Origin of the sequence: Rhodococcus sp. NPDC057529 (genome assembly GCF_042802055.1) — a bacterium.
Taxonomy (GTDB): domain Bacteria; phylum Actinomycetota; class Actinomycetes; order Mycobacteriales; family Mycobacteriaceae; genus Rhodococcus_F.
In genome coordinates this window covers 1-57671 of record NZ_JBHVEY010000024.1, presented here as the reverse complement: position 1 = coordinate 57671, position 57671 = coordinate 1, and the positions used below count along the sequence as shown (strand labels likewise).

Annotated in this window: 48 protein-coding genes, 2 tRNA genes and 1 pseudogene; 30 read left to right on the top strand and 21 right to left on the bottom strand. The window is 67.8% G+C overall.

The window, feature by feature from the left end:
* Window positions 1–3 precede the first annotated feature (3 nt).
* Window positions 4–381: a DUF4345 family protein gene (locus ACFU5V_RS34580; RefSeq protein ID WP_378704801.1), complete on the bottom strand. Its 378-nt coding sequence runs from the start codon at window positions 379–381 to the stop codon at window positions 4–6.
* Between the two features lie 103 nt (window positions 382–484).
* Here ACFU5V_RS34580 and ACFU5V_RS34575 point away from each other — a divergent pair, with 103 nt between their 5' ends.
* The 7 genes from ACFU5V_RS34575 (at window position 485) to ACFU5V_RS34545 (ending at window position 11463) form a co-directional block, all read left to right on the top strand.
* Window positions 485–2515, top strand: a complete 2031-nt coding sequence (locus ACFU5V_RS34575; protein ID WP_378704800.1) for a cytochrome c oxidase assembly protein — start codon at window positions 485–487, stop codon at window positions 2513–2515.
* Between the two features lie 168 nt (window positions 2516–2683).
* On the top strand, window positions 2684–3112 hold the full coding sequence (locus tag ACFU5V_RS34570; protein ID WP_378438629.1) for a single-stranded DNA-binding protein: 429 nt from the start codon (window positions 2684–2686) through the stop codon (window positions 3110–3112).
* Between the two features lie 133 nt (window positions 3113–3245).
* On the top strand, window positions 3246–4925 hold the full coding sequence (gene ettA / locus ACFU5V_RS34565; RefSeq protein ID WP_378438631.1) for an energy-dependent translational throttle protein EttA: 1680 nt from the start codon (window positions 3246–3248) through the stop codon (window positions 4923–4925).
* Window positions 4926–4929: 4 nt separating this feature from the next.
* Entirely contained in the window at window positions 4930–5352 is a 423-nt protein-coding gene (locus tag ACFU5V_RS34560) for an acyl-CoA thioesterase (protein WP_378438633.1), read from the top strand.
* Window positions 5353–5460: 108 nt separating this feature from the next.
* Window positions 5461–10362 (top strand): NAD-glutamate dehydrogenase, encoded by a 4902-nt coding sequence (locus ACFU5V_RS34555; protein ID WP_378704797.1) that lies wholly within the window; start codon window positions 5461–5463, stop codon window positions 10360–10362.
* The gene (locus ACFU5V_RS34550; protein ID WP_124390101.1) at window positions 10359–10784 is read left to right on the top strand and encodes a thioesterase family protein; all 426 of its coding nucleotides are present in this window, start codon (window positions 10359–10361) and stop codon (window positions 10782–10784) included. The genes ACFU5V_RS34555 and ACFU5V_RS34550 overlap by 4 nt, the downstream gene beginning before the upstream one ends.
* Window positions 10777–11463: a hypothetical protein gene (locus tag ACFU5V_RS34545; RefSeq protein WP_378440810.1), complete on the top strand. Its 687-nt coding sequence runs from the start codon at window positions 10777–10779 to the stop codon at window positions 11461–11463. The genes ACFU5V_RS34550 and ACFU5V_RS34545 overlap by 8 nt, the downstream gene beginning before the upstream one ends.
* A gap of 33 nt (window positions 11464–11496) precedes the next feature.
* Here the strand turns inward: ACFU5V_RS34545 and ACFU5V_RS34540 are convergent.
* A pseudogene (locus ACFU5V_RS34540) lies at window positions 11497–13091 on the bottom strand (glycoside hydrolase family 13 protein).
* Between the two features lie 67 nt (window positions 13092–13158).
* On the bottom strand, window positions 13159–13554 hold the full coding sequence (locus tag ACFU5V_RS34535; RefSeq protein WP_043824253.1) for a globin: 396 nt from the start codon (window positions 13552–13554) through the stop codon (window positions 13159–13161).
* A 140-nt stretch (window positions 13555–13694) separates the two neighbouring features.
* On the opposite strand from ACFU5V_RS34535, the gene ACFU5V_RS34530 reads away from it, so the two are divergent.
* From ACFU5V_RS34530 to dinB, 4 genes are all read left to right on the top strand, one after another.
* Window positions 13695–14366 carry an HNH endonuclease gene (locus ACFU5V_RS34530; protein WP_167372212.1) on the top strand — a complete coding sequence of 224 codons (672 nt, stop codon included), beginning with the start codon at window positions 13695–13697 and terminating at the stop codon, window positions 14364–14366.
* A 75-nt stretch (window positions 14367–14441) separates the two neighbouring features.
* A complete protein-coding gene (locus tag ACFU5V_RS34525; RefSeq protein WP_378440805.1) occupies window positions 14442–14702 on the top strand; it encodes a hypothetical protein in 261 nt (86 codons plus the stop codon).
* The gene (locus ACFU5V_RS34520; protein WP_378440803.1) at window positions 14689–15165 is read left to right on the top strand and encodes a DUF5130 domain-containing protein; all 477 of its coding nucleotides are present in this window, start codon (window positions 14689–14691) and stop codon (window positions 15163–15165) included. The genes ACFU5V_RS34525 and ACFU5V_RS34520 overlap by 14 nt, the downstream gene beginning before the upstream one ends.
* A 128-nt stretch (window positions 15166–15293) precedes the next feature.
* The gene (gene dinB, locus ACFU5V_RS34515) at window positions 15294–16520 is read left to right on the top strand and encodes a DNA polymerase IV (protein WP_378704795.1); all 1227 of its coding nucleotides are present in this window, start codon (window positions 15294–15296) and stop codon (window positions 16518–16520) included.
* Window positions 16521–16541: 21 nt separating this feature from the next.
* Here dinB and pepN read toward each other — a convergent pair whose 3' ends face one another.
* Window positions 16542–19121 carry an aminopeptidase N gene (gene pepN / locus ACFU5V_RS34510; protein WP_378704792.1) on the bottom strand — a complete coding sequence of 860 codons (2580 nt, stop codon included), beginning with the start codon at window positions 19119–19121 and terminating at the stop codon, window positions 16542–16544.
* Between the two features lie 72 nt (window positions 19122–19193).
* Complete coding sequence (locus ACFU5V_RS34505; protein ID WP_378441124.1) at window positions 19194–20429, bottom strand: NAD(P)/FAD-dependent oxidoreductase; 1236 nt, start codon at window positions 20427–20429, stop codon at window positions 19194–19196.
* A gap of 100 nt (window positions 20430–20529) precedes the next feature.
* Here ACFU5V_RS34505 and ACFU5V_RS34500 point away from each other — a divergent pair, with 100 nt between their 5' ends.
* On the top strand, window positions 20530–21186 hold the full coding sequence (locus tag ACFU5V_RS34500; RefSeq protein ID WP_378441122.1) for a DsbA family protein: 657 nt from the start codon (window positions 20530–20532) through the stop codon (window positions 21184–21186).
* 12 nt (window positions 21187–21198) lie between these two features.
* Here the strand turns inward: ACFU5V_RS34500 and ACFU5V_RS34495 are convergent, their stop codons facing one another.
* Window positions 21199–22173 carry a M48 family metallopeptidase gene (locus ACFU5V_RS34495; protein ID WP_378441120.1) on the bottom strand — a complete coding sequence of 325 codons (975 nt, stop codon included), beginning with the start codon at window positions 22171–22173 and terminating at the stop codon, window positions 21199–21201.
* A gap of 67 nt (window positions 22174–22240) precedes the next feature.
* On the opposite strand from ACFU5V_RS34495, the gene ACFU5V_RS34490 reads away from it, so the two are divergent.
* Together ACFU5V_RS34490 and ACFU5V_RS34485 are read left to right on the top strand one after the other, a co-directional pair.
* Complete coding sequence (locus tag ACFU5V_RS34490; RefSeq protein ID WP_005248193.1) at window positions 22241–22714, top strand: ribose-5-phosphate isomerase; 474 nt, start codon at window positions 22241–22243, stop codon at window positions 22712–22714.
* A 6-nt stretch (window positions 22715–22720) separates the two neighbouring features.
* Window positions 22721–23518 (top strand): Fpg/Nei family DNA glycosylase, encoded by a 798-nt coding sequence (locus ACFU5V_RS34485; RefSeq protein WP_378704786.1) that lies wholly within the window; start codon window positions 22721–22723, stop codon window positions 23516–23518.
* 8 nt (window positions 23519–23526) lie between these two features.
* Here ACFU5V_RS34485 and ACFU5V_RS34480 read toward each other — a convergent pair whose 3' ends face one another.
* On the bottom strand, window positions 23527–24351 hold the full coding sequence (locus ACFU5V_RS34480) for a DUF1542 domain-containing protein (RefSeq protein WP_378704784.1): 825 nt from the start codon (window positions 24349–24351) through the stop codon (window positions 23527–23529).
* Between the two features lie 242 nt (window positions 24352–24593).
* Window positions 24594–24667, bottom strand: a tRNA-Gly gene (locus ACFU5V_RS34475).
* A gap of 139 nt (window positions 24668–24806) precedes the next feature.
* Here ACFU5V_RS34475 and ACFU5V_RS34470 point away from each other — a divergent pair.
* The 9 genes from ACFU5V_RS34470 (at window position 24807) to ACFU5V_RS34430 (ending at window position 34125) form a co-directional block, all read left to right on the top strand.
* A tRNA-Pro gene (locus ACFU5V_RS34470) sits at window positions 24807–24883 on the top strand.
* Between the two features lie 62 nt (window positions 24884–24945).
* On the top strand, window positions 24946–26340 hold the full coding sequence (tig, locus tag ACFU5V_RS34465; protein ID WP_378704782.1) for a trigger factor: 1395 nt from the start codon (window positions 24946–24948) through the stop codon (window positions 26338–26340).
* Between the two features lie 184 nt (window positions 26341–26524).
* On the top strand, window positions 26525–27112 hold the full coding sequence (locus tag ACFU5V_RS34460; RefSeq protein ID WP_011594411.1) for an ATP-dependent Clp protease proteolytic subunit: 588 nt from the start codon (window positions 26525–26527) through the stop codon (window positions 27110–27112).
* Between the two features lie 48 nt (window positions 27113–27160).
* Window positions 27161–27823: an ATP-dependent Clp protease proteolytic subunit gene (locus ACFU5V_RS34455; protein WP_012688316.1), complete on the top strand. Its 663-nt coding sequence runs from the start codon at window positions 27161–27163 to the stop codon at window positions 27821–27823.
* Between the two features lie 240 nt (window positions 27824–28063).
* Entirely contained in the window at window positions 28064–29344 is a 1281-nt protein-coding gene (gene clpX, locus ACFU5V_RS34450) for an ATP-dependent Clp protease ATP-binding subunit ClpX (protein WP_005248181.1), read from the top strand.
* Window positions 29345–29412: 68 nt separating this feature from the next.
* Window positions 29413–29853, top strand: coding sequence for a type II 3-dehydroquinate dehydratase (gene aroQ / locus ACFU5V_RS34445; protein WP_378438554.1), 441 nt, complete (start codon window positions 29413–29415; stop codon window positions 29851–29853).
* Window positions 29854–29860: 7 nt separating this feature from the next.
* Window positions 29861–31795 (top strand): bifunctional sugar phosphate isomerase/epimerase/4-hydroxyphenylpyruvate dioxygenase family protein, encoded by a 1935-nt coding sequence (locus tag ACFU5V_RS34440; RefSeq protein ID WP_378704777.1) that lies wholly within the window; start codon window positions 29861–29863, stop codon window positions 31793–31795.
* Window positions 31796–32080: 285 nt separating this feature from the next.
* Window positions 32081–32857 carry a M23 family metallopeptidase gene (locus ACFU5V_RS34435; RefSeq protein ID WP_378438558.1) on the top strand — a complete coding sequence of 259 codons (777 nt, stop codon included), beginning with the start codon at window positions 32081–32083 and terminating at the stop codon, window positions 32855–32857.
* An 80-nt stretch (window positions 32858–32937) separates the two neighbouring features.
* A complete protein-coding gene (locus ACFU5V_RS34430; RefSeq protein ID WP_378704774.1) occupies window positions 32938–34125 on the top strand; it encodes a phytanoyl-CoA dioxygenase family protein in 1188 nt (395 codons plus the stop codon).
* Between the two features lie 6 nt (window positions 34126–34131).
* Here the strand turns inward: ACFU5V_RS34430 and ACFU5V_RS34425 are convergent, their stop codons facing one another.
* Complete coding sequence (locus tag ACFU5V_RS34425) at window positions 34132–35184, bottom strand: LacI family DNA-binding transcriptional regulator (protein ID WP_378704771.1); 1053 nt, start codon at window positions 35182–35184, stop codon at window positions 34132–34134.
* 236 nt (window positions 35185–35420) lie between these two features.
* Here ACFU5V_RS34425 and ACFU5V_RS34420 point away from each other — a divergent pair, with 236 nt between their 5' ends.
* Entirely contained in the window at window positions 35421–36887 is a 1467-nt protein-coding gene (locus ACFU5V_RS34420; protein WP_378438564.1) for a sugar porter family MFS transporter, read from the top strand.
* A gap of 131 nt (window positions 36888–37018) precedes the next feature.
* Here the strand turns inward: ACFU5V_RS34420 and ACFU5V_RS34415 are convergent, their stop codons facing one another.
* The 10 genes from ACFU5V_RS34415 to iolC form a co-directional block, all read right to left on the bottom strand.
* A complete protein-coding gene (locus ACFU5V_RS34415) occupies window positions 37019–38002 on the bottom strand; it encodes an ROK family protein (RefSeq protein WP_378704769.1) in 984 nt (327 codons plus the stop codon).
* Window positions 37999–39387: an NAD(P)/FAD-dependent oxidoreductase gene (locus ACFU5V_RS34410; protein ID WP_378438568.1), complete on the bottom strand. Its 1389-nt coding sequence runs from the start codon at window positions 39385–39387 to the stop codon at window positions 37999–38001. The genes ACFU5V_RS34415 and ACFU5V_RS34410 overlap by 4 nt, the downstream gene beginning before the upstream one ends.
* A 66-nt stretch (window positions 39388–39453) precedes the next feature.
* Complete coding sequence (locus ACFU5V_RS34405; RefSeq protein WP_378704767.1) at window positions 39454–40959, bottom strand: CoA-acylating methylmalonate-semialdehyde dehydrogenase; 1506 nt, start codon at window positions 40957–40959, stop codon at window positions 39454–39456.
* Window positions 40960–40970: 11 nt separating this feature from the next.
* Window positions 40971–41843: a sugar phosphate isomerase/epimerase family protein gene (locus tag ACFU5V_RS34400; RefSeq protein WP_378704764.1), complete on the bottom strand. Its 873-nt coding sequence runs from the start codon at window positions 41841–41843 to the stop codon at window positions 40971–40973.
* Between the two features lie 5 nt (window positions 41844–41848).
* Window positions 41849–42949, bottom strand: a complete 1101-nt coding sequence (locus ACFU5V_RS34395) for a Gfo/Idh/MocA family protein (RefSeq protein WP_378704761.1) — start codon at window positions 42947–42949, stop codon at window positions 41849–41851.
* 26 nt (window positions 42950–42975) lie between these two features.
* Window positions 42976–43881 carry a sugar phosphate isomerase/epimerase family protein gene (locus ACFU5V_RS34390; RefSeq protein ID WP_378704759.1) on the bottom strand — a complete coding sequence of 302 codons (906 nt, stop codon included), beginning with the start codon at window positions 43879–43881 and terminating at the stop codon, window positions 42976–42978.
* 36 nt (window positions 43882–43917) lie between these two features.
* Entirely contained in the window at window positions 43918–45870 is a 1953-nt protein-coding gene (gene iolD, locus ACFU5V_RS34385) for a 3D-(3,5/4)-trihydroxycyclohexane-1,2-dione acylhydrolase (decyclizing) (protein ID WP_378704908.1), read from the bottom strand.
* 2 nt (window positions 45871–45872) lie between these two features.
* Complete coding sequence (iolB, locus tag ACFU5V_RS34380; RefSeq protein ID WP_124391179.1) at window positions 45873–46769, bottom strand: 5-deoxy-glucuronate isomerase; 897 nt, start codon at window positions 46767–46769, stop codon at window positions 45873–45875.
* Window positions 46770–46790: 21 nt separating this feature from the next.
* Window positions 46791–47690, bottom strand: coding sequence for an aldolase (locus tag ACFU5V_RS34375; RefSeq protein WP_378439549.1), 900 nt, complete (start codon window positions 47688–47690; stop codon window positions 46791–46793).
* On the bottom strand, window positions 47683–48672 hold the full coding sequence (iolC, locus tag ACFU5V_RS34370; RefSeq protein WP_378439547.1) for a 5-dehydro-2-deoxygluconokinase: 990 nt from the start codon (window positions 48670–48672) through the stop codon (window positions 47683–47685). The genes ACFU5V_RS34375 and iolC overlap by 8 nt, the downstream gene beginning before the upstream one ends.
* A gap of 203 nt (window positions 48673–48875) precedes the next feature.
* Here iolC and ACFU5V_RS34365 point away from each other — a divergent pair, with 203 nt between their 5' ends.
* The 5 genes from ACFU5V_RS34365 (at window position 48876) to ACFU5V_RS34345 (ending at window position 54219) form a co-directional block, all read left to right on the top strand.
* Window positions 48876–49613: a GntR family transcriptional regulator gene (locus ACFU5V_RS34365; RefSeq protein WP_206010677.1), complete on the top strand. Its 738-nt coding sequence runs from the start codon at window positions 48876–48878 to the stop codon at window positions 49611–49613.
* A gap of 31 nt (window positions 49614–49644) precedes the next feature.
* Entirely contained in the window at window positions 49645–51006 is a 1362-nt protein-coding gene (locus ACFU5V_RS34360) for an MFS transporter (RefSeq protein ID WP_378704753.1), read from the top strand.
* Between the two features lie 188 nt (window positions 51007–51194).
* Complete coding sequence (locus tag ACFU5V_RS34355) at window positions 51195–52193, top strand: substrate-binding domain-containing protein (protein ID WP_378439544.1); 999 nt, start codon at window positions 51195–51197, stop codon at window positions 52191–52193.
* 146 nt (window positions 52194–52339) lie between these two features.
* Entirely contained in the window at window positions 52340–53398 is a 1059-nt protein-coding gene (locus ACFU5V_RS34350; RefSeq protein ID WP_378439542.1) for an ABC transporter permease, read from the top strand.
* A gap of 5 nt (window positions 53399–53403) precedes the next feature.
* A complete protein-coding gene (locus ACFU5V_RS34345) occupies window positions 53404–54219 on the top strand; it encodes an ATP-binding cassette domain-containing protein (protein WP_378704748.1) in 816 nt (271 codons plus the stop codon).
* Window positions 54220–54279: 60 nt separating this feature from the next.
* On the opposite strand, the gene ACFU5V_RS34340 is transcribed toward ACFU5V_RS34345, so the two are convergent.
* Together ACFU5V_RS34340 and ACFU5V_RS34335 are read right to left on the bottom strand one after the other, a co-directional pair.
* On the bottom strand, window positions 54280–55680 hold the full coding sequence (locus tag ACFU5V_RS34340; RefSeq protein ID WP_378704746.1) for an MFS transporter: 1401 nt from the start codon (window positions 55678–55680) through the stop codon (window positions 54280–54282).
* A 122-nt stretch (window positions 55681–55802) separates the two neighbouring features.
* On the bottom strand, window positions 55803–56480 hold the full coding sequence (locus ACFU5V_RS34335) for a TetR family transcriptional regulator (protein ID WP_378442177.1): 678 nt from the start codon (window positions 56478–56480) through the stop codon (window positions 55803–55805).
* Window positions 56481–56589: 109 nt separating this feature from the next.
* Between ACFU5V_RS34335 and ACFU5V_RS34330 the strand changes: the two genes are divergently transcribed.
* Window positions 56590–57504: a shikimate dehydrogenase gene (locus tag ACFU5V_RS34330; protein ID WP_378704743.1), complete on the top strand. Its 915-nt coding sequence runs from the start codon at window positions 56590–56592 to the stop codon at window positions 57502–57504.
* The last annotated feature ends 167 nt before the right edge of the window (window positions 57505–57671 follow it).

Genomic DNA, 57671 nt, shown 5'->3' with positions numbered 1-57671 from the left:
GCGTCACGAGCCCAGGGCCGCCGCGCAGAGCAGGAGTCCCGCCAGAACGAGTTCGACGACGAAGTAGAACCACACGGGGTAGAAGCGGGTCGGCCGGTCGATGAGGGCGGCCACGATCCGGCCGAACGCCATCCCCAGCAGGGCGACGGCCACCGTCACCGCGGCGACGGATCGGATGCCGTGGACGTCGAAGGCCGCGCCGACGAGCAGGCCCGCCACGGCGACACCGAAGCCGCCGTAGACCGCGCGCACCTCGGCGCGGGCCGACGCCGAATTCGCGGTCAGACCGAACGGGGCGACCAGGCGGGCGGGCAGGGCGAGCCCGTAGACACCCATGCCCGCGAAGAACAGCGCCACCACGATGATCAGAAACTCCGCCATCTCAGCCTCTCGTTTCCCCGGGACACGTCCCTGTCGACGGTAGCCGCAACGGCGACCGACCCTCGCGTCTCCGACGGCCTGTCGTAGGTCCTACCCTTGATGTATGGCTACACCCCAGCTCGCGGCGTCCGACCCGGCTTCGAAACCCCCGAATCGTGCCGATTCGACCGCCCTGTTCCTCGTCGGCGGTCTCATCGCCGGCCTGGTTGCGGCAATCGTCGTCGGACTTTCCGCTGCTCAGGCGCTCGTGCTGCTGGGAATTCCGGATCCCGGACCGATCACCACCTACGGATTGCCCGCCATGCGGGCCGTGTCGGAGATCGCCGCCGTCATCACCATCGGATCGTTGCTGCTCGCGGCGTTCTTCGTGCCGCCGCAGAAATCGGGAGTCCTGGACGTGGACGGTTACCGCGCGGTCCGCACCGCGTCGTACGCCGCGATCGTGTGGGCGGCGACCGCCCTCGTCCTCGTCCCGCTGACGCTGTCGGACACGTCCGGGCAACCCTTCGCCGAAGCGGTCAAGCCGGCCAACATCGTCAACTCGATCGATCAGGTCGAACTCGCCGGCGCCTGGCGCTGGACCGCGATCATCGCCGTCGTCCTCGCGATCGCCTCCCGGCTCGTGCTGCGCTGGTGGTGGACGCCGATCCTGCTGGTCGTCGGCATCCTCGGACTGATGCCGCTCGCGTTGACCGGGCACTCGTCCTCGGGCGGTTCGCACGACATGGCGACGAACAGCCTGATCCTGCACCTCGTGGCGGCCTCGCTGTGGGCGGGCGGTCTGTTCGCTCTTCTGGCCCACGCGCGCAGGCGCGGCGCCCACACCGACGTCGCGGCGCGCAGGTTCTCCGCGGTCGCGACCGTCTGCTTCGTCGTCATGGCGGTCAGCGGTGTCGTGAACGCGCTCGTCCGCGTCCAGATCGGCGACCTGATCGACACCACGTACGGGCGGCTGGTGGTCGCGAAGATCGTGGCCCTCGTCGTCCTCGGTGTGTTCGGGTGGGCGCAGCGTCGCCGGGCGCTGCCCGCACTGCAGGAGGATCCGGCGAAACGCGGCAACCTGATCCGCTTCGCCGGTGCGGAGGTCATGGTCTTCGCCGCGACGATCGGTCTCGCCGTCGGACTCGGCCGCACGCCCCCTCCGCCCCCGACCGCGGCGCCCACCCTCACGGAGGTCGAACTCGGCTACAACCTGGCTGGTCCGCCCACGTTCGCCCGCCTGATGCTGGACTGGCGTTTCGACCTCCTCTACGGCACCGCCGCGATCGTGCTGGCCGTCGTGTACGCGCTCGGACTGCGCAAACTGCGGCGGCGCGGCGACAGCTGGCCCGTCGGCCGGACCGTCGCCTGGATGTGCGGGTGCGTGGTGCTGCTGATCGCGACGTCGTCGGGTGTCGGTCGCTACTCGCCGGCCGTGTTCAGCGTGCACATGGGCGCTCACATGGCGCTGTCCATGCTGGCGCCGGTACTCCTGGTGCTCGGTGCCCCGATCACGCTCGCTCTGCGCGCCCTCGATCCCGCGGGCAAGAACGGTGTGCCGGGACTGCGCGAATGGATTCTGACCGCGCTGCACAGCCCGTTCTCCCGGTTCATCACGCACCCCGTCGTGGCGGCGGTGCTGTTCGTGGGCGGTTTCTACGCCCTGTACCTCGGCGGGATCTTCGAGGCCGCCGTCGACTCCCACTCCGCGCACGTCCTGATGAACCTGCACTTCCTGCTGAGCGGCTACCTCTTCTACTGGGTCGCGATCGGCATCGACCCGTCGCCGCGCAAACTGCAACCGGTGACGAAGCTCGCGATGGTGTTCGGCTCGCTGCCGTTTCACGCCTTCTTCGGCGTCGCGCTGATGAGCATGGGCGCCGTGATGGGCGAGTGGTACTACCGATCGCTCGGACTCGGCTGGAACGCAGACCTGGTGGGTGACCAGCAGCTGGGCGGCAGCATCGCGTGGGCCACCGGTGAGATCCCGCTGGTGCTGGTGATGATGGCACTGCTCATCCAGTGGTCCCGCAGCGACGGCCGCACGGCGCGGCGGGTCGACCGGGCCGCGGACCGGGACGACGACGCGGATCTGGCCGCGCACAACGCGATGTTCGCGGAGTTGGCGCGACGGGACCGCGAAGCCGGGCGCTGACAGTTAGCACGCCGCCCCGACACGGTCGGGGCTCCCGGGGCCGATTTCGCGGTTCCATCCACAATTGCTCGGTTTCTCCACAGATGTCCGATTCCGGCCGACAACGGCGCCGCCGGACGGCACGCTGTGAGTGAAGGCACCTTGCCGCACTCACAGGGGGTAGACGTCATGTACGAAACACACGGCACCGTCGTCGGAACGGTCATCACCAGCCCGGTCACCCGGTCGAACGCGGGCGGTGACGAGTTCCTCAGTTTCCGGATGGCGAGCACGGTCCGGCGCCGCGACCACGCCACGGGGGAGTGGCGTGACGGGAGCACGCTCTACCTCACGGTGACCTGCAGGCGACGGCTGATGGCCGGCGTCGTCGCCTCGATCACGAAGGGCGATCCCGTTCTCGTGACGGGCGAATTGCGCACCACCGAATACACCACCCGGGACGGCATCGCCCGCTCCGACCTGGAGTTGAGCGCCACCGCGATCGGACCGGATCTGGCCCGGTGCACGGTCGTGCTCGAGCGCGCGCCGCGAACGGCCGACGGCGGTGCGGGGAACCCGGCGACCGAAGAGGTGGCCACCCGGTCCCTCGTCGCGTAGCGCACCTGCGGGTATCGGCGCCGACCTCGCGTTCCCGGCGCCGATACTCACGGCATCTTCCCGGGAAGCCCCCGATCACGTCCTCGACCCTCCGCGATGTGGGTTCGTCGCGCTTCACCATTAGGCTGGCCCCATGGCTGAGTTCATTTACACGATGAAGAAGGTGCGCAAGGCGCACGGTGACAAGGTCATCCTCGATGACGTCACGATGAGCTTCTACCCCGGCGCCAAGATCGGTGTGGTCGGCCCGAACGGCGCGGGTAAGTCCAGCATCCTCAAGATCATGGCGGGGCTGGATCAGCCGGGCAACGGTGAAGCGTTCATCGCTCCCGGTGCCACCGTCGGGATCCTCATGCAGGAACCGCACCTGGACGAGACGAAGACCGTTCGCGAGAACGTCGAAGAGGGCATGGGTGAAACCATGGTCCAGCTCAAGCGATACAACGAGATCGCCGAGCTGATGGCCACCGACTACTCCGACGAGCTGATGGAGGAGATGGGCGAGCTCCAGGAGAAGCTCGACCACGCCGACGCGTGGGAGATCGATTCCCAGCTCGAGCAGGCGATGGACGCCCTGCGTTGTCCGCCGCCGGAGGACATGGTCACCCACCTCTCCGGTGGTGAGAAGCGCCGCGTCGCCCTCTGCAAGCTGCTGCTCAGCAAGCCCGACCTGCTGCTGCTCGACGAGCCGACCAACCACCTCGACGCGGAGAGCGTCCTGTGGCTGGAGCAGCACCTCGCCGCCTACCCGGGTGCGATCCTGGCCGTCACTCACGACCGGTACTTCCTCGACCACGTCGCCCAGTGGATCTGTGAGGTCGACCGCGGCCGCCTGTACCCGTACGAGGGCAACTACTCCACCTACCTGGAGCAGAAGGCCGCCCGGCTCGAGGTCCAGGGCAAGAAGGACCAGAAGCTGCAGAAGCGCCTCAAGGAGGAGCTGGCCTGGGTCCGTTCGGGAGCCAAGGCCCGTCAGGCCAAGAACAAGGCCCGCCTCGACCGCTACGAGGAAATGGCCAACGAGGCCGAGAAGACCCGCAAGCTCGACTTCGACGAGATCCAGATTCCTGCGCCGCCGCGCCTCGGCGACGTCGTGGTGGAGGTGTCGAACCTCGACAAGGGCTTCGACGGCCGGGTTCTGATCAAGGACCTGTCGTTCACCCTGCCGCGTAACGGCATCGTCGGCGTGATCGGCCCCAACGGTGTCGGTAAGACGACGCTGTTCAAGACCATCGTCGGGCTCGAGGAGCCGGACGCGGGCGAGGTGAAGATCGGTCAGACCGTCAAGCTCAGCTACGTCGACCAGAACCGCACCGGCATCGACCCCGACAAGACGGTGTGGGAGGTCGTGTCCGACGGCCTCGATCACATCGTGGTCGGCCAGACCGAAATGCCGTCGCGCGCCTACATCAGCTCGTTCGGGTTCAAGGGTCACGATCAGCAGAAGCCGGCGGGCGTGCTGTCCGGTGGTGAGCGCAACCGCCTGAACCTCGCGATGACGCTCAAGCAGGGCGGAAACCTGATTCTGCTCGACGAACCGACCAACGACCTCGACGTCGAAACCCTCGGTTCGCTGGAGAATGCACTCGAACAGTTCCCCGGCTGCGCCGTCGTGATCTCCCACGACCGCTGGTTCCTCGACCGCACCTGCACGCACATCCTCGCGTGGGAGGGCGGCTTCGGCGACAACGAGGCTGCCTGGTACTGGTACGAGGGCAACTTCGAGGGCTACGAGGCCAACAAGGTCGAGCGGCTCGGACCGGATGCGGCACGTCCGCACCGCGTCACGCACCGCAAGCTGACGAGGGACTGACCTGGTGGGGCAGCAGGCCTTCACGTACGAGATCCAGGTCCGGTGGGGTGACTCCGACCGCCTGGGTCACGTCAACAACACCCGCTTCATGGAGTACATGCAGGAAGCGCGGATCGCATTCCTGACCACCGAGTTGCGCGCTGCCGGCGCGCAGCCCGGTGCGATGGTGGTGCGGAAGATGGATGTGGAATTCCTGCGTCCCGTCACCGACGCCTCCGGTCCGCTGACGATCGATGTGTCGGTGCTCCACGTCGGAAATTCGTCGTACACGATCCGGCACGTCGTCAGGAGCCGCGACGGCGTCCACTGTGCTACGGGCGACGCCCTGCTGGTGGCGTTCGACGTGAAGACCGAACGGTCGCGTCCGCTGTCCGAGGCGGAACGCGACGGGCTCGAGAAGTACCTCGCGCCGGTGACCACCGGCTGACGGATCCGGCACGCGGGGTGCCCGAAGTTCACCCTCTGTTCCCATCGCCGCGGGCTAGTCTCGAGAGAGTTGCCCGCGGCGATCGGAACGAAGAGGAAGTGAGCCCCGATGACGGAATCGGCAGCACTGAAAGATGCGGAGTGGGCGCGGAATCTGCCCGAAGGTCTCCGGTCTCAGGTGCCGACTCTCGCAGCCGTGTACTTCCGGCACGTCGATCGCGGTGACAGCGAGAGTGCCGTCAACGGCGCCTCCGACGCCGTGCTCGGCGCGCACCTGACATTGGCCCTTCATCGGCCTCCGGAGCGCGCGATCACCCGGGTCTACCGGCCGGGCGACGGGCGGGAACTCGGTGCATCGCTGCAGATCGTCACGGACGATATGCCGCTGCTCGTCGAATCGATCACCGCGCTGCTGAACCGTCTCGGCATCGGGATCAGCGAATTCGTGCACCCGATCGTGTCGGTGCGGCGTGATCCGATCGGTGCGCTTCGCGGAATCCTCATGGGAGACAAGGCGAAGGATGCCGGCGAGGACGGTGTGTCCGAGTCGTGGATCCACGTCCAACTCGATCCGCGTGCCGACTCCGCGGTTCTCGACACGCTCGAGAAGGAGGTCGGCACGGTCCTCGCCGACGTGCGCCAGGTGGTCCGGGACACCGACATCATGCGCAAGTTGGAGCGGACGCTGGCCGACGAACTGGAGGCGTCCGCGACCTGTCCCGGTGTGTCGAAGAACGACCTGGAGGACTGCGCCGACCTGCTGCGGTGGATGTCGCAGGGCAATTACGCGGCGCTCGGGTACCGGCGTTTCGAACTGGGGGAGCCCGACGAGTCCGGCACCCGGAGCCTGCAGGTCGTGCCGGGCAGCGGCCTCGGGCTGCTGCGCTCGGACACGGTCACCGAGGGCCCGCTGAGCCTGCCGCCGGCCGCCGAGATCCCCGACCGCCCCCTGCTCGTGCTGACGCAGGGCTCGTTCCCCGCGACCGTGCACCGCTCGGTCTACCCGTTCTTCGTCGGCGTGAGCATTCTCGACGAGGACGGCAACATCACCGGTGAGCACCGCTTCCTCGGCGTCTTCACCGTCACGGCGCTGCACGAGAACGTCCTCGACATTCCCGTGATCGCCCGCCGGGTGCGCAAGGTGATCGACCGGGCCGGGTTCCAGTTGAACTCGTATTCGGGGCAGGCGATGCTGGAGGTCATCCAGTCGTTCCCGCGCACCGAACTGTTCTCGAGCGACGCGGACACCCTGTTCGACACGGTGACGGCCGTGCACAGCATCGGCCTCAGGCGTCAGGTGCGCCTGTTCGTGCGCGAGGACTTCCTCGGACGGTTCGTCTCCTGCCTGATCTACCTGCCCCGGGATCGGTACACCACCCGGGTGCGGCTCGCCATGCAGGACATTCTGCTGCGGGAATTCGGCGGCGGCACTTTGGAATACACTGCACGCGTCACGGAGTCCGATCTGGCGTTGCTGCACGTGACGATCCGCAAGAACACCGATCAGATGGGGTCGCGGCTCGACCTGTCGGACGCCGACCGGGAACGGGTCCAGGCGATGCTGGCAGAGGCGAGCCGCAGCTGGGACGACCACCTCGGGGACCTCCTGCCGGTCACCGCCGATGTGGATCCCATTCTGGCGCAGCGGTATGCGGATGTGCTGCCCGAGGGATACAAGGAGGATTTCGACGCCACCCGTGCGTTGTCGGATCTCGCGAGGCTCGAGGCGCTCGAAGGCGGCTCCATCGACCTGCTGCTGTACCGCGACCGCGGGGCGGAGGTCGGGCACTGGCGGTTCACCCTGTACGTGGGCGGCGACGGTATTTCGCTGAGCCAGGTGCTTCCGGTGCTGCAGAGCCTGGGCGTGGAGGTCCTCGACGAACGGCCCTACCAGATTCCGCGGCCGGATGGGTTGACGTGCTGGATCTACGATTTCGGTTTGTCGGTGCCGGCCGAGTTGCTGCGCTCCTCGGTGGAGGACGATCTCGATGCCGAACTCGCCGCCGAGGAGGCGTCCGCGGCCGAACCGAAGCTTCAGGAACGGTTCACGGACGCGTTCACCGCGGTCTGGTTCGGGCGGGCGGAGGCCGACCGCTTCAACGAGCTGATCCTGCGGGCGGGAGTGTCGTGGCGGCAGGCCGTGATCCTGCGCGCGTACGCGAAGTATCTGCGCCAGGCGGGTTTTCCCTACAGCCAGTTCCACATCGAGGGGGTTGCGCTGGCCAATCCCCGGTCGGCGTACACGCTCGTCGCATTGTTCGAGGCGATGTTCGACCCGGAGGCGCCCTCACCCGACCTGGTGGCCGAACTCGACACCCGTCTGCGGGAGTACATCGATTCCGTGGTCAGCCTCGACGCGGACCGTATTTTGCGCGGTCTGTTCGGGTTGATCACGTCGACGCTGCGGACCAACTACTTCGTCACCGGCGAGACGGGGGAGCCGCAGGCCCATCTGTCGATCAAGCTCGATCCGACCGCGATCCAGGAACTGCCGAAGCCCCGGCCGAAGTACGAGATCTTCGTGTACTCACCCGACGTCGAGGGCGTGCACCTGCGGTTCGGGTCCGTCGCCCGCGGCGGGTTGCGCTGGTCGGATCGGCGTGAGGACTTCCGCACCGAGATCCTGGGGTTGGCGAAGGCGCAGGCCGTGAAGAACGCGGTGATCGTCCCGGTCGGGGCGAAGGGTGGCTTCGTCGTCAAGAATCCGCCGACGCCGTCGGGAGACGCGGCGGCCGACCGCACGGCCGCGCTCGCGGCGGGCCAGGACTGCTACCGCACGTTCATCTCCGGACTCCTGGATCTCACCGACAACGTCGATCAGGTGTCGGGGGAGATCGTGCCTCCCGCCCGGGTGGTGCGGCGGGACGGCGACGACCGGTATCTCGTCGTCGCCGCGGACAAGGGCACCGCGAAATTCTCCGATCTCGCCAATTCGGTTGCGGAGCAGTACAACTTCTGGCTCGGTGACGCGTTCGCGTCCGGTGGGTCGGCGGGGTATGACCACAAGGGGATGGGCATCACCGCCCGCGGCGCCTGGGAGAGCGTGAAACGGCACTTCCGGGAGATGGGGATCGACACTCAGGCCGAGGACTTCACCGCGGTCGGTGTCGGCGACATGAGCGGCGACGTGTTCGGGAACGGCATGCTCCTGAGCAGGCACATTCGGCTGGTGGCGGCATTCGACCATCGGCACGTCTTCCTCGACCCCGATCCCGACGCCGCCACGTCGTTCGAGGAGCGGTCCCGGATGTTCGCGCTGCCCCGGTCGTCGTGGGCCGACTACGACACCAGCCTCATCAGTGAGGGAGGCGGAGTGTGGGACCGGACCCGCAAATCGGTCCCGATCAGCGCGGCCGCGCGCGCCGCCCTCGGACTCGACGACACCGTCACCGAACTCTCCCCACCGGAACTGGTCCGGGCGATCCTGTCTGCCCCGGTGGATCTGCTGTGGAACGGCGGCATCGGCACGTACGTCAAGGCGTCCACCGAGACCAACGCGATGGTGGGCGACAAGAGCAACGATTCGGTGCGCGTCGACGGCAACGAGGTGCGGGCCAGGGTGGTCGGTGAGGGCGGCAACCTGGGGGTCACGGCGCTCGGCCGCATCGAGTACAGCCAGAACGGCGGCCGGATCAACACCGACGCGATCGACAACTCCGCGGGCGTCGACTGTTCCGATCACGAGGTGAACATCAAGATCCTGCTGGACTCGCTGGTGAGCAGCGGTGGTCTGCCGCGAGAGGACCGCAATCCGCTGCTGGCGTCGATGACCGACGAGGTGGCCCACCTGGTTCTCGCGAACAACATCGCCCAGAACAACCTCCTCGGTGTGTCCCGGACCAGCGCGGTCCCGATGCTGAGCGTGCACCGCCGCCAGATCGAACATCTCGCGTCCCGCCGCGGCCTCGACCGGAAACTCGAGGCCCTGCCCACCGAGGACGAGATCGCCCGCCGCAGGCAGGCCGGGCAGGGGCTGACGTCGCCGGAACTCGCGACGCTCACCGCGCACGTGAAGCTGGCGCTCAAGGACGACCTCCTCGCGACGGACCTGCCCGACAGCGAGACGTTCGCGCCGCGTCTGCCGCGGTACTTCCCGACGGTGCTGCGCAAGCAGTTCCGGACGGCGATCAAGGCGCATCCCCTGCGCAGGCAGATCGTGGCGACGATGCTCGCGAACGAGACCATCGACAACGGCGGCATCACCTTCGCGTACCGATTGGCGGACGAGGCGGGCGCGAGCAGCACCGACGCCATCCGCGCGTATGCGGCGGTCACCGAGATCTTCGCCCTGCCCGACCTGTGGTCGCGGATCCGGTCGGCGAACATCGCCGCGGACATCGAGGACGACCTGATCCTCGAATCGGGCCGGGTCCTCGACCGGGCGTCGCGGTGGTTACTGACCAATCGGCCCCAGCCTCTCGCGGTGGGCGCCGAGATCGCCCGCTATTCGGCCGACTTCCGGGCCCTCTCGCCGAAGGTGCCGCAGCTCGTGCGAGGGCATCAGCTCACCGACGTGGAGATGCGGGCGCGTCCGCTCGTCGTCCGCGGTGCGCCCGAAGACCTGGCCTTCGAGGTGTTTCGCCTGCTGGACAAGTTCTGCCTGCTCGACATCATCGACATCGCCGACATCGCCGAGCGCGACATCGACGAGGTCGCCGAGCTGTACTACGAACTCGACGCGCACCTGGGCATCGACTGGCTGCTCAGCGCGGTGTCCACCCTCGCGCGCGGCGACCGCTGGCATTCGCTGGCCCGCCTCGCGTTGCGCGACGACCTCTACAGTTCGCTGCGCCAGCTCGCGATGGAAGTGCTCCTCGGTGGCGAACCGCACGAGACGCCGCAGGAGAAGATCGACGACTGGGAGTCGACGAACGCGTCCCGGCTGGCCAGGGCGAGGTCCGCTCTCACCGAGATTTTCGAGTCTGGGACCCTTGACCTCGCGACGCTCTCGGTGGCGGCGCGTCAGGTACGCAGCATGGTGCGCGGTATGGGCACCCGATCGGAGGTATGACGTTGAGCGAGGGCTTTCACGCGGAGGTCGAAGTTCGATGGTCGGACATGGACGTCTTCCAGCACATCAACCACGCGCGAATGGTGACGCTGCTGGAGGAAGCGCGGATTCCCTGGCTGTTCGAGGACGACCGGCCCACGGTCACGTTGCGTGACGGTGCGGTCATCGCCGACCTGCACGTGCGCTACCGCGGGCAGCTCCGGCACAGCGATTCACCGCTGGACGTGCTGATGTGGGTCGAGAAGGTTCGCGCCGTCGATTTCACGATCAACTACGAGGTCCGCCCGAAGGGCGTCGACGTCTCGGTCGCGCCGTCCATCGTCGCGTCGACGCAGATCGCGGCGTTCGACATCGACACTCAGCGGCTCCGCAGGATCACGGACGTCGAGCGCGGGTACCTGGAGAGCTGGCAGCGTGCATGAGCGCGTCCTGTCGATCCCGGACGCGACGGATCGCGGCGATCTCGCCACCTTCCTTACTCGGGTGGTCCGGTTGGACGAGGCGACCGTGGTCCGTCTGCGCCAACGCGGGCCCGGCCGCCTGACGGCCTGGGCGGCAACCGGTTTCGACGCGCTGGCTGTGCGCACGATCGCGGGGACGATCACCCCGGACGACACGTCGGCTGCCGGTGACCACCTGCTCGCCGCGCTCGAAGCGGCGACCGCCGCGGACATCGATCCGGGGTTCTCGATGGATTCGGCGTGGCGGGGCGCCCTGCCTCCGACGGAGGGTTTCGTACACGTCGACGACGTCCCGGCGCGCGTTCTGGTCGACCTCGCGCAGCGCGGTGCGGCGCTGGCGCAGGAGCACGGCAGCAGCCACGGCCCGCCCGCGTCCCTGCTCGATCAGGAGGTGCTGCGGGTGGAGGGCGCCGAGCAGGCGGTCGGCATCCCGATGCGGGTGGTGTTCGCGCTCACCGCGATGGGGTTCGTCCCGCACGCCGGCTCGGACCGGCTGACCGCCGACATCGACCTCGACCGCATCGACGCCTCGGAACTGGTCCGGGTGCGGGCCACCGCCTCGTGGCTGCGGGTGGACGCCCGATTCGGGTCGATCTACCGGCACCGCGGTGGGGGGATCCCGCTCTCGGTGGCCCGGTAGGCCGGGCGCACACCGCAACCGGGGGAGTCCGGGTCAGATGAGCCACGCAGCCGCGTTCGGAGGAAGCTGCCCCTCGACGAGCGGCGCGCTGCTGAGCAGCACCTCGCCGGGCGGCAGCGAGATCGGCGCCTCCGTGGCGTTCAGGGCGCAGATCAGACCGCCGCGCCTGCGGAAGGCGAAGCAGCCCTCGGGACTGCCGTACCAGTCGACTCCGGGGCCGGAGAACTCCGGGCGGAACGAGCGCAGTTCGAGTGCCGCCCGGTACAGCGAGAGCGTCGACGTGACGTCCTCGAGCTGCGCCTCGACGGTCAGTCCGGCCCACTCGGCCGGCATCGGCAGCCAGGGCTCGCCGGTGCTGAACCCGAACGGCGGTTCGGTGCCCTCCCACGGAACCGGCACCCGGCATCCGTCGCGACCGCGTTCGGTGTGATCGGACCGTTCCCACACCGGGTCCTGCAACGCCGAATCGGGCAGGTCGACATTGGGCAGGCCGAGTTCCGAGCCGTTGTACAGGAACGCCGCACCCGGCAGCGCCAGCTCGACGAGGATCATGGCCCGGGCGCGTGCGGTGCCGATCTCGCCGCCTCCGTACCGCGTGACCTCCCGTTCGACGTCGTGGTTCGACAGTGTCCAGGTGGGGGTTCCGCCGACCTGGTCGACGGCGGTCAGGGAGTTCTCGATCGCCTCCCGGACCGTCTCCGCCGAGAACTCGGCCTCCGCCAGCCGGAAGTTGAACCCGAGGTGCAGCTCGTCGGGCCGGATGTACTCGCCGAAGCGTTCGTTGTCGCGGACCCAGATCTCCCCGACGGCCACCGTGCCCGGGTACTCGTCGAGGACCTTCCGGATGCCGCGGTGGATGTCGTGGACCGCGGGGTTGTCGAACCGCGGGTCGTCGTCCGAGTTCTGCAGCAGTTCGTGGCGGACCAGTCGTGGTCCGGCAGACCTTCCGGCTTCGCCATGCCGTGCGCGACGTCGATGCGGAATCCGTCGACGCCCCGGTCGAGCCAGAACCGCAGCGTCTTCGTGAGATCCTCGACGACCTCCGGGTTGTCCCAGTTCAGGTCGGGCTGTTCCGCCGCGAAGATGTGCAGGTACCACTGGCCGGGCGTGCCGTCGGCCTCGGTGATCCGGGTCCACGCCGGACCGCCGAAGATGCTCGGCCAGTTGTTCGGAGGCTCCGCGCCGTTCTCGCCGCGGCCGTCGCGGAAGATGTACCGGTTCCGTTCCGGACTGCCCGGCGGCGACGCCACGGCGGCGCGGAACCATGCGTGCTCGACGCTGGTGTGGTTGGGCACCAGGTCCATCGTCACCTTGATCTGGCGCGCGTGCGCCGCCTCGATCAGGGCGTCCATGACCTCCAGGTCGCCGAACAGCGGGTCGATGTCGCGGGGATCGGACACGTCGTAGCCGTGATCGGCCATGGGGGAACGCATGACCGGGCTCAGCCAGAGGGCGTCGACACCGAGCAGTTCGAGGTAGCCGAGTTTGTCCCGCACTCCGCGGAGATCGCCGACGCCGTCACCGTTCGCGTCGGCGAACGAGCGGGGATAGATCTGGTAGAAGACCGCGTCTGACCACCAGGGTGCCGGCTGTGTGTCGTCGGCGGACGTTTCGGCGGGAGTGCTCACAATCGCCCATCGTGCCAAACGATCGTCCCCGCCACGACTCGACAGGCGCAATCGGCGCGCGGCGGTTTCAGAAGGCGGAGTTCACCATCGACGCCGCGGCCATGTCCATGTACTCCCGGAGCGCCTTGCGGTGCGCGTCGTCGAGGGTCCCGGAATCGATCGACGCGATGGCCGTGTGCATGCACCGCAGCCACGCGTCGCGCTCGATCGGGCCGATCTTGAACGGGTGGTGACGCATCCGCAGTCGCGGGTGGCCGCGTTCGTCCGAATAGGTGTGCGGTCCGCCCCAGTACTGCTCGAGGAACATCCGCATCCGGCGCTCGGCCGGACCCAGATCTTCCTCGGGGTAGAGGGGCCGGACGATGTCGTCCTTGGCGACTTCCTCGTAGAAGCGCGCGGTGAGCTTGCGGAACGTCTCCGCTCCGCCCACCGCCTCGTAGAAGGTCTGCTGCACGTCAGTCATGGCGTCTTCCATTGTGCACGTGCGGGCGGGAACCGTCTTCGTCACCGTCTGTTCATCGAATGTCCTGCATTTTTGTCGGAAATGGGCGTGCGCACGCAGGCAATTCATGGTGCACTTGGTGGCAATCTCCCGGAGGTCGCATGAAGAATCGACACAGCGCCCGCGCGCACCGACAACTCGTGCCCACTGATGCCCGGAGTGCCGGGGTTTCAGGGGCGTTTGCTTTACAAGTGATCACCGAAGGCTCCGCGCACAGCGCCGAGCCTTCTTTCCCGGGCGAGAATGCGGTACCGCTCTGGATCAAGCGCCGGGTGCTTCTCCTGAACGTCACCTACGAGCCGCTCACCGCCCTTCCTGCGCGCCGTGCCGTGGTGTTGATGACCTGCGGTAAGGCCGACACCGTCCATGAGGATCCCCAGGCCCCGGTCGTCCACTCCGAACAGTGGTCCGTTCAGGTGCCGTCCGTGATCCGCCTTCGCAACTACGTCCGCGTCCCGTATCGCGCGCGCGTTCCGATGACCCGCGCGGCCCTCATGCACCGCGACCGGTTCCGCTGCGCCTACTGCGGGTCCAAGGCCGAGACGGTCGATCACGTGGTGCCCCGCAGTCGTGGCGGCGAGCATTCGTGGGAGAACTGCGTGGCCTGCTGCGCGCCTTGCAACCACCGCAAGGCGGACAAGTTGCTGAGCGAACTCGGCTGGACGCTCCGGGCCTCTCTGGTGCCGCCGTCGGGCCCGCACTGGCGACTGCTGGCGTCGACGAAGGACCTGCACCCGTCGTGGATGCCCTACCTCGGTGAAGGCGCCGCCTGAGCGTTCCGCGCGACGGCTCCGCGAAGTTCGGCCCTGACGCTTCCCTTCGCACGGTTCTGGGCTACCGTTTGCGTTGTGAGCATTCTCGAGACAGTGCTGATATTCGTAGGAATTCCGGCGTTGATCACCGCCTTCTTCGCGGCGATGTCGTTCGTCGGCAAGAAGACGCCGGGCCCCGTGCCGCCCGCGTTCCACCTCGGCGAGGAGTGGACGCATGCGCCGGTGCTGTGGAGCGCCGTCGACGAGGTGACCACGCACGGTCATCACGGCGGGCACCACGGCGCGCACGCCGGTTCGGACGACCTGATTGGAGGCTCGGCAAGTGGCAAGTGGTGACCTGATCCCCGCGACCGTATCCGCGGACAATCTGCCCGTCGGCAGCGTCGTGACCGCCAGCGGTCGCATCTCGGGCGTGCACCGCGTCGGTGAGCCCTTCACCGACGACCTGCCGTTCACGACGGACGAACTGGTCCGCCTCGACGATGCCCTGACCGAAGGCACCCGCACGACGAAGGTGCGCTTCAACGCGTACGTCGGCGACCTCGGCGAAAACACCGCCGCCGGCGCCGATGCGCTCTTCCCGACGACTCCCGAGGCGGAACGGTCCGTCCTCATCGCGGTCTCGCCCAACCAGCGGACGGTCGAGATCCGCAGCGGCCGGGCCGTGGCCGACCGGGTCACCGACCGGGTCGCCCAGCTCGGGGCGACGGCAGCGGTGTCGTCGTTCGGCGACGGAGACCTCATCGACGGTCTCGTCAGCGCCATTCGCGTGATGAGCGCGGCGATCGCCTCGCCGTAGATCCGCACAGATCGGCGTTCGCACGGCCCGTCACCGTTCAGTCCCGCTGAACTGTGACGGGCCGTCGGTGTCTCGGCGGCCGAGGGGCCGAACCGTCCTCGACTTCTGTCGGTGGTCGATGCGAACATATGTTCGTGTCCGATTCGCCGCGCCCAAGCATCTCGAGTGGCGCCGAGGCGACCATCCTGCACGCCGACCTCGACGCGTTCTACGCCTCGGTGGAGCAACGGGACGACCCCGCACTGCGGGGTCGTCCCGTGATCGTCGGCGGTGGTGTCGTGCTGGCCGCGAGCTACGAGGCGAAGGCGTACGGGGTGCGCACGGCCAGTAGCGGCGCCCAGGCGTTGCGGCTGTGCCCGCACGCCGTCGTGGTGCGCCCGCGGATGTCGGCGTACGCCGCCGCGAGCAGGGCGGTGTTCGAGGTCTTCGAGCACACGACACCGCTGGTCGAGGGTCTGTCGATCGACGAGGCGTTCCTCGACGTCGCGGGGCTGCGCAAGATCGCGGGCACACCGGTCGACATCGCGGCACGACTGCGGCGCGACGTGCGCGAGCAGGTAGGTCTGCCGATCACCGTCGGCGTCGCGCGAACGAAATTCCTCGCCAAGGTCGCCAGCGCGGTGGGCAAGCCCGACGGACTGCTGCACGTGCCGCCGGACCGCGAGATCGAATTCCTGCACCCGCTGCCGGTCGAACGGCTGTGGGGAGTCGGGGCGGTGACGTCGCGCAAGCTCCGCGACGCGGGGATCGCCACCGTCGGCCGGCTGGCCCACTATCCGGAAGAGTTGCTCGTGTCCATCGTCGGACCGGCGGCGGGCCACCACCTCCACGCGCTCGCCTGGGCGCGCGATCCCCGTCCCGTGCAGGTCGGGCGCAGGCGGAGATCCGTCGGCGCCCAGCACGCCCTGGGGCGCAGACCCACGTCGCGGGAGGACGTGGACGCCGCGCTGGTGACGCTGGTCGACCGGGTGGCGGGCCGGCTGCGCCGCGGCAAGCGGGTGGGGCGCACGGTGGTGCTGCGGCTGCGGTTCGACGACTTCACCCGGGTCACCCGGTCGCACACCCTGGCGCAGCCGTCGGCGCAGACGCAGACGATCCTCACCACGGCCCGGGGACTGCTCGGCAACGCGATGCCGATGATCGAGAGCAAGGGCATCACCCTCGTCGGCGTCGCGGTGGCCAACCTCGAGGACGACTGCCCGCAACAGCTGGCGCTGCCGTTCGATCCGTACACGCGCAGCACGCTCGACACCACGCTCGACAGCCTCCGCGACCGGTTCGGCTCCTCGGCGGTCACCCGCGCGGTCCTGCTGGGCCGGGATCAGGGGGTGAGCGTGCCGATCCTGCCGGACTAGGCCGGCAGGATCGGCCCCCGATCAGCTCGCGTCGAACTTCCGGGCCGCGAGCGAACGGACGATTCCGGCGCGGCCCTCGACCACCAGGCGGCGCAACGCCGGCGGACGGTCGCCGGCCAGGAACTCGTCGGCTGCCGCCACGGACGCCTCGCTGATCGACCACGACGGGTACAGCCCCACCACGACGGTCTGTGCGACTTCGCTCGAACGCCGCTCCCACACCGCGGGAATGTCCGCGAAGTAGCGGGCGACGTACGGCTCGAGGATGTCGGACTGGCCGTGACCGGCGAACGCGCCGATGATCGAGCGGGCGGTGATGTTCGGCACCGAGTCGTCGCCGACCACCCGGTTCCAGGCCTGTTCCTTCACCGCGGCCTGCGGGCGGACGGTGGCCGCCGCGGCGGCGTTGCGGGCGCCTGCCGCGGTCGGGTCGCGTTCGGCTTCGGCGTCGATGAACGGCGTCTCGATGCCGTCGGCGTCGATCTCGCCGGCCCCCGCGAGGGCGGTGACGAGACGCCAGCGCAGATCCGTGTCGACGACGAGCCCCGGCAGCCCGACCGTGTCCGGTGCGGCGTCCAGCAATTCCTGCAGGACCTCGGTGTGCCACGGCGACAGCTGCGCGCCCGCCAGCGCGTTGACGAACGCCAGCTGGTGATCCGAACCGGCCTCGGCTTCCCGCGCCAGTTCGAGCAAGCGGTTCGCGAAGTCGGGCCAGCCGTGTTCCCTGGACCACCCGGGTTCGGCGTAGCTGTGCAGCGCGGTCTGGGCCTGCATCAGCAGTCGCTGGACCACGCCGACCTCGGTTTCGGCGCCGATGCCGCGCTGCACGAGGGCGACGAAGTCCCGCGCCTTGAGTTCGGCCTGCCGCGTCATCTCCCACGCCGCCGACCACACCAGGGTGCGGGGGAGCGGCTCCTCGATGTCGCCGATCCGCTCGATGGCGGTGGCCAGCGAGTCGGGGTCGAGCCGCAGCGAGCAGTACGTGAGGTCGTCGTCGTTGACGAGGATCAGCTGACCGCGTTCGACTCCGACGAGTTCGGTGACGTCGGTGCGTTCGGTGGCGTCGACGTCGAGTTCCACCCGCTTCGTGCGGACGAGTTTGCCGTCCCGGTCGTCGTACACGCCGACCGCGATGCGATGCACCCGGTGCTCACCGGCACCCGGTGCGGCGCCGGACTGCAGAACGGCGAACCGGGTGAACGTGCCGTCCGCGTCGACGTCGAACTCGGGACGCAGGATGTTGAGCCCGGTCGTCTTGAGCCACTGGGTGCCCCAGTCGGACAGATCGCGGCCCGAGGACTTCTCGAGCGCGCCGAGGAGGTCGTCGAACGTGGCGTTGTCGAAAGCGTGATGGCGGAAGTAGTCCCGCAGACCGGACAGGAAGGGGTCGAGCCCGACGTACGCGACGAGTTGCTTGAGGACGGACGCGCCCTTCGCGTACGTGATGCCGTCGAAGTTCACCTCGACGGCGGCGAGGTCCGGGATGTCGGCGGCGATGGGGTGGGTGGACGGCAGCTGATCCTGCCGGTAGGCCCAGGACTTCTCGACGTTGGCGAACGTGGTCCAGGCGTTGGTGTATTCGGTGGCCTCGCTCTGGCACAGCACGGAGGCGAATGTCGCGAAGGACTCGTTGAGCCACAGGTCGTCCCACCAGCGCATGGTGACGAGGTCGCCGAACCACATGTGCGCCATCTCGTGCAGCACGGTCTCGGCGCGCCGCTCGTACGACGCCCGCGTCACCTTGGACCGGAACACGTAGTCCTCGAGGAACGTCACGGCGCCCGCGTTCTCCATTGCGCCCGCGTTGAATTCGGGGACGAACAGCTGGTCGTACTTCCCGAACGCGTAGGGGGTGCCGAAGTTGCGGTGGTAGAAGTCGAAGCCCTGCTTGGTTTCCGTGAACAGGCGCTCGGCGTCCATGTGCTGCCCGAGGGAGGCGCGGCAGTAGATCGCGAGGGGGATGTCGCCGTGCTCGTCGGAGTAGTTGTCGGTCCACTCCGCGTACGGCCCCGCGATCAGTGCGACGAGGTAGGTGCTCATCTTCGGCGTGGTGCGGAAGATGTGCCTGCCTGGTTCGGCCGCCACCGTCTCGACGGTCGCGGAGTTGGAGATCACCTTCCAATCGGCGGGGGACGTGACGTGCACGTCGAATGTCGCCTTCAGATCGGGCTGGTCGAAGCAGGCGAACATGCGCTTGGCGTCGGCCGTCTCGAACTGCGAGTACAGGTAGACGGCGTCGTCGGTCGGGTCCACGAAGCGGTGCAGACCTTCACCGGTGTGCGAGTACGCGCAGTCCGCCTCGACCACCAGTTCGTTGCGTTCGGCGAGCCCGGTGAGCGTGATGCCGGTGGACTCGTCGTAATCCGACACGTCGACGGGGGAGCCGTTCAGCGTGGCCGAATGCACACGCGCAGCGACGATGTCGACGAACGTGGACGCGCCGGGGGTGGCCCCGAACGTGACGGTGGTCCGCGAGGAGAACGTCTCGACTCCGGGTTGACCTGTCCCGTCGGTGAGGTCGAGTTCGATCAGGTAGTTGTCGACGGTCAGCAGCCCGGCTCGTTCGGCTGCCTGTTCGCGGGTCAGGTTCGGTGGGGCCACAGAGGTCTCCTCGTGATCGGCGGCGGTGCTCGTACTCGATGCTGCCATCCCATCACGAGTGGGCCCGGGGCGTTAACCGGACAGGTCGGTCAACGGCACCGCGGGGTCGGCCAGCCGGTCGGGATCGACCGGGGCGGACGAGGACACCAGTTGCTTGATCTGATCGGTGGCGTCCCAGATGTTGACGTTCATGCCGGCGAGGACGTGGTTGTCCGCGTCGAGCCAGAACGCGAGGAACTCGCGTCCGGGAAGGTTGCCGCGCACCACGACCCGCTCGTACCCGTCGGACGGCGCGTACCCGGTGTACTCCATGCCCAGGTCGAACTGGTCGGTGAAGAAGTACGGCAGCCGCGTGTATTCGGCCTTCTGTCCGAGCATGGTCGCGGCGGCGACTGCCGGCTGGTTGAGGGCGTTCGCCCAGTGCTCGACCCGGATCCGGGTGCCGAGTTGCGGATGCAGTTGTGCCGCGATGTCGCCGACCGCGACGACGTCGGGGTCGCTGGTCTGCAATCCGGCATCGACGAGAACTCCGCCGTCGACGTCGAGTCCGGCCCGTTCCGCGATCTCGACGTTGGGGGCGGCGCCGACGGCGACGAGGACGGCGTCGGCGGGCAGGACCGTCCCGTCGCCGAGCCGCACACCGGTGGCCTTGCCGTCCTCGACGACGATCTGCTCGACCGTGGCACCGAGGTGCAGCTGAACACCGTGCTCGCGGTGCAGTTCCGCGAACACCGTGCCCATCTCGGGGCCGAGCGAGCCGAGGAGCGGAAGTTCGGCGGCTTCCACCACCGTCACGTCGGCGCCCTTCTCCCGCGCGGACGCTCCCACTTCGAGACCGATCCAGCCGGCGCCGATCACCACGAGCCGCCCGCCGCCGTCGACCGCGGCGATCAACCGGTCGGATTCGTCGACGGTGCGCAGGTAGTGGACGCCCTCGGCGTCGGAACCGGGTATCGGTGGGCGGCGTGAGCGCGAACCCGTCGCCAGCGCGAGCTTGTCGTATCCGAGCGTGGACCCGTCCGGCAGCGTCACCGTGTGGGCGGCGAGGTCGAGGGCGGTGGCGGTGGTGCCGTACCGCAGGTCCACGTGATGGTCGCGGTACCAGTCGCCGTGGTGGACGGTGAAGTCGCCGAGAGCCTTCTTTCCGGCGAAATGTTCCTTCGAGAGCGGAGGGCGCTCGTAGGGAAGGTGTTCCTCCTCCGAGAGGAGAATGATCGCTCCGTCGAAATCCTTGTCACGCAATGCTTCTGCCGTTTTCGCTCCGGCGAGGCCGCCGCCGACGACGACGAACGTGCGGGTGGAGGACATGTGGGGATGCTCCCTTCCGGTCGACCACTGTCGACCCTACTGCCGTCGGCGGGGTCTCCGGGAAGGATTCCCGGCAGCGAGGTGTTGACTGGACGGGAATGTGTACATCACCGAGAAGGAGCATCACGTGAGTGCTGGGACGAACGCCGGGACCACCAAGGACGTCGCTGATTTCTGGTTCGACCCCCTCTGCCCGTGGTGCTGGATCACGTCGCGATGGATCCTCGAGGCCACACAGGTGCGGGACCTGGAGGCGAACTTCCACGTGATGAGCCTGGCCGTGCTCAACGAGGGCCGGGATCTGCCGGACGAGTACCGCGAGTTGATGACCAAGGCCTGGGGGCCGGTGCGGGTGCTGATCGCGGCCGCGCAGAAGCACGGCGACGAGATCCTGCTGCCCCTGTACACCGCGATGGGCACCCTCATCCACAACGAGGGCAACAAGGACCTGGGCGACGTGATCGTCAAGTCGCTCGCCGACGTGGGGCTGCCTGCCGAACTGGCCGAGGCCGCCGAATCCGACGAGTACGACGCCGCGCTGCGGGAGAGCCACGCCGCGGGCATGGACGCCGTCGGACCGGACGTCGGAACCCCGACCATCCACGTCAACGGTGTCGCCTTCTTCGGCCCGGTGCTGTCGCGGATTCCGCGCGGGGAGGACGCGGGCAAGGTGTGGGACGGCGCGGTCGCGCTCGCCGGCTACCCGCACTTCTTCGAGCTCAAGCGCACCCGCACCGAGGACCCCCAGTTCGACTGAGTCGCGTCCCGGTCACCGAGTGACGGGCCCGGCCGGATCGCCCGCGTACTGCAGTTGCAGCGGATCGCGGTAGATCTGGCCGGGTTTGACGAACAGGTGGCCGTGCCGGGTCCGGTTCCGCAGGGCGGCGGCGCGCCAGGTCAGTACCGGATGTCCCGACAACAGATTCACGAACCACGGGAAGAACCCGCGTTCGGTGGTGGCCCGGTCGGCGAGTTCGTCGAATCCGACGACGCTCACCAGATACTTGCCCGCGCCGAGCACACCCATCGCGCCGCGGGCGCCCTGCGGCCGGACGCAGAAGCCGTGATTGTCGGCGGTGTATTCCATGGATCGGAACAGGGCGGACCCGACGACGGGAATGTAGTTGGCGGCGAACTGGCCCAGTTGCCGCCAGTACGACGCGTGACCGGCGGCGATGTGGCCGACCTCGTGGCCGATGATGAACGCGAGGGCGTCGGGCTCGCGGGCCTGGCCGCCGATCTCGAACAGATCGCTGTACACGACCACGAAGCGGCGGAAGCCGTGCCCGGACGCGAACGCGTTGATCCGGCCGTTCCCGAGAACGACGTACGCGTCGGGCGGCTCGGCCATCCCGAACCGTGCGGCCGCTTCCGCCACCATCCGGTGGCCGTCGGGGAACTGGGTGGGCGTCATCTTGATCCCGTTCACCTGTTGCGAGCCGTACAACTGGCCGCGGCCGACGGCGATGAGGATCGGCGCGACAAGCACGATGAGCACCCAGGTGGACACCACTCCGAGGAACAGCGCCGCGATCGCCGCGACGTAGGCGACGACGGTGAGCACGACTGCGGCCACGAGCAGCGGGATCTCCCACGAGTGCCGGGCGGGCCTGTCGTTCGGCATGAGACCCGGCAGCGGGACCGGGGGATTCCATCCCGTCCCGCCGCCCCACTGCTGCTGCACGGGGGCCTGCCGAGGCCCCGGGTACGCCTGTCCCCAGTTCTGTCCGTTGTCGGGATACATGCTGATCACGATAAGCGGCCCGGGGCCCCGGCACGATTCGCGAGGACGCCTGACAGAATCACCAGTCATGCGCGTATACCTGGGTGCCGACCATGCCGGATTCGAACGTAAGAACGAGATCATCGAACATCTGAAGGCCGCGGGCCACGAGACCGTCGACTGCGGCGCTCACGTCTACGACGCCCTCGACGACTACCCCGCCTTCTGCATCGAGACGGCCCGTCGTGTCGTCGCCGACGAGGGCAGTCTCGGCATCGTGCTGGGCGGCAGCGGCAACGGCGAGCAGATCGCGGCGAACAAGGTGAAGGGTGCGCGTTGCGCCCTCGCGTGGAGCGTCGAGACCGCGCAGCTGGCCCGCCAGCACAACAACGCCCAGCTGATCGGGCTCGGCGGGCGCATGCACTCCCTCGAGGAGTCCCTCGCGATCGTGGACGCGTTCCTCGCCGCCGAGTGGTCGAACGAGGAACGTCACCAGCGCCGTATCGACATCCTGTCCGAGTTCGAGAAGACCGGCGTCGCCCCGGCCCTGCCCGAGGCCTGATCGTCCTTGCCCGAAGGTCACACCCTGCACCGGCTGGCGCGGCTACATCAGCGCCGGTTCGCCGGTGCGCCGGTGCGGGTGCTGAGCCCGCAGGGCAGATTTTCCGAGGACGCGGCCCTCGTCGACGGCCGCGTCCTCGTCAAGTCCGAGGCCTGGGGTAAACACCTGTGGCATCACTACGAGTCCGGGCTGGTCGTGCACGTCCACCTGGGTCTGTACGGGGCGTTCACGGAAGCGGCCGTTCCCATGGAACCGCCGGTCGGGCAGGTCCGGATGCGGATGGTCGGCACCGAATTCGGCACCGATCTGCGCGGCCCGACGGCGTGCGAGGTTCTCCACCCGCCGCAGGTCGCGGCCATCGAGGCGCGACTCGGACCGGACCCTCTGCGCAAGGACGCCGACCCCGACAAGGCGTGGACTCGCATCTCGGCGTCGAAGACCCCGATCGGGGCGCTGCTCATGGATCAGGCCGTGATCGCGGGTGTCGGCAACGTGTACCGGGCGGAGGTCCTGTTCCGGCACGGCATCGACCCGGATCGGCCCGGCCGCGGACTGTCCCGCGACGAGTGGGAGGCGCTGTGGGCCGACCTGGTGGCACTGATGAAGGTCGGGGTGCGACGCGGCAAGATGCACGTCGTCCGTCCCGAGGACGATCACGGCGATCCGGCGTATGCGAAGGACCGTCCCCGGACGTACGTCTACCGGCGGGCGGGATCGCCGTGCCGGATCTGCGGCACCCCGGTGGCCCACTCGGTCATGAAGGGCCGCAACCTCTTCTGGTGCCCGAGCTGCCAGCCGTCCTGACGGCCGCGTCAGAAGTCGAAGCCGCCGCCGAAGTCGAACCCGCCGCCGTCTCCGCCGCCACCGAAGTCGAATCCGCCGCCGTCGCCACCGGCGTCCCCGCCCATGTCACCGCCGCCGCCGGCATCTCCACCGGAATCGCCGCCGTCGCCACCGGCGTCTCCGCCCGCGTCGCCGGTGTCCTGGGACGCGTCGCCCGCTCCGCTCTCGAAGCCCTGTGCGTCATACGGCACACCTGCCATCCCGGAGAACATCGCGGAGAACAGGAACATCGAACCCAGGCCCCACGCACCGGCCACGAGAGCGGGCTTCCACCACGGCTCCGAGTACCAGCCTGCGGGAACCGGACGTCCCGCGACGCGGCCGCCCGGGTAGTAGTTCGGTGTCTTCGACGACGGGTTCGGTGACGCCGCGACCTGTCTGCCCTCGAACTCGACCTCACGGTCCTCGGTGACCGCTCCCGCGGATTTCTGTCCGTCGATCGACGGGACCTCGGGACCGGGATCCATGCCCATGGCCGTCCGGGCGGCGCGGATGTAATAGAGGCCTTCGAGCGCCGTCTGCTTGGCGAGACGCGCCTGGACGGGGGTGGCGGCCTGGTCGATCTGGGAGCCTGCCGCCGTGTAGCGCTCGGACGCGTCGGCCAGCGCCTGCTGGGAGGCGGTGTCGGACCCGGAGAGGCTGTACACCTGTCCGCCGAGTCGTTCGATGGCCTGGCGAGCGTCCGCCTTCGCGTCCTCGAGCTGGTTCGCGGTCTGCCCGGCGCGGTTGTTGCGGCTCCTCACCACCAGGAAGGCGACCGCCGCCACGATCACGAGTATGAGTAGCAGTTCCACGGTGGGCCTCCGGAGTTCTCGCGGACCGTCGGCTGCGGGGCTGCAACATCCACGAGTAGGGGACAAATCGGACATCTCCCAGAGTACTGATCGAAATCGGGGTTACGCGCTCGGCGAACGGAGGAGCCGGCGGGGCCGAGGCGCGGTCGATCGCATGTGACGCATGTCATAGCGAAGGAGAGGGTGCGACCGCTCCTGCACAACAAAAAAGGAGCGTTCCCTGGGGTGGGAACACTCCTCTGTGGAGGGGATGACGGGAATCGAACCCGCGTAATCAGTTTGGAAGACTGAGGCTCTACCATTGAGCTACATCCCCGTGCATACGACAACCTGGGATCGCCATGCATGTCGTCTGCGATGAGTGACTGTACCCAACCTCGCTTTGGATTTCATAATCGGGGGGCCGTAGGATTCTTCCTCGGGTCCTCGCGAGGTTGGCGAGAGCCGGCTTCGACCGGGGTGTAGCGCAGCTTGGTAGCGCATCCGCTTTGGGAGCGGAGGGTCGCAGGTTCAAATCCTGTCACCCCGACCAGAACCACAGGGCAGGTCACTGCCGCACAGTAAAAGAGCACGACCACACGAAGGAGCCAGTCCGTGAAGAGCACCGTCGAGCAGCTCAGCCCGACGCGAGTCCGTATCAACGTTGAGGTGCCCTTCGAGGAGCTCAAGCCTGATTTCGACAAGGCCTACAAGGCCCTCGCGCAACAGATCCGTCTCCCCGGCTTTCGTCCGGGCAAGGCACCGGCCAAGTTGCTCGAAGCCCGTGTCGGTCGTGGCGCCGTCCTGGAGCAGGTCGTCAACGACGCACTCCCGTCCCGCTACTCCGAGGCCGTCACCAGCGCCTCGGTGAAGGCGATCGGTCAGCCCGAGATCGAGATCACGAAGATCGAGGACGGCGAGCTCCTCGAGTTCACCGCCGAGGTCGACGTCCGTCCCGAGATCACGCTGCCCGACTACAGCGAACTGAGCGTCACCGTCGATCCGATCGAGATCACCGACGAGGCCGTCGAGGAGCAGCTGCTGTCGCTGCGTCAGCGTTTCGGCACCCTCACCGGTGTCGAGCGTGCGGTCGAGGACGGAGATTTCATCTCCATCGACCTGTCGGCCACCGTCGACGGTGAGGCCGTCCCCGAGGCCACCGCGAGCGGTCTGTCGCACGAGGTCGGTTCGGGTCAGCTCATCGAGGGCCTCGACGAGGCCGTCGTCGGCGTCAAGGCCGGCGAGTCCAAGGAGTTCACCTCGACGCTCGTCGCCGGTGACCACGCGGGCAAGGAAGCTGTCGTCACCGTCACCGTCGGCACCGTCAAGGAGCGCGAGCTGCCCGCCGAGGACGACGAGTTCGCTCAGCTGGCAAGCGAGTTCGACACCCTCGACGAGCTGAAGGCCGACCTGCGTGAGCGCGTCGGACGCGTCCGCAAGGTCGAGCAGGCCGGTCAGATCCGCGACAAGGTCCTGGAGACCCTGCTCGAGACCGTCGAGGTCCCGCTGCCCGAGGCCGTCGTCAAGGCCGAGGTCGACGCTGCGCTGCACGACGCCGTGCACGGACTCGACCACGACGAGGAAGCGCTGAACAAGCTCCTCGAGGAGCAGGGCACGAGCCGCGAAGAGTTCGACAAGGACGCCAAGGACAGCGCCGAGCGCTCGGTGAAGACGCAGCTCCTGCTGGACGCCATCGCCGACGCCTCCGACGTCACCGTCGGCCAGGACGAGCTCACCGAGCGCATCCTGTTCCAGGCGCAGCGCTACGGCATGGCGCCGGAGCAGTTCATCCAGCAGATCCAGCAGGCCGGTCAGCTCGGTGCCGTGTTCGCCGACGTGCGTCGCGGCAAGGCTCTCGCCGGTGTCGTCGAGCAGGCCACCGTCACCGACACCTCGGGTGCCGCCGTCGACACCGCCGAACTGTTCGGCAACGGTGAGGCCGAGACCGAGGACGCCGCGTCCACGGACGAGGTCGCATCGGATTCCGCCGAGGGCGAAGACCAGAAGTAATGCTGGTCGCGGGGTGTTTCCCTCGCGTTCGGCTGTGAGATGTTTTCCGCTTTGAGCGAAGTAGGGCGGCACCGGGACTCCGGTGCCGCCCTCCTTCGTTAGTGTCTGTGTCAGCAATCAACGATTTACGGAGAAGGCAGGTACCGTGACTTCCAATCACCTGGAGACTTTGCAGAGTCCCGCCATGACTTCAGCCACCGCTGGGTTGAACCTCAGCGACTCGGTGTACGAGCGCCTGCTGCGCGAGCGCATCATCTTCCTCGGTACCCAGGTCGACGACGACATCGCGAACAAGCTGTGCGCCCAGATCCTGCTGCTGTCGGCAGAAGATCCCAGCCGGGACATCTCCCTCTACATCAACTCGCCCGGCGGATCGGTCAGCGCCGGCATGGCGATCTTCGACACGATGCAGTTCGCCGAGTGCGATGTCGCGACATTCGGAATGGGTCTGGCCGCGTCGATGGGCCAGTTCCTGCTCTCCGCCGGGGCCAAGGGCAAGCGGTACGCCCTCCCGCACGCGCGGATCATGATGCACCAGCCGTCCGCCGGAATCGGTGGTACCGCCAGTGACATCGCGATCATGGCCGAGCAGTTCGCGCACACCAAGCGCGAAATGGCCGAGCTGATCGCCGAGCACACCGGTCAGACGGTCGAGCAGATCACCGCCGATTCGGATCGCGACCGCTGGTTCACCGCACAGCAGGCTCTCGAATACGGTTTCGTCGACCACGTCGTCTCCCGCGCGGCGCAGGCGGGCGGGACCGGGCAGTAGCAGCCCGGCTTCCTCACTGACCGCTCCCACACATCCTTTGGAGAACTGATGACCAACCTGTTCGATCCCCGCAGCCTGGGAGGCCAGGCGCCCGCAGGCCCCCAGTCGCGTTACATCCTGCCGTCGTTCATCGAGCACTCGAGCTACGGCGTGAAGGAGTCCAACCCGTACAACAAGCTGTTCGAGGAGCGCATCATCTTCCTCGGCGTGCAGGTGGACGACGCGTCGGCCAACGACGTGATGGCTCAGCTGCTCGTTCTCGAGTCGCTGGACCCCGACCGCGACATCACCATGTACATCAACTCGCCGGGTGGCTCGTTCACCTCGCTGATGGCGATCTACGACACGATGCAGTACGTGCGCGCCGACATCACCACGGTGTGCCTCGGTCAGGCGGCATCGGCTGCCGCGGTGCTGCTCGCGGCGGGCACCCCCGGCAAGCGTCTGGCCCTGCCGAACGCTCGGGTCCTCATCCACCAGCCGGCCACCGGGGGCATCCAGGGCCAGGTCTCCGACCTGGAGATCCAGGCCGCCGAGATCGAGCGGATGCGCCGCCTGATGGAGACCACCCTCGCGAAGCACACCGGCAAGGACGCCGACGTGATCCGCAAGGACACCGATCGCGACAAGATCCTCACGGCCGCCGAGGCCAAGGACTACGGAATCATCGACGACGTGCTCGAGTACCGCAAACTCAGCGCCCAGAAGTGATTTCCTGCCGCCCCGGCTCGGGCGACACGCCGTGACGGCGTGGTTGCCGCGAGCCGGGTGCGGGATCGGCAAGGCTGGCTTTCCCCGAAGATCGGTGCGCGAATCACCGACAACCAGTCGACCTCGCTCGCGATCTGCGGGTACGGTCACATAACGGGCTTTCGTTTTCGGTCGATGCGCGCAGGGCGTGGGATCGGTTCGATGGTTGCACGTAGACGAAGGAAGTAGGGACCTGACGAGATGGCACGCATCGGTGACGGCGGGGATCTGCTCAAGTGCTCTTTCTGCGGTAAGAGCCAGAAGCAGGTCAAGAAGCTCATTGCTGGGCCTGGGGTGTACATCTGCGACGAGTGCATCGACCTGTGCAACGAGATCATCGAAGAGGAGCTGGCCGAGTCCAGCGAGGTGAAGCTCGACGAGCTGCCGAAGCCGGCCGAGATCCGGGACTTCCTCGAGAACTACGTGATCGGCCAGGATGCTGCCAAGCGAACTCTCGCCGTCGCTGTCTACAACCACTACAAGCGCATCCAAGCCGGCGACAAGGGCCGTGATGCGCGCGGCGAGACGGTCGAGCTGGCGAAGTCCAACATCCTCATGCTCGGACCGACGGGCTGCGGCAAGACGTATCTGGCCCAGACGCTGGCGAAGATGCTGAACGTTCCGTTCGCAATCGCCGATGCGACGGCACTCACCGAGGCCGGCTACGTGGGTGAGGACGTCGAGAACATCCTCCTCAAACTGATCCAGGCCGCGGACTACGACGTCAAGCGCGCCGAGACCGGCATCATCTACATCGACGAGGTCGACAAGATCGCCCGCAAGAGCGAGAACCCGTCCATCACGCGGGACGTGTCCGGTGAGGGTGTGCAGCAGGCTCTGCTGAAGATCCTCGAGGGAACGCAGGCCAGCGTGCCGCCGCAGGGGGGTCGCAAGCACCCGCATCAGGAGTTCATCCAGATCGACACGACGAACGTGCTGTTCATCGTGGCGGGCGCGTTCGCGGGTCTCGAGCGGATCGTGTCCGATCGCGTCGGCAAGCGCGGCATCGGCTTCGGTGCCGAGGTGCGGTCGAAGGCGGAGATCGACACGCAGGACCACTTCGCGGAGGTCATGCCGGAAGACCTGATCAAGTTCGGGCTCATCCCCGAGTTCATCGGCCGTCTCCCTGTCGTGGCGTCGGTGACCAACCTCGACAAGGAATCGCTCGTCCAGATCCTGTCCGAGCCGAAGAACGCACTGGTCAAGCAGTACAACCGGTTGTTCGACATGGACGGCGTGGAGTTGGAGTTCACCACGGACGCGCTCGAGGCCATCGCCGATCAGGCGATCCTCCGCGGCACCGGTGCTCGTGGTCTGCGCGCGATCATGGAGGAAGTCCTGCTTCCGGTCATGTACGACATCCCGAGCCGGGACGACGTCGAGAAGGTCGTGGTCAGCGCGGAGACGGTCAACGACAACGTGCTCCCGACCATCGTCCCGCGCAAGCCGGAGCGGGGAGAACGCCGGGACAAGTCCGCCTAGACGGGGGCGCGCGGTATCCTGAGTACGAACTAACTCACTAGTTCGTACAAATGGAGGTAATGCGCGCGATGACCGCTCCCGGACCGATCTTTGTTCTCAACGGCCCCAACCTGAACCTGCTGGGGCAACGGCAGCCCGAGGTGTACGGGCGGGAGACACTCGACGACGTCGTGGAGTTGTGCCGCGCCGCCGCCGCGAAGGCCGGACGTGAGATCGTCGCGCGGCAGTCCAACCACGAGGGCCACCTGATCGACTGGGTGCACGAGGCCCGCACCACGGCGTCGGGCGTCGTGATCAACCCCGGTGGTTTCACGCACACGTCGGTGGCGCTGCGCGACGCCCTGGTGACGCTCGAGGTGCCCCTCGTCGAGGTGCACATCAGCAACGTGCACGCCCGTGAGGAGTTCCGGCACCACTCGTACGTGTCCGGGGTTGCGACCGGCGTGATCGCCGGGCTCGGCATCCTCGGCTATGCGCTGGCCGTCGACTTCATCTGCAACAAGGGCTGATCGCGCCATGGGACGACAGGTTCGTACGAGCGTTGCCACGGTGTCGCTGAGTGGATCGCTGGAGGAGAAGGTCACCGCGATCGCGGCGGCCGGGTTCGACGGATTCGAGGTGTTCGAACCCGATTTCGTGAGCTCGCCGTGGTCGCCGCGTGAGTTGGCCTCCCGCGCAGCGGATCTCGGGCTCACTCTCGATCTGTATCAGCCGTTCCGCGATCTGGATTCGGCCGACGACGCGACGTTCGCGCGCAACCTGATCCGGGCCGAGCGCAAGTTCGACATCATGGAGCAGCTCGGCTGCGACACCCTGCTGGTCTGCTCGTCGCCGCTGCCCGAGGCGGTGCGCGACGACGCCCGCCTGACCGAGCAACTCCACACCCTCGCCGAGCGCGCACACGGCCGGGGTCTCCGCATCGCCTACGAGGCGCTCGCCTGGGGCACGCATGTCAATACGTACCGGCACGCGTGGAAGATCGTGCAGGACGCCGACCATCCTGCCCTCGGCACCTGCCTCGACAGCTTCCACATCCTCTCCCGCGGCGACGACCCGTCCGGCATCCGTGACATCCCGGGGGAGAAGATCTTCTTCCTGCAACTCGCCGACGCGCCCCGGATGTCGATGGACATCCTGCAGTGGAGCCGGCACCACCGGAACTTCCCGGGGCAGGGGAACTTCGATCTCGCCACGTTCGGTGCCCACGTTCAGGCGGCCGGATACACCGGGCCGTGGTCGCTGGAGATCTTCAACGACACGTTCCGGCAGTCGTCGGCGGGTCGTACCGCCGCCGACGCGCACCGCTCGCTGCTGTACCTCCAGGAGGAGGTCGCCCGGGTGCAGGCCGAGCACGGTGAGGACACCGGGCGGGGGCTGGCGCTGTTCGAGCCGCCGCCGCGCGCACCCCTCGAAGGCATCGTGTCCCTCCGGCTCGCCGCCGGCCCCGGAAAGGATTCCGATCTCCGGCAAGCGTTGCAGCACATCGGATTCCGGCTGGTCGGCCGGCACCGCAGTCACGACCTCCAGTTGTGGCGGCACGGCCGGATGACCATCGTGGTCGACGCCACCGCGGGCACGGTGTGGACGGCGCCGGGCCTGCCTGCGCACCTTCCGGTGCTCACCCAGATCGGCATCCGGTCGAGCGATCCCGACGCGTGGGGGGAGCGCGCCGCGGCGCTCGAGGTCCCGGTGCACGAGGTCCTGCTGCCCGGTGTGGACACCGCCCCCGAGTCCGATGTGGTGCGTCTCAAGATCACCGACGCGACGTCGCTGGATCTGCGCGGTCCGGGTAGTGCGGCCTCGTGGCAGTCGGCGTTCGACCTGTATCCGACGGAGTCGCGCTGGCAGGACGAGGTGCCGGTGTTCACCGGGGTCGATCACGTGGCGCTCGCCGTGCCGTCGGACAACTGGGACGGCATCATGCTGCTGCTTCGCTCGGTGTTCGCGATGGCGCCGCACGAGGGCCTCGACGTCACGGACGCGGTCGGGATGATGCGCAGTCAGGCGCTGACGATGGATCAGACGGGCGCCGACGGCGTCGACCGTCCGCTGCGCATCTCGCTCAACATGGTCCCGGGTGCGGTGTCCGGGAACTCCCACATCGCCGCGGCCCGGCGCGGTGGGATCAGCCACGTCGCGTTCGCGTGCACGGACATCTTCACCGCCGCGGCGACCATGCAGTCGAACGGGTTCGAGCCGCTCGTCATCTCGCCGAACTACTACGACGACCTCGAGGCCCGGTTCGGACTCTCCCGCGAACTCCTCGACCGCATGAGCGGTTCCGGCATCATGTACGACGCCGACGCCCACGGCGAGTTCTTTCACCTGTTCACCCAGACGGTGGGCGCCGACCTGTTCTTCGAGGTGGTGCAACGCGTCGGAGGGTACGAGGGGTACGGGGACGCGAACTCCGCGATGCGTCTGGCGGCCCAGTTGCGGGCGGCCGGCTGAGCCGACCCGACAGAGAACGGCGCCCGTGGTCACGATCACGGGCGCCGTCGTCATTCGTCGAGCCTCGGCCGTGGTGACGTCGAACACATCTGGAGAGTGACCACTGACGCCGAAGCACCCTCCCGGGGTGCATGTGACTGATGGGGTCGGAAATTCCGGCCGGAGAACGCGACGGTCGGCACAAGCGTCAATGCGACACGTGGGTTTCTGGCAGATACGTACTAACCTGTGTCGAAACCGTGACCGTTTCGTTATCGGTCACGCACTCGACAGAGGAATGTGGTTTTGGCTCTACACCCGAACACCGTCCCGCAGGCCCGGCACGCCCGGCGCTCCCGTTCTGCGAAGTCCGCCCGTCGCCACGTGGTGGCGACCTCGCTGGCCGCCGCTGCGCTGCTCGTGTCCGGCGCCATCGCCTCCGCCGCCACCGGGGAGGTCGCGCACGCATCCACCGAGGCGGGTGTGTCGCTCACGCCGCCGCCGCAGTTCCTGCAGGTCGAACGCCCGGAACTCACCGACCACACCGAGCAGATCCAGCGCGCCGCCCAACGTGAGGTCGAGCGGCTGGTGGCTCAGCAGGCCGAGACCGAGCGCCTGGCCCGGGAGGCGGCCGAACAGGCCGCACGTCAGGCTGCGGCCGAGGAAGCGGCTCGCCGACCCGCGGTCCTGTTCCCGGCCGACGGCACGTTCACGTCGGGCTTCGGTCAGCGGTGGGGTACCAACCACAACGGCATCGATATCGCGAACTCCATCGGCACCCCGATCAAGGCCGTCACCAACGGCACCGTGATCGAGAGCGGTCCGGCGTCGGGCTTCGGGCAGTGGATCCGCCTGCAACAGGACGACGGCACCATCGGCGTGTACGGCCACATCGACAGCTCGCTGGTCTCGGTCGGGCAGTCGGTCCGGGCGGGCGACCAGATCGCCACCATGGGCAACCGGGGGCAGTCGACCGGACCGCACCTGCACTACGAGGTGTGGACGGCGAACGGAACCAAGATCGATCCGGCGGGCTGGCTCAATTCGCGCGGTGTCCCCGTCCCCGGAGGGCAGGGAAGCTAGCGACGCGTCGGTGCCTACTGAGGTGAAAATGATGGGTTTCTGGTGTTGTTTGCCGGTCGCATCACCGCAAGACTGTCCCCATGACCCTCACTTCTCCTCCGCCGACCGGCCGGCGTGAGTGGATCCACCACTCGGACTGCGACCTCGACGCGTTCCGCGCCTCCGTGGACCACTCGACGAATCTGAGCGACTACCCGTTCGCCCACTCCGTCGAACAGAACGTCCTGGTGTACCGCAGCGAATCGCTGAGTCCCCACCTGGGCGACGCTCAGTCCCGCCGTGCCGTGCAGACCGAACTCGTGCGCGCGCTCACCGACGGTCCCGGAATCGTGTTGTTCCAGAACGCTTTCGGCGACCCTGCCGTGGTGGATCGTGCCACCGAACAGTTCGACCTCCTCATCGCGCAGCAGCGTGCGTCCGGTGATGTGGTGGGTGACCACTTCGGCAAGGCGGGCGCCAACGACCGCATCTGGAACGCCGCGCAGAAGCTGGCTCTCGGTGCCCCGGACGTATTCGCCGACTATTACGCCAACGACATTCTCGCGCTGATCTGCCAGAGCTGGCTGGGGCCGCTGTACCAGGTGACGTCGCAGGTCAACGTGGTCAATCCCGGTGGCGCCGCGCAGGTTCCGCATCGGGACTACCACCTCGGCATCGTGCCTGCGCACGAGCTGCCCGAGTATCCGGCGCACCTGCACCGGATGTCGGCGGCGCTGACGTTGCAGGGTGCGGTGGCGCACTGCGACATGCCCGTCGAGAGCGGACCCACTCTGTACCTGCCGTACTCGCAGCTGTTCGAGGCGGGCTACCTGGCGTTCTCGCGGCCGGAGTTCGTCGAGTTCTTCCGCGACAATCACGTCCAGTTGCCGCTCCGCAAGGGCGACGCGGTGTTCTTCAACCCGGCGCTCTATCACGGGGCGGGCCACAACCGTTCGGAGTCGATCCGGCGGACGGCCAATCTGCTGCAGATCTCGTCGCCGTTCGGCCGGGCGATGGAAGTGCTGGACCGTGAGGCCATGGCGAACGCCGTGTATCCGGTGCTGTTGGCCCGGCAGAGTGCGGGGGCGGGCGAGCGGGCTCTCCGCAATGCCGTCGTCGCGACCGCCGAGTGCTACCCGTTCCCCACCAACCTCGACCACGATCAGCCGGTGCGCAGTCTCGCGCCGGCCACCCAGGTGGACACGATGTGGGAAGCGCTGCGGGACAGCGTCGATCCGGCGGTGCTCGCGGAGCGCCTCGCCGCGCAGACGGCGCGCCGGCAACCATGAGCGCGGCTACGGCCGGGCCGGACCGGTCGTGCCGCGCACCATCAGGTGGGGGTCGATCACGAAATCCTGCGGGTCGAGGTCCTCGTCCTCGAGTCGGCCGACGGCGAACTGCACGGCGTGCCGTGCCAGGCTCTCCGTGTCCTGCCGCACGGTGGTGAGGTCGATCCGCGACAGCTGTGACAGGTGGCTGTCGTCGTACCCGACGATCGAGATGTCGCCCGGCACGTCCACGTGGGCACGGGTGAACACGTCCATGAGACCGATCGCGCAGCGGTCGTTGCCGGCGAGCACGGCGGTGGGCAGGCGGTCCTCGGCCAGCAGGGTGTTCGCGGCGGCGACGCCCGCCTCCTCGGTGTGCTGACCGGGAATGACGCGAACGTACTCGGAGAGGCCGTGCCTGCGCATCGCCGCGAGATACGCGCGACGCCGCTCGGGTGAGCCGGGGTCCGCGCCGCCGTCGACGTGTGCGATCTCGCGATGGCCGAGTTCCACCAGGTGGTCCACGGACTGGCGGATACCTTTGGCGTCGGCGGTCCGCACGGTGTCGACGGCGGTGTGGGGGAGTGTGCGGCCGACGACGGTGACCACGGCCCGGTCCGCGAGCGTACGCAGATAGTCCACCTCGGAGAGGGGGCCGAGCAGGATCAGACCCTCGCACCGGTGGCTGAGGAGCGCCTCGATCGCTTTGTGTTCGTCCCGGGTGGGTGCGCTCGCGGAGAGCAGGACCTCGTATCCGGCGGCTTCGGCCTCCGCGTAGATGGTTCCGATCAGGTCGGCCTGGAAGGTCTGGTGGACGTCCATGAGCACGCCGAGGGTGCGGCTGCGGCCGCGGGCGAGCATCCGGGCGGCCCGGTCGAGCCGGTAACCGAGTTCGTCCGCGGCCTGCAGGACGCGGTCCCGGGTCTCGTCGGACGCGCCCGGTTTGTTGCTGAAGATCAGTGACACCAGGGTCCGCGACACACCGGCCCGCGTCGCGACGTCGGCCATCGTGGGACGGCGGTGAAGGCCGGCAGGCACCCGCTCGGCGCCCGCCTGCGCGGTGGCTCGGTCGTCGAGCATCTCGATCTCCCTCGGTTGCGTCGTCAGGGACATTCTCACGGATCGCGACCCCAGCCCTTGACACCTTCTGTGATTCACCTCATAGTAGACAACTGAAGCGCGTTAGTGAAGCGCTTCAGTCCAGGACAGGACGCCTCTTGGCTGCATCGAGCCGAGCGCGTCCCGGGCGATATCGACACACGTGAACCGATCTTCCGTGTCGTGATGCGTGAGCATTCCCAGAAAGGCCACACCTGATGTTGACCACCAAGGCTGCCAGTGCACGCGGAAGCGGCGGCGCTGCGCGCAACGAGCGCAGTCACAAACGCTTCCTGACCAAGCTCACCGTCATCTCCACGCTCGGAGGCCTGCTGTTCGGCTACGACACCGGCGTGATCTCCGGTGCGCTGCTGTACATGAAGGACGAGTTGAACCTCAGTGCGGTCGGCGAAGCCACCGTCGTGAGTTCACTGCTCTTCCCCGGCGCCGCCGTCGGCGCGCTGCTGGGCGGCCGGTTGTCCGACGCCCTCGGCCGCAAGCGCACGCTGCTCGTCTGCGCGGGCCTGTTCCTCGTCGGCGCCCTCGGGTGTGCGATGGCCCCCAACGTGGAGATCATGGTGCTGGCCAGGATCGTCCTCGGTCTCGGTGTGGGCGCCGCTGCCGTCACCTGCCCGCTGTACCTGGCCGAGATGGCCCCGGTGGAGCGGCGCGGCCGGATGGTCACCATCAACGAACTGATGATCGTCACCGGTCAGATGCTCGCCTTCTCGATCAACGCCCTGCTCGATCACCTGATCGAGGATCCGACGGTGTGGCGGTACATGCTGGCCATCGCGTCGGTGCCGGCGGTTCTCCTGCTGCTCGGCATGCTGGTGCTCCCGGATTCACCGCGCTGGTACGCGTCGAAGGGCCGCCTCGCCGAGACCCGCAGGACCCTCGAAATGAGCCGCAGCGAGTCCGAGGCCGCCGACGAGTACGCCAGCATCAGCTTCCACGCCGCCCGCGACCGGAAGTCGAAGACCAGCGGCGCCGTGCACTACCTGCGTGACTACCCCTGGATGCGCCGGATCCTCTGGATCGGCTGCGGTCTTGCCATCGTGCAGCAGGCGACGGGCATCAACACGGTCAACTATTACGCGCCGACGATCCTCGAGCAGAGCGGTCTGGGTGTCAGCGCGTCCCTGGTGGCCACCATCGCGGTCGGTGTCACCTCCGTGGTCATGACGATCCTCGGAATCGTTTTGCTGGGCTTCGTGAATCGCCGCAAGATGCTGCTCACCGGTTTCATCGGTGTGGCGTCTTCGCAGGCCGCGCTGTCGCTGGTGTTCCTGCTGCCGTCGTCCACCGGCCGCAGCTACATCATCCTCGCCGCGATGATGGTGTTCGTCGCGTTCGTCCAGTGCTTCATCGGCACCTGCGTGTGGTTGCTGCTGTCGGAGATCTTCCCGATGGCCATCCGCGGGTTCGCGATGGGCATCGCGGTATTCGTGCTCTGGACGACCAACGCGTTCATCTCGTTCGTCTTCCCGATCCTCAACTCGGTTCTCGGATCCACCGGAACGTTCGGCCTGTTCGTCCTCGTGAACCTGATATCGGTGTACTTCGTGTACCGCTTCGTCCCGGAAACCAAGGGCCGCAGCCTCGAAGAGTTGGAGGACCGGCTCGGCGCGGGCACCCCCGCCACATCGGCTGCGGGAAACGCCGCCGCCGTCGCGACTCACTGATCGACGGTTCTCACGCACCGGTACCACCCCCTGCAGGTGGTACCGGTGTGTGGGTGGCTGGTCGTGAGTATCGTCGGGCGCCCACTCCCACGCTGCCGCGCTCGTGCGCGCCCGACGAGTCCGGGGACTCCTCAAGCACGCACGGGCGCGGAGCGCCTCGCGAGGGTGGCGGCCCCGATGCGCTGTGCCGATTCGCCGAGTTGTGTTTCGCGGATGCGGGCGAGGGGCCGGTGTCCGGAACCGGTTGCGAGAGAGGCGTAGACGTCCCGCGCGTGGTCGAGGAACAGCGGAGCCGAACCGCTGACACCGCCGGCGATGACGACGAGGTCGGGGTCGTAGACGTCACCGACCATGGCGAGTCCGACTCCCAGCCACCGTGCGAACTCCTCCATCGTGCGGATGGCGAGCGGGTCGCCGTCCCGCGCGGCGCTCGCGATCCGGCGGCCGGTGAGTGATCCCGGATCGCTCGCCACCTCGCGTGCGAGGATCGTCGAACTCGTGGGGTCGGCGGCGAGAAGTTCGATGGCCGTGTCCACGAGTGCTGTTCCGCTGCAATACCGTTCCCAGCAGCCCCGCTTGCCGCAGGCGCAGGGTCTGCCGCCCGGAACCACCTGCAGGTGGCCGAGTTCGGGAGCGACACCGTGGCTCCCGCGGTACAGCGCCCCGTCGATGAGCAGGGCCGCACCGATGCCGGTGCCGATCGCGACCATCACCACATTGCGACCGCCGGCGGCGGCCCCGAACCGGTGCTCCGCCCACGCCGCCGCGTTCGCGTCGTGCTCGAGGACCACCGGGAGTCCGAGCCGCTCGCTGAGGTCGTTGGCGACCGGCACGTTCTTCCACGGCAGGTGCGGCGCGAACCGCACGGTGGTGAGGTCGGGGGTGATGAAACCGGCCACGGCGAGACCGACGGCGGACACCGGGTGCCGCCCCGCGAGTTCGCGGACGGCACGGTCGAGCGCGTCCTCGAGGGCCTTCGCCGATTGTGGTGTGGGCGCCTGGACGGAGTCGAGCACCTCGCCGGTGTCGTCGACCACGCAGGCACGGATACTGGTACCACCGACGTCGATGCCGACGGTGAGAGCGGAGACAGGCACGGAGGCGACGGTACTCACCGTGCCGAGGCCGTCGCCGCCTCGGGTGCCGCCCGGGAGTCCTCCCAGGCATCGAGCCGGCTGATCGCCGTCCGGGCGACCACCTGTTGTTCCGTGACGGCGAGGTGTCCCCGGGTCCGGCCCAGGAACGACCACGTCCAGGACAGGGCGGTCGCCAGCCGGCTTTTGAACCCGACGATGTAGACCAGGTGGATCAGGAGCCACAGCAGCCAGGCGAGCAGCCCGGTCAGTTGGAGGCGGCCGACCTTCGCGACCGCGTGGAAGCGGGAGATCATCGCCATGCTGCCCTTGTCCGTGTACCGGAAGGGGGCGCGTGCGGGCGTGTCGCGACCTTTCCGGTGGGCCCGCACCTCGGCGGCGATCAGCTGGGCGGCGTAGCGGCCGCCCTGGATCGCGACCTGCGCGACGCCGGGCAGACCGTCCCGGTTCATCATGTCCCCGACGACGAAGACGTTGCTGTGGCCGGGCAGGGTGAGGTCGGGTTCGACGAGGACCCGGCCCGCGCGGTCGGTGCCGGCGCCGGTCTGTTCGGCGAGTTGCCGGCCCAACGGGCTGGCGGCGACGCCTGCAGACCAGATCTTGCAGGCCGCGTCGATCCGCCGCTCGGCTCCGTCCTGGTCGCGGACGGTGAGTCCGTCGTCGTCGACGTCGGTCACCATCGCGCCCAACTGGATCTCGACCCCGAGATTCTCCAACGTGTCCGCGGCCGCCCGGCGCAGCTTGTCGTCGAACGGCGGGAGCACCGTCGGCGCCGCGTCGAGCAGGATGATGCGCGCGTCACGGGGATCGATGGTGCGGTACGCGCCGGCCAGCGTGCGGTGCGCGAGCTGGGCGATCTCACCGGCCATTTCGACTCCGGTGGGCCCGGCGCCGACCACGACGAACGTCAGCAGGCGCGCCCGCTCGGCGGGATCGGTGCTCACCTCGGCGCTTTCGAAGGCGCCCAGAATGCGGCCCCGCAGCTCGAGGGCGTCGTCGATCGTCTTCATTCCGGGTGCGTGCTCGGCGAAATGGTCGTTGCCGAAATAGGATTGGCGGGCGCCCGCCGAGACGACGAGGCTGTCGTACTCGGTGACGGTGGTGCGGCCCCGGTGGGTGGACGTGACGGTCCGGTCGGCGACGTCGATCTTCTCCACTCCGCCGATGAGGACGGACGCGTTCTGCTGGTCCTCGAGGACGAGCCGGGTGGCGGGCGCGATCTCGCCTTCCGACAGGATTCCCGTCGCCACCTGGTACAGCAGCGGCTGGAACAGGTGATGCGTCGTGCGATCGATCAGAGTGACATCGACGTCCGTCCGTTTCAAGGCCTTGGTGGCGAAGAGGCCGCCGAATCCCGATCCGATGACCACGACCCGATGACGGCGGGCGAGAGAGGTGTCGCTCATGAAGTTCCTTTCGATCGAACGGACGCCGCGCCGGACCGCGGACGGTCCGGCGCGGAGAACCAGTACTTACGCGTTCTGGGGGAATCCGAGGTTGAGGCCGCCGTGGCTGGGGTCGAGCCAGCGGGTGGTGACGACCTTGCCGCGGGTGAAGAAGTGGACGCCTTCGGCGCCGTGGGCGTGGGTGTCGCCGAACAGGGAGTTCTTCCAGCCGCCGAAGGAGTAGTAGGCCATGGGGACGGGGATGGGGACGTTGATGCCGACCATGCCGACCTCGACCTCGTTCTGGAATCGGCGGGCGGCGCCGCCGTCGTTGGTGAAGATGGCGGTGCCGTTGCCGAATTGGCTGGCGTTCACCAGGTCGAGGGCGTCGTCGTAGCTCTCAACGCGAATCACGGACAGGACGGGTCCGAAGATTTCGTCGGTGTAGACGGACATGTCGGTGGTGACGTGGTCGATCAGGGTCGGGCCGAGCCAGAACCCGTCGGCGCCGCCGTCGGCCTCCACCTGCCGGCCGTCGACGACGATGGTGGCCCCGTCCTTCTCGCCGGCGTCGATGTAGGAGGCGACCTTGTCGCGGTGCACCTTGGTCACCAGCGGTCCCATGTCGGAATCTTTGGTGCCGTCGCCGATCTTCAACGTGTTGGTGCGCGTCTTGATTTTCGCGACCAACTCGTCGGCGATGTCGCCGACGGCGACGAGGGCGGAGATGGCCATGCAGCGTTCGCCGGCGGATCCGAAGCCGGCGTTGACCATGGCGTCGGCGGCGAGGTCGAGGTCGGCGTCGGGCAGGACGATGGCGTGGTTCTTGGCGCCCCCGAGGGCTTGGACGCGTTTGCCGTGGGCGGTGCCGGTGGCGTAGACGTATTGGGCGATGGGGGTGGAGCCGACGAAGGAGATGGCCTTGACGGCGGGGTTGGTGAGGAGTTCGTCGACGGACGTCTTGTCGCCTTGGAGGACGTTGAAGACGCCGGCGGGGAGTCCGGCTTCGGCCCAGAGTTCGGCCATCCAGATGGCGGCGGTGGGGTCCTTCTCGGACGGCTTCAACACGACGGTGTTGCCGGTGGCGATGGCGATGGGGAAGAACCACATCGGGACCATGGCGGGGAAGTTGAAGGGGGAGATGATGCCGACGGGGCCGACGGGTTGGCGGATGGAGTGCACGTCGACGTTGGTGGAGGCGTTTTCGGTCATGCCGCCCTTGAGCAGGTGGGCGATGCCGCAGGCGAATTCGACGACTTCCTGGCCGCGGCTCACTTCGCCTAGGGCGTCGGAGACGACTTTGCCGTGTTCGGCGGTGATGATCTCGGCGAGTTCACCCTTGCGTTCGTTGAGCAGTTCCCGGAACTTGAAGATGATCTGGGTGCGCTTGGCCAGCGAAGTGTCGCGCCAGGCGGGGAAGGCGGCGGCGGCCGAGTCGATGACGGCGCGGGCGTCTTCGACGCTGGCGAGGGCGACCTGTCCGGTGACGGCGCCGGTGGCCGGATTGGTGACGGGGGCGGTGTTGCCGCTCGTGCCGGCGAAGCTCTTGCCGTCGGACCAGTGCGCGATCTCGCGAATGATGTTGGTGCTCATGTGTTGTCCTTTCACCGCGTGCGCGCGATGTAATCCTTCATGGTCTTCAGTTGGTAGCGGGAGACGTCGTGGGCGTTCTCGTCCTCGGCGAAGACGCTCGACACCATCACCGTGTCGGGTTTGTCGTAGAAGCCGAGTTCGGACAGCCCGCCGAAGAATTCGTCCCAGTCGAGGTCGCCGTCACCGATCTTGAGGTGCTGGTGCACCCGCACCGCGTTGCCGGGCGGATTGGTGATGTACCGCAGTCCGTGCGAGCGGTGGTGATCCATCGTGTCCGCGACGTGGACGAGCCGGAGCATGTCGCCCGCCGTGCGCATGATCTCGAGCATTCCTGCGCCCATGTGATAGCTGTGGCACGCGACGTACACGAGGCCGAAGTTCTTGGAATTGATGCCACGGATCATCCGGATGGCGTCCAGGCCGTTCTCCACGAAATCGTCCGGGTGCGGGTCGATGCGAACGTCGATGCCTTCCCGCTCGATGATGGGGACGAGTTCCTCCATCGACCGGTAGAAGGCGCGCTCCGACTCCTCGGCCTTCTCCGGCCGGCCGCTGAACTCGGTGTTCATCACGTTCACACCGAGGTCGACGGTGATCTGGATGGCGCGCTTCCAGTACCGCACCGCCGCCTCGCGGGCGTCCTCGTCGGGACCGGACCACCGCAGGACCGGCAACACCGAGGCGATGCCGACGCCGGCGTCGCTGCAGGCCTTGCGGAACTGACGGACCAGTTCGTCGTCGGCCTTCGGGTGGTTGAAGAACGGGATCATGTCGCGGTGCGGCGTGAGCTGCAGGTGTTCGAAGCCGAGTTCCGCGACGACGGCCGGCAACTCGAGCAGCGAGTAGTCGTGGTGGAACGGTGTGGGGTCGAGTGCGATCTTCATGGTGTTCAGGCTCCCGGTCCGATGGGTCGCTCCGCAGGCTCCGCTCCCGGAATGGAGGAACGGTCGACCATGTCGACGGTGACGCGCTCGCCGGTCTCGAGTGACTGCACACCCGCTGCGCACACGGCGGCTGCGGCGTATCCGTCCCACGCGCCGGGGCCGTCGACGTAGTTGCCGGTCTCCGCACCCGTGCGGGCTGCGTTCACCCAGCGCTGGATCTCGACGTCGTACGCCTGGCCGAAGCGCTCCTTGAACGACGGGGTGATCTCGCCGCCCCACGCGCCTGCTCCGGAGCGGCCGTTGCCCGCGCCGGTGCCGTACTTGCGGACGAGTCCGACGTCGAGTCCGATGAACGCCGAACCCTTCTCCGCGACTATCTCGGTGCGCACCTCGTAGGCGACGCCGGTGGTCACGAAGACCTCGACGTCGATGTGGCGTCCGGATTCGGTGGTGAAGAACGCGATCTGAGGATCCTGCAGTCCCTCGGGTGCACCGGGGTTCGCGGCGGGGCGGAGGATCTGCACGGACGTGATCTCCTCGTCGAACAGGAATCGGGTGACGTCCACCTCGTGGACCAGCGAGTCCTTGACGATCATCGAGCTGTCGAAGCCCGGCGGCACCACCGGGTTGCGGTGCACGCAGTGGGCGAGGAGCACCTGTCCGAAGACGTCGTCGTCGATGAGCGTCTTCAACTGCTCGTACTCGTGGTCGAAACGTCGCATGAAACCGACCTGGATCAGTTTCTTGCCCAGCTCGGCTTCGCGCTTCACGATTTCGAGGGACGTGGCGACGTCGGTGGTCAGCGGCTTCTCACACATCACCGGCTTGCCGTGCTCGAGGCAGGCGAGGAGCTGCTTCTCGTGGGTCGGGCCGGGGGTGGCCAGGACGACGGCGTCGACATCGGGGTCGGCGATCGCGTCGAGCGGGTCGCTGATCACCCGGCATCCGGGGATCCCGGCCGCGATCTGCTCGGCCTTTTCGACGAAGTAGTCGTTGACGACGGCGACGGTGGCGCCCTTGATGCGATCGGTGATGCGTGCGACGTGGTCGGCGCCCATCATTCCGACACCCAGGACGGCGATGCGCAGGTCGTTGCTTCCGGACATGGCTGACTAGCTCCTGACGTGAGCGGTTAGACGAACTTGACGGACGGGATCCCGCAGGACCCCAGGTACTTGCGGGTGCGCTGGGCGATCGGCAGCGGCACGTCCACGGCGCAGGGGTAGAGATCCTGCTCGACGATCGCGAACACGTCGATGTCGAGCTTCTCGATCGCGGCGAGCAGCGGCGGCAGGTCGGGGATGCCGAGGGGAGGTTCGATCATCGCGCCGAGCTTGACGGCCTCGCCGAACGGCAGATCCTCGGCCTCGACCTTGGCGCGGACCTCGGGATCGACCTGCTTGAGGTGCAGGTACCCGATCCGTTCCGGCGCCCGCTCGATGATCGCGAGGTTGTCGCCGCCGCAGTAGCTGATGTGGCCGGTGTCCAGGCACAGGTTCACGTAGTCGCCGTCGGTGCCGTCGAGGAAGCGGTACACGTTCTCCTCGGTGTCGACGTGGCTGTCGGCGTGCGGGTGGTACTGCGCCTTCACGCCGTACTGCTCGAACATCTTCTTGCCCAGCTCGTTCATGCCGCCGGTCTTCTTCTTCCACTGCTCCGCGGTGAGGTTGCGGTCCTCGAGCACCTCGCCGGTGCCCGGGTCGCGCCACATCTCCGGGATCACGACCACGTGCTTGCCGCCGACGGCGGCGGTCAGCTTCGCGACGTCCTCGATCTGGGTCCACACGGCATCCCAGGAGTCGTCCTGGTGCAGGTGCTCGAAGACGGTGCCTGCCGACAGCTTCAGATTGTGGGCGGCGAGTTCGTCGCGGAGTTGCTGCGGGTCGGTCGGCAGGTAGCCGTACGGCCCCAGCTCGATCCACTCGTAACCGGACGCGGACACCTCGTCGAGGAACCGGCCGTACGGGGTCTGCTGCGGGTCCTCGGGAAACCAGACGCCCCAGGAGTCGGGGGCGGATCCGACGCGGATGACGCTCATCGGGAAATCCTTTCGAAAGTTCTGCTGGGGTAAGGGTCAGTTGCCGGACGGGCGGAGGAACGGACGCTGGATCTTCTTCCACTGCGCGTACGTCTCGTACGCGTTCTGCGTGGACTCGAGGGTGCTGGCCTGACTGACCGGGACGTCCCACCAGGATTCGCTGTCCGGGGCGGCGATCCGCGGGTCCGTCTCGACGTGGATGACCGTGGTCCTGTCGCTCGCCTTCGCCACCTTGACGGCGTCGGCGAACTCGGCGGCCGTGTTCGCGCGGATCACGTCGGCGCCGAGGCTCGCCGCATTGGCCGCCAGATCGACGGGCAGGATGTCACCGTCGAGCCGGCCGGAGTCGCCCCGGTAGCGGTAGTCGGTGCCGAACCGCTGGGAGCCGAGCGATTCCGACAGCGACCCGATGGAGGCGAAGCCGTGATTCTGCACGAGGATCACGATGACCTTCACGTTCTCCTGCACGGCGGTGACGAGTTCGGTGGCCATCATCAGGTAGGAGCCGTCGCCGACCATGATGAACACGTCGCGGTCGGGGCACGCCATCTTGGCGCCGATACCACCGGCGACCTCGTAGCCCATGCAGGAGAAGCCGTACTCGACGTGGTAACCCTTCGAGTCCCGGGTGCGCCACAGCTTGTGCAGGTCGCCGGGCATCGAACCGGCGGCGCACACCACCACGTCGCGCGGATCCGACAGCGTGTTGGCGAGGCCGATGACCTGGTTCTGGTTCAGGCCGAGAGAGTCGTCGTCGATCTTGTAGACCGCGTCGACGGTGGACTCCCAGTGCGCCGCGAGTTCTGCCGTGCGCGAACGGTACTCGTCGGAAACCCGGTAGCCGTCCAGTGCCTCGGCGAGGGCCTCGAGTGTCTCGCGGGCATCCGCGACGACGCTGACGCCGCCCTGCTTCACCGAGTCGATCGACGCCACGTTGATGTTGACGAACCGCACGTCGGGGTTGTTGAACGCGGTGCGCGACGCCGTGGTGAAGTCGCTGTACCGGGTTCCGATGCCGATGATCACGTCGGCCTCGGTGGCGAGGGCGTTGGCCGCCGTCGTGCCGGTCGAGCCGATCGCCCCGACCGACTGCGGGTGGTCGTACGGCAGTGAGCCCTTGCCGGCCTGACTCTGGCCGACGGGAATGCCGGTCGACTCGACGAACGAGGCGAGCGTCTCGGTGGCGCCGGAGTAGATGAGGCCACCGCCCGCGACGATCAGCGGCTTCTTCGCCGACCGGATGACGTCCGCGGCCCGTGCGATCGCCGACTTCTCGGGGAGCGGCCGGGCGACGTGCCACGTGCGCTCGGCGAACATCGACTCGGGCCAGTCGAACGCCTCCGCCTGCACGTCCTGCGGGATGGCGACGGTTGCTGCGCCCGTCTCGACGGGGTCGGTCAGCACGCGCATCGCGCCGAGCAGCGCCGAAGGCAACTGCTCGGGCCGCCACACGCGGTCGAAGTAGCGCGACAGCGGCTTGAACGCGTCGTTGACGGTGACGTCCCCACTCGACGGCAGTTCGAGTTCCTGCAGCACCGGTGCGCTCGCGCGGGTGGCGAACGTGTCGGCGGGCAGCAGGAGGACGGGCAGCCGGTTGATGGTGGCGAGCGCCGCACCGGTCAGCATGTTGGTCGAACCGGGCCCGACGCTGGCCGACACGGCCCACGTCTGCAGGCGATCCTTCTGGCGGGCGTATGCGACCGCGCTGTGCACCATCGCCTGCTCGTTACGGCCGAGGACGTACGGCAGCTCCGGTTCGGTGCCGGCCTCGACAGCGTCGATCTCGGCCTGCAGCAGCGCCTGACCGAGACCGGCGACGTTGCCGTGGCCGAAGATGCCGAAGCAGCCGGCGAAGAACTTGATGCGTTCGCCGTCCCGCTCGACGTACTGATTGGCGAGGAATCGGATGGTCGCCTGAGCCACCGTGAGGTGGACGGTGCCCTCGGCGTTGGGGTTCTTGCTCGCCGACATCGGCGCGGTGGACACCACGGTCATGCTCCTTCGGACGGTGCGTGGAGGGGGAGGCGGGGATCGACGGTCTGGTGTTCCCAGCTGCCGCGCAGCCAGGTGTGTGCCGGGTCGTCGCAGATGTTCCAGGAACGTTCTTCACCCGGCCCGGCCATCACGTTCAGGTAGTACATGTGATGTCCGGGGGCGGCGATCGACGGTCCGTGGTAGCCGTGCGGGACGAGGACCACGTCGCCGGATCGCACTTCCTCGAGCACCTCGATGGGCCGCTCGGGAGTGCCGTACACACGATGGTAGCCGAATCCGGTGCCGCCGAAATCCACTGCGGTGTCGCCTGCTTCGGCGATCTCGAAGTAGTAGATCTCCTCGAGCTGGGATTCGACGTCGCTGTTCTCGTCATGCTTGTGGCTCGGGTACGACGACCAGTTGCCACCGGGAGTGATGACCTCGCACGCGATGATCGAGTCGGCCTCGAACCGGTCGGCGGTGCCGAAGTTGTGCACCTGCCGGCTGCAGTTGCCCGCGCCGCGCAGTTCGACGGACACGTCCGCGGCCGGAACGTACCGGAACGGGAACTTCTGCCGGGCGCGGGCGCCGCACAGTGCGAAACGACCACCGGTCGCGCTCGCCACCGCGTAGGCGGAGTCCCGTCCCACATAGGCGAAGTCGCTCGGCCCGTCGAACACGGACCGGCGCCCGGTGAGCGCGAACTCGGTGCCCTCACTCGACACCGACGCCGACCCGGCCAGCGGCACGACGATGATCTCGTCGTCGCCGGTGGTGAGTTCGGCCGACCCGCCGGGTGCCAGGGTGAGCACCCGGAGGCTCGATTCCGTCCAGCCCGCCGACTCGGGGGTCACCTCCAGGTCGAACGGCCCGGTGGCCGCGGAACCGACCGGAACGTAGTACTTGCTGTTCATCGTGGGCCTCTCCGGCGTGCGTCAGTGAACGAGGGATACGGCGGTGTCGACCGCGGCGGCGACGTCCTCGTCCCGCGGGTACAGCAGGGTGCGTCCGACGATCAGGCCGCGGACCGACGGCAGTGCGAGGGCCTTCGCCCAGCTCGCGAACGTCTCCTCGGGGGCCGTCTGCGGGTCTCCGCCGAGCAGCAGCGTGGGAAGCGTCGTCGCGTCCATGACGCGTTCCATCTCGTCGACCACCGGAAGCTTCATCCAGGTGTAGGCGGACGTGGAGCCCAGGCCCTGGCTGATGTGGATGGACTTGATCACGGCGTCGGCGCTGAGGTCGTTCTTGACCTTGCCGTCGACACGCCGCGACAGGAACGGTTCCACCATCGCCATCAGCCCGGCCGCGGCCAGCGAATCGACGGCCTCCGCGCAGGCGGTGAGGGTGGAGAGGGTGCCCGGATCGTCGAGATCGATGCGGCACAGCATCTTTCCGCCGTTCATGCCGGCCTTCGCGGTGCCTGCCGCGCTGTAGCCGGTCATCCGGTCGTCGAGTTCGAAGCTGGCGCCTGCCAGGCCGCCGCGGTTCATCGACGAGATGACCACCTTGTCGTCGAGTGCGCCGAGCAGCACCAGATCGTCGAGGATGTCGGCGGTGGCGAGCACGCCGTCCACGCCGGGATTGCGCAGCGCGGTGCGGAGGCGGTCGAGCAGGTCGGTGCGACTGTTCATCGCGGTCGGGCGGTCGCCGACCGCCAGCGCGCCGCGGGCGGGGTGGTCGGCGGCGACGATCATGAGCCGGCCGTTGCCGCGCACCGTCGGCCGGGCGATGCGGGTCGCCCAGGCACGGTCGATGGCGGCCGGATCACTGGCGCGTACCTCGGTGACGTCGGCGTAGGACGCGCAGACTGCGCGGTGAGCGAGAGTTTCAGACATTGACAGCCTCCGAAGCGGTGGATTCGGCGAGCTCACGGACCTCGTCGGCCGTCGGCATCGCGGTGGAGCATTCGAGCCGGGAAGCGACGATCGCCCCCGCGGCGTTGGCGTAGCGCAGGATCTTCTCGAGCGGCCACCCGGCGAGCAGGCCGTGGCACAGCGACCCGCCGAAGCTGTCGCCGGCGCCCAGGCCGTTGACGACGTCGACCTCGTTGGGCGGCACGGTGATGGACTGCGTACGGGTCTTGCCGAGCACTCCCTTGGGGCCCTGCTTGACGATGGCCAGTTCGACGCCGAGGTCGAGCAGCGCATCGGCGGCCTTGTGCGCGTTGGTCTCGCCGACCGCGATCTCGCACTCCTCGCGGTTGCCGACCGCGACGGTGACGTGCTGGAGAGCACGCTGCACCTGCGCGGTGGCCTCGGCGGGGGAGGACCAGAACATCGGGCGGTAGTCGAGATCGAGGACGGTGTGGCTGCGGCGTCCGCGAGCCTCCCAAGCGGCGAAATGCGCACTGCGGCTGGGCTCTTCGGACAGTCCGGTGACGGTCGACCAGTACAGCTTCGCGTCACGGACCGCGTCGAGGTCGAGGTCTGCGGGCTTCACCTGCAGGTCCGGGGCGACCGGCTTGCGGTAGAAGTACAGCGGGAAGTCGTCCGGCGGGAAGATCTCGCAGAACGTGACGGGGGTCGGGTGGTCGGTGTCGATGCCGACGTACCGGTTGTCGACACCGAGATCGGTGAGTGCGGTGCGGACGTAGCGTCCGAACGGATCGTTGCCGACGCCCGAGATGAGCGCGCTGCGGCAGCCGAGGCGGGCGGCGGCGACGGCGACGTTGGCGGCGCTTCCGCCGAGGAACTTGCCGAACGTCTCGACGTGCTCGAGTCCGACGCCGGTCTGCAATGGGTAGATGTCCACACCGCAGCGCCCGATGGCGAGGACGTCCAATCCGTTCCGGTTGGGTTGCGTCTGGTTGGTGGTCAAGGCTGACTCCCGAATAGGTCGTTGTGGGTGGTCTGCGCAGGGCGCCGAGGTCTGGTTGAAACTGTGCTCCCCATCACCGGCTCCTGTCAAGACTTTGTCCTGACATTATTACTTGAAGTCAATCTGGTGTTAGTGTTCGCATACACTGCCGGAAAGATCGGCGGCGGCGGACGTCGCCACGCGCACGAGGATCGGAGTTGTCCGTGGGTGCACCACTCGCAGTCGAGCTCGACAGATCGAGCCCGGTTCCGCTGTATTTCCAGCTCGCGCAGACGATCGAGAACGCGATCATCGGCGGGGAACTCGCGCCCGGCGACCGCTTCGAGAACGAACTGGCGCTCGCCAAACGACTGAACCTGTCGCGCCCGACCACTCGCCGCGCCATCCAGGAACTCGTCGACAAGGGACTGCTCGTTCGCAAACGCGGCGTCGGCACGCAGGTCGTGCAAAGCGCCGTGCACCGGCCGGTCGAGCTCACCAGCCTCTTCGACGACCTCGCCCGCGCGGGGCAGAGCCCGACCACCAAACTCCTCGACTACCAGGTCGCCGTGCCTGCCGAGGACGTGGCCGCCGAACTCAACCTGCAACCCGGCAGCGAGGTCGCGTCCATCCGGCGCCTCCGCAGCACCAACGGCGAACCGCTCGCACTGATGACCAACCACATCCCCGTGGATCTCGCGCCGGACCCCGAGGAACTCGAGGCGCACGGTCTCTACCACGCGCTCCGCGCCCGCGGCGTGCACATTCGCCTCGCCCGGCAACGCATCGGCGCGAAAGCGGCGAGCAAGGCGGAGGCGTCACTCCTCGACGAGAAGACCGGGGCGCCGCTGCTCACGATGAACCGGACCGCGTTCGACGACTCGGGAAGCGCCGTCGAGTTCGGCAGCCACTGCTACCGGGCGTCCCGGTACTACTTCGACACCACCGTTGTCGATCGTTAGGACGGGGCGCGCGACGTCGTTCCCCCGGGGAATGGCCCTGCTGGTGGCGGGCGCCCTCTTCATGGAGATCCTCGACGCCACCATCATCGCCCCCGCGGTCCCGCTGATCGCCGACTCGTTCGCCGTCGACCCCGTCGACGTCAACATCGCGATCTCCGCCTACCTCGTCACGGTCGCAGTCCTCATCCCCGCGAGCGGGTGGGTCGCCGACCGGTTCGGGACCCGCCGGGTATTCGTGGCCGCCATCGCCGTGTTCACCCTGGCGTCCATCGGGTGCGCCGCGAGCGTGTCCCTACCGATGCTCGTCGCGATGCGGGTGCTGCAGGGAGTCGGCGGCGCCATGATGGTGCCGGTCGGACGGCTCGCGGTGCTGCGGTCGAGCACGAAGAGCGATCTCGTCCGCGCGATAGCCCTGCTCACCTGGCCCGCGCTCGCCGCGCCCGTCATCGCGCCCCTGCTCGGCGGCGCGATCGCCACGGTGGGCTCGTGGCGGTGGATCTTCGTCATCAACATCCCCATCGGCGTCCTCGGAATCCTGCTGTCGCTCAAGCTGGTTCACGGGGCCGGCTCGCGGTCGGCGAGGAAGCTGGACTGGCGGGGCCTGCTCGGGGTCGGAACGGGGATCGCGGCGGCGCTGATCGCCCTGGAAAGCATCCGTGTGACCGGCACGGACTGGCGGCGGGTCGCGGTCGGAGGAGTGGTCGCGGTCCTCCTGCTGTTCGCGTCCGCGGTCCATCTCGTCCGGACTCCGCACCCACTCGTCGACGTCCGCGTGCTGCGCGTCCGGACGCTGCGGACCACCGTCACCGGAGGTTCGCTCTACCGCCTGATCGTGACGGCCGTGCCCTTCCTGCTGCCACTGCAGTTCCAGCTCGGCTTCGGCTGGACGCCGTTTCTCGCGGGTCTGCTCGTGGCCGCGCTGTTCGCAGGCAACATCGCGATCAAACCCTGCACGACGCCGCTGATGCGGCGCTTCGGCATCAGGCCAATCCTGCTGGTCAACGCGCTGCTGTCGGTGGGCTGCTTCGGGATGCTCGCCGCACTGAGTTCGGCGACCCCGATGCCCGTCATCGCCGCGGTCCTGTTCGTGAGCGGAGCCCTGCGTTCGGTCGGATTCACCGCGTACAACAGTCTCGCGTTCTCCGACGTCGACCGCGCCGACCTCACGCACGCGAACACTCTCAACGCCGCGGTGCAGGAACTGGCAGCCGGCCTCGGGATCGCGCTCGCGGCTCTCGCGCTCACCGCGTTCACGCCGTTGGCGACGTCGTCCGAGCACGGGTTCGGATCCGAATATTCCTGGACCTTCGTCCTTTTGGGCGTGCTGATGCTCGGCACGGTCGTCGACACGCTGCGCCTGCCGCGCGACGCCGGGGCATCGGTCACGCGCTGAGCGCGCCCACATCTCTCGGCATTTCCGCTCGATCTCCGGGCCGACAGCGGTGACCCGTGCGCCCGGCCATTTGATATGTGGTCCTAATGTCCAGACAAACTATTGACTTTCGGGTGTGACGCGTATTACATCTAAGGCACACGGCCAAGACGTCAACGAGCCGTTCGTCCCCCCGAGAGGAAAAACAGATGAACTTCCCCAATCGGCGTCGCGTGGCAGTGCTGGCCTGCGCGAGTGCCCTGGTGATGAGCCTCGCGGCGTGCTCGAGCACCGGCGGCAAGCCGGACAGCAGCGGCTCCGGGATCGGCGCGGGCAGCGCCGACACCCCGCGCATCACGATCGCGATGGTCACCCACGCGGCGCCGGGCGACACGTTCTGGGACCTGATCCGCACCGGTGCGCAGGACGCCGCCGACAAGGACAACGTCGAACTGAAGTACTCCTCCGATCCTCAGGCCCCCAACCAGGCCAACCTCGTGCAGACGGCGATCGACTCCAAGGTCGACGGTCTCGCACTCACCCTCGCCACCCCCGAAGCGATGGCGCCCGCCGTCAAGAGTGCGCAGGACGCCGGTATCCCGATTTCCGCGTTCAACGCCGGATACGGCGCGTGGAAGGACATGGGCGTCACCCAGTACTTCGGGCAGGACGAGACCATCGCCGGCCAGGCCGCGGGCAACCGGCTGAACGACGACGGCGCCAAGCACGTCATCTGCGTCATCCAGCAGCAGGGCCAGATTCAGCTCGAATCCCGTTGCGCCGGCGCCAAGCAGACGTTCCGCGGCACGTTCGAGACGCTCAACGTCAACGGCGAGGACATGCCGTCGGTGAACTCCACGATCGCCGCCAAACTCCAGCAGGACCCGTCCATCGACGGCGTGCTCGCGCTCGGTGCCCCGATCGCCCTCACCGCAGTCCAGTCCGTCGGTAACGCGGGCAGCCCGGCCAAGGTCTTCACGTTCGACACCAACGCGGCCCTCGTCGACGCCATCTCCGACGGCAGCGTGCAGTGGGCGATCGACCAGCAGCCGTACCTGCAGGGCTACCTGGCCATCGACTCGCTGTGGCTCTACCTGAACAACGGCAACGTCATCGGCGGCGGCGGGCCCACCCTGACCGGGCCGTCGTTCATCGACAAGACCAACATCGACAAGGTCGCCGAGTACGCCAAGGCCGGCACCCGCTGACCGGCGGTCGATTCACATGACAGGACACACGATCCGGACCCCGGTGGGTCCATCTCTCGCACACACCGTCACCGACACCATCGACCCGGTCGCAGGACCGGCCGGCACCGCACAACGCTGAGATCCACCGGCGCGGAGAGGAAATCATGTCCACACAGCAAGATCTGGACCTTGCCAGTCACAAGGTCGTCCACGACGAGAGGGTGAAGGAGCAAAAACGCCTGCAACGGCTGCTGGTCCGCCCCGAGATCGGTTCCCTGTTCGGTGCGATCGCCATCTTCGTCTTCTTCATGGTCGTCGCACCCCCGTTCCGCAGCCCCGAGGCCCTGGCCACCGTCCTCTACGCATCCTCCACCATCGGGATCATGGCCTGCGCGGTCGCACTGCTGATGATCGGCGGCGAATTCGACCTCTCCGCCGGCGTCGCCGTCACCACCAGCTCCCTGGCCGCGTCGATGATCGCCTACAACCTGCACCTGAACCTGTGGGCCGGCGCCGCCCTCGCCCTGATCGTCTCGCTCGCGGTCGGGTTCTTCAACGGCTACCTGGTGATGAAAACGAAAATCCCCAGCTTCCTGATCACCCTGAGCTCGTTCCTGATGCTCACCGGCATCAACCTGGCGGTCACCAAACTGATCACCGGGCAGGTCGCCACCCCCTCCGTCTCGGACATGCAGGGTTTCGACTCGGCGAAGAAGGTGTTCGCGTCCTCGTTCACCGTCGCCGGGGTATCGGTGCGGATCACCGTGATCTGGTGGCTGCTGTTCACCGCGATCGCCACCTGGGTGCTGTTCAAGACCCGGATCGGGAACTGGATCTTCGCCGTCGGCGGCAACCAGGACTCCGCCCGCGCCATCGGCGTCCCGGTCACCAGGGTCAAGATCGGGTTGTTCATGACCGTCGGGTTCGCCGCCTGGTTCGTCGGCATGCACCTGCTGTTCTCGTTCAACACCGTCCAATCCGGCCAAGGCATCGGCAACGAGTTCCTCTACATCATCGCCGCGGTGATCGGCGGCTGCCTGCTCACCGGCGGCTACGGCACCGCGATCGGCGCCGCGATCGGCGCGTTCATCTTCGGCATGACCAACCAGGGCATCGTCTACGCCGGCTGGAACCCGGACTGGTTCAAGTTCTTCCTCGGCGCGATGCTGCTGTTCGCGGTCATCGCCAACAACGCCTTCCGCAACTACGCCGCCAAGAGGTGACCAGTATGAGTACCATCGAACAGATGCCCGTCGATACCGAACCCGGTGGGGGCGACAAGATCCCGCTGATCGAGCTGAAACACGTCGGCAAGCAGTACGGCAACATCATTGCCCTGCAGGACATCAACCTGCGCGTCAAAGCCGGGGAGGTCACCGGTGTGCTCGGCGACAACGGCGCCGGCAAGTCCACCCTGATCAAGATCATGGCCGGGCTGCACCAGCAGAGCGAGGGCGAGCTGCTCGTCGACGGCGAGGCCACCGTGTTCGACTCCCCGAAGGAGGCCCTGTCCAAGGGCATCGCCACCGTCTACCAGGATTTGGCGGTGGTGTCGCTGATGCCGGTGTGGCGCAACTTCTTCCTCGGCCAGGAACTGCGCAAGGGCCCGCTGAAGTCCCTCGACGCGAACGGTATGCGCGCCACCACGATGTCGGAGTTGTCGAAGATGGGCATCGAGCTGCCCGACGTCGACGCCCCCATCGGCTCGCTGTCCGGCGGTCAGCGCCAGTGCGTGGCGATCGCCCGGGCGATCTTCTTCGGCGCCCGCGTCCTGATCCTCGACGAGCCCACCGCCGCCCTCGGTGTCAAACAGTCCGGGATGGTGCTGCGCTACATCTCCGCCGCCAAGGAACAGGGCTTCGGGGTGGTGTTCATCACCCACAACCCGCACCACGCGTACATGGTCGGCGACCACTTCGTGCTCCTCAATCGCGGCCGGCAGAAACTGGACTGCACCTTCGACGAGATCAGCCTCGAAGAACTCACCCAGCAAATGGCCGGCGGCGACGAACTCGAAGCACTCACCCACGAACTCCGGCGCTAGGAACCGACACGACGATGCGCCCGGCACACGTGCCGGGCGCATCGTTCGTTTCCGAGTGGATCAGACCTTCGCGTTCGCTTTCGTCTTCGTGAGGGCGACGTCCTCCTTGTCGAGGTCGAGCAGCGGGGTGCGGGAATTCTCTTTGGCGGTGGAGGCGGACGCCGCGGCGATGAGCGCGCAGACGGCGGTGAAGATCGCCACCGGCACCCAGTTCTTGGGGTCGCCGCCGCGGAGCGCCTGGGCGATGGTCGGTGCGAATCCGGCGAGAGCGAAACCGAGCTGAGTGCCGATCGCCATGCCGGAGTAGCGAACCCGCGAGGAGAACATCTCGGCGTAGAACGCGGGCCAGATGGCGTTGGTCCCGGCGTAGACGCCACCCATCAGCAGGATGCCCGCCAGGAAGATCATCGCGACGTTGCCGGTGCCGATCGCGGCGAAGTACACGAAGATTCCGGCGGCCGAACCGATCGCGCCGCCGACGAAGACCGGCTTGCGGCCGATCCGGTCGGACAGGATGCCGAACAGCGGCTGCGAGACGAGGGCCACCGCGTTGGCGGCGATCGCGACCCACAGCATGGTGGTGCGGCTCATGCCGATCTCCGGCGTGGTGGCATAGGCGAGGCCGAACACGGAGAACACGGTGCTGACGACGGCGATGAAGGCGCAGAAGACGACGCGCAGAACGTCGCGCCAGTGCGTGCGGAAGAGGTCGACGACGGGCAGCGGGGCGGGCGCCTCGTCCAGGGCCTCCTTGTTGGCGATGAAGATCTCGGGCTCTTCGAGCTTGCGACGCACGATGTAGGCGACGACGAGGACGAGCAGGCTGCACCAGAACGGGACGCGCCAGCCCCAGCTGTAGAGGGTCTCGTCGGGGAGTGCGGCGACGGGGATGAACGCGAGGCTCGCGACGATGAAGCCGGCCTGAGTGCCGGTGAGCGTCCAGCTGCAGAAGAAGCCGCGACGGTGAGCGGGGGAGTGCTCGAGGGTGAGGGAACCCGCACCCGACTGCTCGCCCGCCGCGGAGATGCCCTGGCAGATGCGCAGCAGCACCAGCAGCACCGGGCCGACCATCCCGGCGGTCTCGGAGGACGGCAGGCAGCCGATCAGGAACGTGACGACGCCCATCAGCACCAGACAGAACATCATCACCTTCTTGCGCCCGGCCCGGTCGCCGAAGTGCCCGACGAACACGGCGCCGACGGGACGCGCGATGTAGGAGATGCCGAACGTCGCCAGCGACAGCAGCAGCGGGTTCTTCGAGCCCTCGAAGAACACGTGCGGGAACACCAGCGCGGCAGCCGAGGCGAAGATGTAGAAGTCGTAGTACTCGAGCAGGCTGCCGAAGAAGGCTGCCTTCGCGGCCTTCTTCGCGTTGGTGGGATCAGCGTTGGGGTCGACGGAGGAGCGGCCTGTGCCGTCACCGTTCCGACCGGAGGCGCCGGTGCCGTAGTCGATGGTCATCGATACTCCTGGGGAGCGAGGAATGTGAACACTGGCGGCTCGAATGAGCAGGTGTTCGGAGGTCGTACAAGCAAGGTAACCCAGGTCACAGGCTCGAGTCAATAATGGTCGAAATGGTTAGTTCAAACCTTTCCCGGCTGCTGCAGGTAGGCCAGGACGACGTCGCCGATCATCGCGCGCAGGTGGGGACGGTTCTCCGCGCCGGTGAGATCCCAGTCGAACAGGGCCTTGAACGTGTACCGATTCGCCACCCGGAAGACGCAATACGAGCTGATGAGCATGTGGATGTCGAGCGCCGTCGTGTCGGTGCGGAAGATGCCCGCGTCCTGCCCTCGCTGGAGGATCCGATCGAGCGTGCGGATCGCCGGCGCCTGCGTCTCGGGGAGGCCCTCGGCCTGGACGAGGTTGACGCCGCGATTGGTGTTCTCGATCGCGACGAGGCGGATGAAATCGGGGTGTGCCTCGTGATGGTCGAACGTCAGCTCGGCGAGCGCCCGGATGGCCTCGGCCGGCTCGAGGTGGTCGACGTCGAGTTGGGACTCCTCGTAGCGAATCTCCTCGTAGGCGCGCTGCAGGACGGCCCGGTACAGGCCGTCCTTGTCGCCGAAGTAGTAGTAGAGCATCCGTTTCGTGGTGGCGGTCTTCGCCGCGATCTCGTCGATGCGGGCCCCGGTCAGGCCCTTGTCGGCGAACTCCGTCATCGCCACCCGCAGGATGTTCTCCCGCGTCTTCTCGGGATTGCGCGTGCGCTTGGCCGCCTGCTTCCCGGGGGTGGCGCCCGTGGTCTCGCTTCGTGTCATTCCTGGAACTCCTGCCTGTGCTGTCTTCCGCGCGGTATGGAGGTATGCTACCGTGACATAACTCACTAGATAGTTAATTAGTTCTCGCCCTCTCCCGGAAGTGATCGCCATGACCTCTCGTGACCTCGATGCCCCCACCGCCCGCCCGTCCTACCTGTGCGGTCTGATCGGCACCGGGATCTCGAAATCGCTGACCCCGCCGCTGCACGAGGCAGAGGGTCGCGCGCAGGGTCTCGGGTACGTCTACCGGATCCTCGACCTCGACACGCTGGGCATGGGCGTCGAGGGATTGCCGCGGCTCCTCGACGCCGCCAAGCTCCTCGGATTCAACGGGCTCAACATCACGCACCCCTGCAAGCAGGCGATCATTCCGCTGCTGGACGACCTGTCCGACGACGCCCGCAAACTCGGTGCGGTCAACACGGTCCACATCGACGGCGGGCGCCTGATCGGCCACAACACCGATTGGTCCGGATTCGCGCGCAACATGGACGAGGGCCTCGAGGGTGCGCCCATGAACCGCGTCGTGCAACTCGGGGCGGGCGGGGCCGGGGCGGCGGTCGCGTACGCCGCCCTCACCCGGGGCGTCGGGCATTTCACGATCATCGACGCCGACGCCACGCGCTCGACGGCTCTGCGCGACTCGCTCGCCGAACTGTTCCCGGACCGGGAAATCGCTGCCGGTGACCTCTCTGCCGTGCCCGCCGCGGTCGGTGCGGCCCAGGGTCTCATCCATGCGACGCCGATCGGCATGGCGGCCCACCCCGGCATCGCACTCGACGCCGCACTGCTGCGCCCCGACCTGTGGGTCGCGGATGTCGTCTACCGTCCGGCCGAGACCGAACTCCTCCGCCGCGCCCGCGAGATCGGCGCCCGGACGCTGAGCGGAATCGGCATGACGATCGGTCAGGCCGTCGACTCCTTCCGGATCTTCACCGGCCTCGAACCGGACGCCCAGCGGATGCGTGAGCACATGGGTCTGATGCTGGAAGCGGAGGACGCCGCCGCGCTCGCGGGCGCGTAAGAGCCCTCGCGCCCCGCTCTCTCTGCAAGCCGCACCCCATTTCTGCGTCCGCACCACTTTTAAGGCGCGAAACGGAAGTTGTCAACCTGTCTGAGACACGTTGGTGTTGATTCCCGTCGGTCCGGGAAGGGCTGGTGCTACCGGTCTGGCCCGGAACCGTTCGGGAT

Coding starts and splice junctions, on each gene's coding strand:
- ACFU5V_RS34400 (WP_378704764.1), bottom strand. CDS start 41,843: ATGAAGATCGCACTCGACCCCACACCGTTCCACCACGACTACTCGCTG.
- ACFU5V_RS34550 (WP_124390101.1), top strand. CDS start 10,359: ATGACGTTGAGCGAGGGCTTTCACGCGGAGGTCGAAGTTCGATGGTCG.
- ACFU5V_RS34430 (WP_378704774.1), top strand. CDS start 32,938: ATGACCCTCACTTCTCCTCCGCCGACCGGCCGGCGTGAGTGGATCCAC.
- ACFU5V_RS34505 (WP_378441124.1), bottom strand. CDS start 20,429: ATGTCCTCCACCCGCACGTTCGTCGTCGTCGGCGGCGGCCTCGCCGGA.
- ACFU5V_RS34575 (WP_378704800.1), top strand. CDS start 485: ATGGCTACACCCCAGCTCGCGGCGTCCGACCCGGCTTCGAAACCCCCG.
- ACFU5V_RS34440 (WP_378704777.1), top strand. CDS start 29,861: ATGGGACGACAGGTTCGTACGAGCGTTGCCACGGTGTCGCTGAGTGGA.
- ettA (WP_378438631.1), top strand. CDS start 3,246: ATGGCTGAGTTCATTTACACGATGAAGAAGGTGCGCAAGGCGCACGGT.
- iolB (WP_124391179.1), bottom strand. CDS start 46,769: ATGAACAGCAAGTACTACGTTCCGGTCGGTTCCGCGGCCACCGGGCCG.
- ACFU5V_RS34460 (WP_011594411.1), top strand. CDS start 26,525: ATGACTTCAGCCACCGCTGGGTTGAACCTCAGCGACTCGGTGTACGAG.
- ACFU5V_RS34570 (WP_378438629.1), top strand. CDS start 2,684: ATGTACGAAACACACGGCACCGTCGTCGGAACGGTCATCACCAGCCCG.
- ACFU5V_RS34340 (WP_378704746.1), bottom strand. CDS start 55,680: ATGACCATCGACTACGGCACCGGCGCCTCCGGTCGGAACGGTGACGGC.
- ACFU5V_RS34420 (WP_378438564.1), top strand. CDS start 35,421: ATGTTGACCACCAAGGCTGCCAGTGCACGCGGAAGCGGCGGCGCTGCG.
- ACFU5V_RS34495 (WP_378441120.1), bottom strand. CDS start 22,173: ATGTATCCCGACAACGGACAGAACTGGGGACAGGCGTACCCGGGGCCT.
- ACFU5V_RS34410 (WP_378438568.1), bottom strand. CDS start 39,387: ATGAGCGACACCTCTCTCGCCCGCCGTCATCGGGTCGTGGTCATCGGA.
- ACFU5V_RS34580 (WP_378704801.1), bottom strand. CDS start 381: ATGGCGGAGTTTCTGATCATCGTGGTGGCGCTGTTCTTCGCGGGCATG.
- ACFU5V_RS34335 (WP_378442177.1), bottom strand. CDS start 56,480: ATGACACGAAGCGAGACCACGGGCGCCACCCCCGGGAAGCAGGCGGCC.
- ACFU5V_RS34405 (WP_378704767.1), bottom strand. CDS start 40,959: ATGAGCACCAACATCATTCGCGAGATCGCGCACTGGTCCGACGGCAAG.
- ACFU5V_RS34375 (WP_378439549.1), bottom strand. CDS start 47,690: ATGTCTGAAACTCTCGCTCACCGCGCAGTCTGCGCGTCCTACGCCGAC.
- ACFU5V_RS34535 (WP_043824253.1), bottom strand. CDS start 13,554: ATGACTGACGTGCAGCAGACCTTCTACGAGGCGGTGGGCGGAGCGGAG.
- ACFU5V_RS34350 (WP_378439542.1), top strand. CDS start 52,340: ATGTCCACACAGCAAGATCTGGACCTTGCCAGTCACAAGGTCGTCCAC.
- ACFU5V_RS34355 (WP_378439544.1), top strand. CDS start 51,195: ATGAACTTCCCCAATCGGCGTCGCGTGGCAGTGCTGGCCTGCGCGAGT.
- ACFU5V_RS34360 (WP_378704753.1), top strand. CDS start 49,645: ATGGCCCTGCTGGTGGCGGGCGCCCTCTTCATGGAGATCCTCGACGCC.
- ACFU5V_RS34390 (WP_378704759.1), bottom strand. CDS start 43,881: ATGAGCGTCATCCGCGTCGGATCCGCCCCCGACTCCTGGGGCGTCTGG.
- clpX (WP_005248181.1), top strand. CDS start 28,064: ATGGCACGCATCGGTGACGGCGGGGATCTGCTCAAGTGCTCTTTCTGC.
- ACFU5V_RS34490 (WP_005248193.1), top strand. CDS start 22,241: ATGCGCGTATACCTGGGTGCCGACCATGCCGGATTCGAACGTAAGAAC.
- ACFU5V_RS34530 (WP_167372212.1), top strand. CDS start 13,695: ATGAAGAATCGACACAGCGCCCGCGCGCACCGACAACTCGTGCCCACT.
- ACFU5V_RS34330 (WP_378704743.1), top strand. CDS start 56,590: ATGACCTCTCGTGACCTCGATGCCCCCACCGCCCGCCCGTCCTACCTG.
- ACFU5V_RS34425 (WP_378704771.1), bottom strand. CDS start 35,184: ATGCTCGACGACCGAGCCACCGCGCAGGCGGGCGCCGAGCGGGTGCCT.
- ACFU5V_RS34345 (WP_378704748.1), top strand. CDS start 53,404: ATGAGTACCATCGAACAGATGCCCGTCGATACCGAACCCGGTGGGGGC.
- aroQ (WP_378438554.1), top strand. CDS start 29,413: ATGACCGCTCCCGGACCGATCTTTGTTCTCAACGGCCCCAACCTGAAC.
- ACFU5V_RS34555 (WP_378704797.1), top strand. CDS start 5,461: ATGACGGAATCGGCAGCACTGAAAGATGCGGAGTGGGCGCGGAATCTG.
- dinB (WP_378704795.1), top strand. CDS start 15,294: ATGTTCGTGTCCGATTCGCCGCGCCCAAGCATCTCGAGTGGCGCCGAG.
- ACFU5V_RS34395 (WP_378704761.1), bottom strand. CDS start 42,949: ATGTCCGGAAGCAACGACCTGCGCATCGCCGTCCTGGGTGTCGGAATG.
- ACFU5V_RS34455 (WP_012688316.1), top strand. CDS start 27,161: ATGACCAACCTGTTCGATCCCCGCAGCCTGGGAGGCCAGGCGCCCGCA.